The 46,675-nt window shown below is 43.6% G+C and carries 45 protein-coding genes (1 of these 45 running past the window's edge); 21 read left to right on the top strand and 24 right to left on the bottom strand.

Features of this window, described 5'->3' with window-relative positions; translation table 11 throughout:
* Nucleotides 1–68: 68 nt before the first annotated feature.
* On the top strand, nt 69–710 hold the full coding sequence (locus tag BTW00_RS09565) for an IS1595 family transposase (protein ID WP_075107214.1): 642 nt from the start codon (nt 69–71) through the stop codon (nt 708–710).
* A 159-nt stretch (nt 711–869) separates the two neighbouring features.
* On the opposite strand, the gene BTW00_RS09560 is transcribed toward BTW00_RS09565, so the two are convergent.
* Nucleotides 870–1,751, bottom strand: a complete 882-nt coding sequence (locus BTW00_RS09560; protein WP_075107213.1) for a PHP domain-containing protein — start codon at nt 1,749–1,751, stop codon at nt 870–872.
* A 305-nt stretch (nt 1,752–2,056) separates the two neighbouring features.
* Here BTW00_RS09560 and ispZ point away from each other — a divergent pair, with 305 nt between their 5' ends.
* The 6 genes from ispZ (at nt 2,057) to BTW00_RS09530 (ending at nt 6,958) form a co-directional block, all read left to right on the top strand.
* Nucleotides 2,057–2,608, top strand: coding sequence for a septation protein IspZ (ispZ, locus tag BTW00_RS09555; protein ID WP_075107212.1), 552 nt, complete (start codon nt 2,057–2,059; stop codon nt 2,606–2,608).
* A 134-nt stretch (nt 2,609–2,742) separates the two neighbouring features.
* On the top strand, nt 2,743–3,060 hold the full coding sequence (locus tag BTW00_RS09550; RefSeq protein WP_075107211.1) for a YciI family protein: 318 nt from the start codon (nt 2,743–2,745) through the stop codon (nt 3,058–3,060).
* Nucleotides 3,057–3,488, top strand: coding sequence for a hypothetical protein (locus BTW00_RS09545; RefSeq protein WP_075107210.1), 432 nt, complete (start codon nt 3,057–3,059; stop codon nt 3,486–3,488). The genes BTW00_RS09550 and BTW00_RS09545 overlap by 4 nt, the downstream gene beginning before the upstream one ends.
* Before the next feature lie 129 nt (nt 3,489–3,617).
* Nucleotides 3,618–5,690, top strand: coding sequence for an FAD-dependent 5-carboxymethylaminomethyl-2-thiouridine(34) oxidoreductase MnmC (gene mnmC, locus BTW00_RS09540; RefSeq protein WP_075107209.1), 2,073 nt, complete (start codon nt 3,618–3,620; stop codon nt 5,688–5,690).
* A gap of 106 nt (nt 5,691–5,796) precedes the next feature.
* On the top strand, nt 5,797–6,231 hold the full coding sequence (locus BTW00_RS09535; protein WP_075107208.1) for a secondary thiamine-phosphate synthase enzyme YjbQ: 435 nt from the start codon (nt 5,797–5,799) through the stop codon (nt 6,229–6,231).
* A gap of 157 nt (nt 6,232–6,388) precedes the next feature.
* A complete protein-coding gene (locus BTW00_RS09530) occupies nt 6,389–6,958 on the top strand; it encodes a hypothetical protein (RefSeq protein WP_256714047.1) in 570 nt (189 codons plus the stop codon).
* A gap of 140 nt (nt 6,959–7,098) precedes the next feature.
* On the opposite strand, the gene BTW00_RS09525 is transcribed toward BTW00_RS09530, so the two are convergent.
* The 7 genes from BTW00_RS09525 to ffh form a co-directional block, all read right to left on the bottom strand.
* Nucleotides 7,099–7,773, bottom strand: coding sequence for a DUF4112 domain-containing protein (locus BTW00_RS09525; RefSeq protein WP_075107206.1), 675 nt, complete (start codon nt 7,771–7,773; stop codon nt 7,099–7,101).
* Nucleotides 7,766–8,683, bottom strand: coding sequence for a 4-hydroxybenzoate octaprenyltransferase (gene ubiA / locus BTW00_RS09520; protein ID WP_075107205.1), 918 nt, complete (start codon nt 8,681–8,683; stop codon nt 7,766–7,768). The genes BTW00_RS09525 and ubiA overlap by 8 nt, the downstream gene beginning before the upstream one ends.
* A 106-nt stretch (nt 8,684–8,789) precedes the next feature.
* Nucleotides 8,790–9,029 (bottom strand): hypothetical protein, encoded by a 240-nt coding sequence (locus BTW00_RS09515; RefSeq protein ID WP_075107204.1) that lies wholly within the window; start codon nt 9,027–9,029, stop codon nt 8,790–8,792.
* Between the two features lie 69 nt (nt 9,030–9,098).
* Complete coding sequence (locus tag BTW00_RS09510) at nt 9,099–10,046, bottom strand: class I SAM-dependent methyltransferase (RefSeq protein ID WP_075107203.1); 948 nt, start codon at nt 10,044–10,046, stop codon at nt 9,099–9,101.
* A gap of 67 nt (nt 10,047–10,113) precedes the next feature.
* On the bottom strand, nt 10,114–10,956 hold the full coding sequence (locus BTW00_RS09505; RefSeq protein ID WP_075107202.1) for an undecaprenyl-diphosphate phosphatase: 843 nt from the start codon (nt 10,954–10,956) through the stop codon (nt 10,114–10,116).
* 85 nt (nt 10,957–11,041) lie between these two features.
* A complete protein-coding gene (tsaB, locus tag BTW00_RS09500) occupies nt 11,042–11,743 on the bottom strand; it encodes a tRNA (adenosine(37)-N6)-threonylcarbamoyltransferase complex dimerization subunit type 1 TsaB (RefSeq protein ID WP_075107201.1) in 702 nt (233 codons plus the stop codon).
* A 268-nt stretch (nt 11,744–12,011) separates the two neighbouring features.
* Entirely contained in the window at nt 12,012–13,550 is a 1,539-nt protein-coding gene (ffh, locus tag BTW00_RS09495) for a signal recognition particle protein (protein WP_075107200.1), read from the bottom strand.
* 423 nt (nt 13,551–13,973) lie between these two features.
* Between ffh and BTW00_RS09490 the strand changes: the two genes are divergently transcribed.
* The gene (locus BTW00_RS09490) at nt 13,974–14,765 is read left to right on the top strand and encodes an inner membrane protein YpjD (RefSeq protein ID WP_178379286.1); all 792 of its coding nucleotides are present in this window, start codon (nt 13,974–13,976) and stop codon (nt 14,763–14,765) included.
* Between the two features lie 76 nt (nt 14,766–14,841).
* Here the strand turns inward: BTW00_RS09490 and purU are convergent, their stop codons facing one another.
* Nucleotides 14,842–15,771: a formyltetrahydrofolate deformylase gene (gene purU, locus BTW00_RS09485; protein ID WP_256714046.1), complete on the bottom strand. Its 930-nt coding sequence runs from the start codon at nt 15,769–15,771 to the stop codon at nt 14,842–14,844.
* A gap of 203 nt (nt 15,772–15,974) precedes the next feature.
* The gene (locus BTW00_RS09480) at nt 15,975–18,002 is read right to left on the bottom strand and encodes a carboxypeptidase-like regulatory domain-containing protein (RefSeq protein WP_075107199.1); all 2,028 of its coding nucleotides are present in this window, start codon (nt 18,000–18,002) and stop codon (nt 15,975–15,977) included.
* 484 nt (nt 18,003–18,486) lie between these two features.
* On the opposite strand from BTW00_RS09480, the gene rpmB reads away from it, so the two are divergent.
* Together rpmB and rpmG are read left to right on the top strand one after the other, a co-directional pair.
* Nucleotides 18,487–18,723, top strand: coding sequence for a 50S ribosomal protein L28 (gene rpmB, locus BTW00_RS09475; protein WP_057761372.1), 237 nt, complete (start codon nt 18,487–18,489; stop codon nt 18,721–18,723).
* A 127-nt stretch (nt 18,724–18,850) separates the two neighbouring features.
* Nucleotides 18,851–19,006 carry a 50S ribosomal protein L33 gene (rpmG, locus tag BTW00_RS09470; protein WP_010201403.1) on the top strand — a complete coding sequence of 52 codons (156 nt, stop codon included), beginning with the start codon at nt 18,851–18,853 and terminating at the stop codon, nt 19,004–19,006.
* Nucleotides 19,007–19,115: 109 nt separating this feature from the next.
* On the opposite strand, the gene BTW00_RS09465 is transcribed toward rpmG, so the two are convergent.
* From BTW00_RS09465 to ispH, 11 genes are all read right to left on the bottom strand, one after another.
* Complete coding sequence (locus BTW00_RS09465; protein ID WP_071003085.1) at nt 19,116–19,427, bottom strand: hypothetical protein; 312 nt, start codon at nt 19,425–19,427, stop codon at nt 19,116–19,118.
* 302 nt (nt 19,428–19,729) lie between these two features.
* On the bottom strand, nt 19,730–20,041 hold the full coding sequence (locus tag BTW00_RS09460) for a hypothetical protein (RefSeq protein WP_075107198.1): 312 nt from the start codon (nt 20,039–20,041) through the stop codon (nt 19,730–19,732).
* A gap of 119 nt (nt 20,042–20,160) precedes the next feature.
* Nucleotides 20,161–20,490, bottom strand: a complete 330-nt coding sequence (locus BTW00_RS09455; protein ID WP_075107217.1) for a hypothetical protein — start codon at nt 20,488–20,490, stop codon at nt 20,161–20,163.
* A 156-nt stretch (nt 20,491–20,646) separates the two neighbouring features.
* Entirely contained in the window at nt 20,647–21,336 is a 690-nt protein-coding gene (gene rpe / locus BTW00_RS09450) for a ribulose-phosphate 3-epimerase (protein ID WP_075107197.1), read from the bottom strand.
* Nucleotides 21,337–21,450: 114 nt separating this feature from the next.
* The gene (locus BTW00_RS14270) at nt 21,451–21,732 is read right to left on the bottom strand and encodes a TIGR03643 family protein (protein ID WP_305956145.1); all 282 of its coding nucleotides are present in this window, start codon (nt 21,730–21,732) and stop codon (nt 21,451–21,453) included.
* A gap of 226 nt (nt 21,733–21,958) precedes the next feature.
* Nucleotides 21,959–22,849 (bottom strand): S-formylglutathione hydrolase, encoded by an 891-nt coding sequence (fghA, locus tag BTW00_RS09440; RefSeq protein ID WP_075107195.1) that lies wholly within the window; start codon nt 22,847–22,849, stop codon nt 21,959–21,961.
* Between the two features lie 98 nt (nt 22,850–22,947).
* Nucleotides 22,948–24,429 (bottom strand): C13 family peptidase, encoded by a 1,482-nt coding sequence (locus BTW00_RS09435; protein ID WP_075107194.1) that lies wholly within the window; start codon nt 24,427–24,429, stop codon nt 22,948–22,950.
* Between the two features lie 317 nt (nt 24,430–24,746).
* Nucleotides 24,747–26,708, bottom strand: coding sequence for a molecular chaperone HtpG (gene htpG / locus BTW00_RS09430; protein WP_075107193.1), 1,962 nt, complete (start codon nt 26,706–26,708; stop codon nt 24,747–24,749).
* Nucleotides 26,709–27,170: 462 nt separating this feature from the next.
* Complete coding sequence (locus BTW00_RS09425) at nt 27,171–27,986, bottom strand: thioesterase family protein (RefSeq protein WP_075107192.1); 816 nt, start codon at nt 27,984–27,986, stop codon at nt 27,171–27,173.
* 63 nt (nt 27,987–28,049) lie between these two features.
* The gene (locus BTW00_RS09420) at nt 28,050–28,298 is read right to left on the bottom strand and encodes a hypothetical protein (protein WP_058024603.1); all 249 of its coding nucleotides are present in this window, start codon (nt 28,296–28,298) and stop codon (nt 28,050–28,052) included.
* A gap of 53 nt (nt 28,299–28,351) precedes the next feature.
* The gene (ispH, locus tag BTW00_RS09415; protein ID WP_058024602.1) at nt 28,352–29,308 is read right to left on the bottom strand and encodes a 4-hydroxy-3-methylbut-2-enyl diphosphate reductase; all 957 of its coding nucleotides are present in this window, start codon (nt 29,306–29,308) and stop codon (nt 28,352–28,354) included.
* A 353-nt stretch (nt 29,309–29,661) separates the two neighbouring features.
* Here ispH and gmk point away from each other — a divergent pair, with 353 nt between their 5' ends.
* The 6 genes from gmk to BTW00_RS09385 all read left to right on the top strand — a co-directional run bounded on the left by gmk (nt 29,662) and on the right by BTW00_RS09385 (nt 37,579).
* Nucleotides 29,662–30,288 (top strand): guanylate kinase, encoded by a 627-nt coding sequence (gene gmk / locus BTW00_RS09410; protein WP_075107191.1) that lies wholly within the window; start codon nt 29,662–29,664, stop codon nt 30,286–30,288.
* A gap of 174 nt (nt 30,289–30,462) precedes the next feature.
* Complete coding sequence (gene rpoZ / locus BTW00_RS09405; protein ID WP_057761396.1) at nt 30,463–30,723, top strand: DNA-directed RNA polymerase subunit omega; 261 nt, start codon at nt 30,463–30,465, stop codon at nt 30,721–30,723.
* A 354-nt stretch (nt 30,724–31,077) separates the two neighbouring features.
* On the top strand, nt 31,078–33,276 hold the full coding sequence (locus tag BTW00_RS09400; protein ID WP_075107190.1) for a bifunctional (p)ppGpp synthetase/guanosine-3',5'-bis(diphosphate) 3'-pyrophosphohydrolase: 2,199 nt from the start codon (nt 31,078–31,080) through the stop codon (nt 33,274–33,276).
* 144 nt (nt 33,277–33,420) lie between these two features.
* A complete protein-coding gene (locus BTW00_RS09395) occupies nt 33,421–33,801 on the top strand; it encodes a RidA family protein (RefSeq protein ID WP_058024599.1) in 381 nt (126 codons plus the stop codon).
* 156 nt (nt 33,802–33,957) lie between these two features.
* Nucleotides 33,958–36,246, top strand: a complete 2,289-nt coding sequence (locus tag BTW00_RS09390; RefSeq protein WP_075107189.1) for a primosomal protein N' — start codon at nt 33,958–33,960, stop codon at nt 36,244–36,246.
* A gap of 217 nt (nt 36,247–36,463) precedes the next feature.
* Nucleotides 36,464–37,579 (top strand): cation diffusion facilitator family transporter, encoded by a 1,116-nt coding sequence (locus BTW00_RS09385; protein ID WP_075107188.1) that lies wholly within the window; start codon nt 36,464–36,466, stop codon nt 37,577–37,579.
* A gap of 34 nt (nt 37,580–37,613) precedes the next feature.
* On the opposite strand, the gene BTW00_RS09380 is transcribed toward BTW00_RS09385, so the two are convergent.
* On the bottom strand, nt 37,614–37,913 hold the full coding sequence (locus BTW00_RS09380) for a hypothetical protein (protein WP_075107187.1): 300 nt from the start codon (nt 37,911–37,913) through the stop codon (nt 37,614–37,616).
* A gap of 245 nt (nt 37,914–38,158) precedes the next feature.
* Between BTW00_RS09380 and BTW00_RS09375 the strand changes: the two genes are divergently transcribed.
* Together BTW00_RS09375 and BTW00_RS09370 are read left to right on the top strand one after the other, a co-directional pair.
* A complete protein-coding gene (locus BTW00_RS09375) occupies nt 38,159–38,863 on the top strand; it encodes a hypothetical protein (protein ID WP_075107186.1) in 705 nt (234 codons plus the stop codon).
* 90 nt (nt 38,864–38,953) lie between these two features.
* Complete coding sequence (locus tag BTW00_RS09370) at nt 38,954–40,840, top strand: monovalent cation:proton antiporter-2 (CPA2) family protein (RefSeq protein WP_075107185.1); 1,887 nt, start codon at nt 38,954–38,956, stop codon at nt 40,838–40,840.
* Between the two features lie 23 nt (nt 40,841–40,863).
* Here BTW00_RS09370 and BTW00_RS09365 read toward each other — a convergent pair whose 3' ends face one another.
* Nucleotides 40,864–41,793, bottom strand: coding sequence for a DUF2628 domain-containing protein (locus BTW00_RS09365; RefSeq protein ID WP_075107184.1), 930 nt, complete (start codon nt 41,791–41,793; stop codon nt 40,864–40,866).
* Between the two features lie 197 nt (nt 41,794–41,990).
* On the opposite strand from BTW00_RS09365, the gene trmB reads away from it, so the two are divergent.
* From trmB to BTW00_RS09350, 3 genes are all read left to right on the top strand, one after another.
* A complete protein-coding gene (gene trmB / locus BTW00_RS09360) occupies nt 41,991–42,830 on the top strand; it encodes a tRNA (guanosine(46)-N7)-methyltransferase TrmB (protein WP_075107183.1) in 840 nt (279 codons plus the stop codon).
* A 1,036-nt stretch (nt 42,831–43,866) separates the two neighbouring features.
* On the top strand, nt 43,867–44,919 hold the full coding sequence (gene recA, locus BTW00_RS09355; protein ID WP_058024591.1) for a recombinase RecA: 1,053 nt from the start codon (nt 43,867–43,869) through the stop codon (nt 44,917–44,919).
* 52 nt (nt 44,920–44,971) lie between these two features.
* On the top strand, nt 44,972–46,057 hold the full coding sequence (locus BTW00_RS09350; RefSeq protein WP_075107182.1) for a regulatory protein RecX: 1,086 nt from the start codon (nt 44,972–44,974) through the stop codon (nt 46,055–46,057).
* A 90-nt stretch (nt 46,058–46,147) separates the two neighbouring features.
* Here BTW00_RS09350 and BTW00_RS09345 read toward each other — a convergent pair whose 3' ends face one another.
* On the bottom strand, nt 46,148–46,675 hold the 3' portion of the coding sequence (locus BTW00_RS09345) for a YidB family protein (protein ID WP_075107181.1). The gene runs 186 nt beyond the window's last position; only the last 528 of its 714 coding nucleotides appear in the window; its start codon lies off the right edge, out of view; it ends in the stop codon at nt 46,148–46,150.

Genomic DNA, 46,675 nt, shown 5'->3' with positions numbered 1-46,675 from the left:
TGGATGGAAAACGACTTATCCAAATTGTTTTATGATATTTGTCCTAACCATAACAATTTTATTTTGAACTGACTATAAGTAAAGAAGTACAGCGAAGGCTGTTAGAGTTTTTCACAGCTGAAGTGACTGCTAGAACAGCCGCAGATTTGCTTGATATTCAGCCTAATACTGCTGCACTTTTTTATCATAAAATAAGACTTGTGATAGATTACCATCTCTCATTAGAAGCTGATGAGCTTTTTGATGGTGAGGTCGAATTAGATGAAAGTTACTTTGGCGGTGTACGCAAAGGCAAAAGAGGTCGCGGGGCTGCTGGTAAAACCGCTGTATTTGGTATTCTAAAACGAAACGGTAAGGTGTATACCATTGTCGTAGCAGACACCAAACAGACTACTCTAATGCCTGTTATTAAGCGTAAAATCAAGCCTGACAGCTTTGTTTATACGGATAGCTATCGAAGTTACAATGCATTAGATGTGAGTGAGTTTAAACATTTCAGAGTCAATCACTCTATAGAGTTCATTTGCGGTAAGAACAATCACATCAATGGCATTGAGAACTTCTGGAATCAGTGCAAACGAACACTCAGAAAGTATAATGGGATTAATAAGAAGAACTTCCATTTGTTTTTAAAAGAGTGCGAGTTTAGATTCAACTATGGCTCACCATCTAATCAGCTGAAAACCTTGAGAAAATGGTGTGATATTTAATCCTTATCTACTACAGTCCCTTTATTTATCAATCAGCAGTTGTTGAATATACAGTTTTGAGCGTCATGATATTCACATAAAAGACTCAGTCATCTTGGCGACGAAACACAAAAGTGACTAACCGCTAAAATATCCATAAAACATGATAAAACCATCAGACTAAGCAGGCGTGTTAAACAACTCCCAAACCCCTTGTTGGTCTTCATTTAAGATAGGCACATCCCCTAAGCGGCGCCACGGCATATTGCTACCATGAAAGTCGCTGCCAATCGAGGTGACAAGATTGTGCTCGGCAATACTACGATCAACCATTCTACGCGTACTGATTGGTTCACTTGTGGCTGGTAGCTCACAAGCGTCACCGCCAAGCTGAGCAAACTCCCCAATCAGCTTGCGCACTCGTGTGGCCGATAGCTGATAACGAGTGGGATGCGCGAGCACCGCTCGACCACCACAAGCATGAATCAGCTCGATACCATGCTGCATCGTCAACGCCTCGATCGCCACATAAGCAGGCTTATTATCTGCCAAATATTTATCAAAGGCTTTTTGAACGGTTTTGACCTCGCCCCGCTCAAATAATACCTGCCCAATATGTGCGCGTCCAACCGCTTGTGGGTTGCCACCTGCCTTATCGAGTACGGCTTGCCACAACTCATCGAAATCTATATCCAGCAGCTCACTGAGCTTTTCGGTGATGCGCTGACCACGTGTGGCCCGACTGTCTTGTAGTTGCTGCAGAGTGGCATGCATCTTTTCGCGATCAGCAAAATCTAGCCCAAGCACATGGATGATTTTATTGGTAGATTTGTTTTTGCCATAGCCACCGCTCAACGTATGCTCACAGCTGATTTCCACCCCATTGATCAGCTGTATATCATAAGCATTAGCGGCTTCTCTTGCCTCATCAATGCCCGCCAGCGTGTCGTGGTCAGTCAGTGCCAGTACATTGATGCCCGCTGCGTGCGCGCGCTTTACTACTTCAGTTGGTGCGTAAGTACCATCCGAACAGGTACTGTGACAATGTAAGTCATATTTCATAAGATAAACCTTAATATTTTAAAAAATAAGCGTATAAACAATTTAGTAGTAGATAGTCACTATTCATATTGGTTGCTATTGATTGCTATTATTAATGATAATGTCTGAGCCAACTCTCTGGATTTAGCGACTATTGCTGCTGTATTTGATGGTTATATTTGGTCAGTGGCATGGTCATTGCTCGCAATAAGAAAGGATTGTTCTATCGGGTGCTTATATCGCAGGATTATCGTGTTGATTGCTTTTTTTTGCGGCAGTAGACGTGTAAACTACCCCATACGTTTTTGTTGGACACAACCTTTGCTATGAAAGCATTATTAGACTTTATCCCTTTGATTGCCTTTTTTATCGCGGCGCGTTATAACGGTATTTTGGCAGCGGCAGGGGCTTTGCTCGTCGCTACTATCGTTGTTTATGCCATTCACTTTATTCGCCAAAAAGGCAAGTTTGATAAGCAACAATGGGTCGTCTTACTATTAACCATTTTGTTTTGCGGTGGCACATTGCTGCTGCGTGATGATATCTATCTGCGTTGGAAATCGCCCATTATCAATGGTATTTTTGCGTTGACCTTGTTTGTCAGTGCCGCTATCAATAAGCCATTAATGCAGCTAGCAATGAAAGAAGTATTTACTTTAACACTTAGTGGTTGGAAAAAACTGACCGTTGCTTGGGCACTTTTCTTCGCCCTCATGGCTGTACTCCATTATATCACAGCATTCACCATGTCAGATGAAGCGTGGATTAACTTCAAGACTTATGGCTGGATTCCGATTATGCTGGTATTCGTCGTGGCTCAGTTTGCTGTACTCAAAAAGCATCTCAACCCTGCGCTGACGGACAAAACCACTAAATAACGGTTATGCGCTGATTGCAGCTACTGTCTTATAATTGATAAAACTGCTTTTAGAGCTCAAAGTAATCAGCCGTTAGCGTTATACGATGTATTTCAAATCAATCATTACGTTTTATTATCAACTAAGGAAGTTCCATGTCTTTATTTGTCATTATTGGTCATGATGTGGCTAATAGCAGCGCACAGCGTCTGATTACTCGCACTGAACATATTGAGCGATTACAGGCGCTAAGTCGTGAAGATCGTCTGGTGATTGCAGGCCCAACGCCGATCGAACATGGCAAGAGCGATATGTCAGGCAGTGTAATCATTGCTGAGTTTGACTCTATCGAGGCGGCACAAGCGTGGGCGAACGATGAGCCTTATTTACGTGATGGCGTCTATAGTCACGTGGATATCAAGCCATTTATTCAAGCATTGCCTGCGCCCACTGATAAAGTAGCCGCGTCGTGAGTCAGAAAGCCCTCTATTTGAATACTCGATTCTATAAAAGTAGCTTGGCTAGCCTGCTACTGATGGCAGCAGTATCAGTGCAAGCCGCGCCAACGGCACCCAACGCAGATGCAGCGAATCCTACAGTAGCCCCTATAAATCAACCTGCTGTAGGCGATGCAGCAACAAATTCAGCATTAGATATCAATGATACTCTGGCAGCACAGTTGCAACCGTCTACTAAAGCGCTGTCAGCGGCCAATCAAGAACTACTCAGCCGTAATGCACAATTGCAACGCCAAGTGAACGACTTGCAGACCCAAGCAAACGTTTTAGTCTATGAGAGCAAAGGTCAGCTGTTTTTGTATGGTGCATTTACCGTTTTGATCAGTTTGTTGGTGGGTATTTTTATCTCGTGGCTGGTGTTCGTTCGCCGTGATCGCTGGTAAGCGATGCGCTCTTTATAGATTTAGCCTTTGACCTGCTCTATTCTGCGACGTCTCATTGTATTTTTATGAACTTGATTCTGTCATCAAGAACATTTTTATTATAGTAAATCATCCTACTAAGAAGTTTCCATGTCTATCGCTCATCACACAAACGCTGAACCATTAAACACTATCACACCTGCCAAGGTTGAGTGGCAAATGGATGATACTGGAAATATGGTGCCAGTGTCTGGTGAGTTCGGCGATGTGTATTTTTCGCATGCGGATGGTCTGGCAGAGACACGTCATGTATTTTTAGAGCACAATCAGCTGCCTGATCGCTTGGCAGGCCTTGTACCACAGCAATGTTTTACGATTGCTGAATTGGGTTTTGGTACTGGGCTTAACTTCTTAGCGACTTGGCAGTTATGGCGACAGCTGCGCGATACCTACCCACAACTGGCAGATGCCCGCCTACATTTCATTACCACTGAAAAATTCCCGATACCGCTTGCAGATCTGACGCACATACTTGCCCTATGGGGTGAGCGTGCACCCGAGCTTGCTCCATTGATTGAGCCACTTTTGGCTGCGTATCCGCCTCTTATCGCAGGCTGTCACCGTTTGGATTTTTCTTATGATAATCTGACGGTCGATATATGGCTTGGTGATGCAGCCCAGAGCCTTAGCAAACTGGCAATAGAGCGCTCTCAGCAGTCTGCGCCTCAGCCTCATATCGATGCGTGGTTTTTGGATGGCTTTGCCCCTTCTTGCAACAGTACCTTGTGGGCTGACAGTATCTTTACACAGATGCAGCGCCTATCGCGTCCGCATACCACCGCCGCTACTTATAGCTGCGCAGGCATCGTCAAGCGCGGGCTCAAGGAACATGGCTTTGACATCAAAAAGGTAAAAGGTTTTGGTCGAAAGCGAGAAATGCTCACCGCCATCATGACCGATACAGACCATATTGACGTTACTAGTGATAATAAAAATTGTGATAACAAAAGCCACGATGCGAAGCAGATAACAACAGATAGCACCTTTAATCACACTGTCATCATTGGTGCAGGCGTTTCAGGGTTGCTAACGGCTTGGTCGCTTGCCAATCGCGGCATTGCGGTCACTTTATTAGACAAAACGGCGCCTCTGGCTGGCGCTTCAGGCAACCCTCGAGCATTGCTTGCCCCAAAAATGACGCCCATCCATCATGTCGACGAGCATTTGCATACCATCGGTTATCTTTATAGCAGCAGGCTATATCGAGACCTTAATCAGAAAGCCACACAGCTCAATACAGCGCCAGTACTAGAGCCGACTAGTGCGCTTGATTTACTGGTGAAAGCCAATATTAGCACCGAGCAAATCGAAGATTATCCTGATGAGATGGCAACCACCCTACCCCATGAGCAAGCACAGAATATTAGTGGAATAAAAGAGCAAGACTTATCAGAGAACTTATACTTACCACAGTCTGGTTTGGTCAATCCGCAAGCATTGAAAACTATTATATTGACACATCCGCTCATTCGCTTTCAGCAATTAGAAGTGAGTAAAATTGACGAAACTGAACAGCAAGTGTGTATTGAAGGCAGTGATCAAAATCAGGAGACTGTCTCTATTCTTGCTGATCATGTCGTTATTTGCGCCGCCTTTGAGAGTCATCAATTAGATAAGCGTATTTTTGATTGCCGTAAAATTCGTGGTCAGCTGTCTTGGTTTACGCCCAATACAGCGCAACTGGCAGACCTACCCAACATACCACTCAAATACAGCGGTTACTGTGCACCCTTTAACGCAAAAGCAGGGGATGATAACCTAAACACTGTCACCGCTGGCAAGCCATATCTATTACTAGGGGCAAGTTTTATCCGCAACGATACGGATACGGACTTAAGAGATGACGAGCATCAGATTAGCCGGGATAAGCTCGTTGCTGCCATTCCTGAGATGGCATCTATCATGCCAGCCGATACTAGCCTGTGGCAAGGGCGCGCTGGCATTCGCACTCAGACACCGGATTATCATCCAATCGTTGGGCAACTAACCAACAGTCAGCGAATTTGGACGATGAATGCAATGGGTGCAAAAGGTTATGCGTTGGCACCCATCTGCGCTGAAGCGTTAGCGGGTATGATGCTAGGGTCATTTGCGCCACTATCTAATGCAATGCTCGCACGTCTATCGCCCAATCGTACCCGTTTGCAAACACCGCTCACTTAATATCATTTAGGATGATATTCATGTACATCAAAACAACGCTTTCGACGATTCATATTATCTTGTGATATCTTTATTTAATGTTCATTCCGACAATGAGATAAGCATCATGAGCTATCATCAAACCACCATTACCCTACCTACTTATGCCCGTGGTATTCATGTCATCACGCCTATCATCGAGGAAGCCATTGCTCAGCTCATACCGTCCAGCGCCAAAGCGGGGCTGGTTCATTTGTTTTTGCAACACACGTCAGCCAGTCTCGCCATTAATGAAAATGCTGACCCAGATGTAAGATTGGACACAGAGGATTGGCTCAATAAAATCGCCCCAGCCGATCAGCCAGAGTACCGCCATACCTTAGAAGGTTCGGATGACCTGCCAGCTCACTTTAAGAGCATGGTGCTTGGGGTAAGTTTGACCATTCCTCTGATAGATGGTGTCTTGGGTTTGGGGATGTGGCAAGGGGTTTACTTATGTGAGCACAGAGACATGAAGGGTTATGGCGGACAGCGTAAGCTGGTTATTACGGTCAATACGTAATAATATAGAGTCATTAACTGGCAGGTTGACCCTTGCAAATTGCCACATTGATATAGCGCGCTATTAACGGATAAACCTGATTATGACCACTTTTGTCTTAAAATTACCAAGCTCAACAAACGCTAAGGTTCACTTTCTCAAGGCTTCTGCTCTTTTTTTGAGTTTATTTCTGCTGACTGCCTGTCAAGAAACGCCAGAACCTGAAGCACCTACCGAAACACCATCTGAAACGTCAACACAGACAACGCCAGTCACCACAAATATCAATGTCAATGAAGCGGCGGATGACAGTATAGAGAATGCTCAGAACCCATCACAGACTGAAGCTAATTCAGAGCGCGATGTGAGCTTGACTGAGTTAGAGCAAGATCTTGGAGGCACTGTCGCTGCACCAAGTAATACTGCTACATCGCCCAATCCAGAACAGGCCATTAAAGGCGCACAAATCACTGATGTCCGTTACAAAAGTGAAGCAGGCGACACCTTATCGGTCGTTTTTGAAACGTCAGCTGCAGGGTTGCTCAATGCCGTCGTCACTCGACCCAACCAGCCAAAAATGACGCTCAGCGCACCAGAAGGACAAGGTAACAACCCCACTTATCGCTCAGCTGACGGTAACGTCCAACTGGTGAGTCATGCAGGTGGCGGCACCATTGATCTTATCCAAAACAATACCGTCACTAGCTTTGATGCAGTCAGTGCTGAAGCAGAAGTCGTCACTGAATAAGTGCTAATTGTATCCTTTTTGAAAGTCTTATCTTAAATAATTAAAAAGCGGCAAACGTTACTATCGTTGCCGCTTTTTTATCTCTATTTACTGGTCTCTACTCACTCGTATTTACTTAACTTTCTGGTAGATGATTTTATTTATCCAAACCCAGTCGATTGACCAAAAAGTCCGACCAACCAGCTTATCGCCGTCCAAATTCCCCAGCCAACAAATACAATCACGATGAGTCCCAATATGTCAGGGATATGCAAGTACAGCCACGCTACTATTGGATTTCGCCAAAAAGCACCAAAGCGGCTTTGCTGCTTGTCTTCTAGTGATTGATGTAAAAAAGGCCGATCCATATGCATGGTTTCAGTGATACCATACTCTTGGTGCAAATGCTCATGTACGATACCCAATGTCTTGCGGCTAGGACGAATAAAAATATCTAGTAATGTCCCAATGCCCGGCACAATACCAACGACCATATCAATCAGCGCCAGTCTGACAGCAGGTGTCATTTTATCGGCTGGAACACCTAGTTGACGACCCAATATAAAAGCATAGCTGGTCAGTATCAGTCCTGCGACATCCCCTGCGAGAGGAATGGTAGAGAGCGCCGCATCCGCACCCATGCCTTGCTTGGTAAAAGGCACGCGGATTAGTGAATCCATCGCATTAGCAAACTTTGCCAGCTTACGCTCAGTGGCTATCACCTCCTCACGTGTCAGCCCATGCTCAGCAAGTTTTGCCTGATAATCGACGACTGAGCCATTTGTATCAGAGGATTTCTTTGCTTTAAATCTCGGCAACTTCTTAAATTTATCCATTTAGAGTCGTCCATATACAAGCAATTGCAACGAGGGCAAAAACATAGCGTCCTACCCAGATATTGGCTAAGAATGCCTGAAAGCAAGCCTGCGCATTGCGACTGGCACAAGCGCTGTTTTGTTTGGCAAACATCATCGCCACCAATGCCAATCCAAACACGGGTGTCACGCCTAGCGTTGTTGGGGCAAAGTAATGCCACATAGCCGCGCCCATCATCAGCAAAAATAGCATTTGCAGGATTGAGATAATAATCACATCATAGCGCCCAAATAATATCGCCGTTGATTTGACCCCAATCTTGAGATCATCCGCGCGGTCAGCCATTGCGTACTGCGTGTCATAGGCCACCGTCCAGCACATGTAAGCAAAGAATAATAGCCAGCACCAAATATCGGGAGCGCCCTGCACCGCCACATAAGACATCGGTATGGCCCAGCCAAACGCCGCTGCCAAAAATACTTGTGGCAGATGGGTATAGCGTTTCATAAAGGGATAAATAAAGGCCAATACAACAGCACCCAATGACCAATAAAATACGGCAACGGGTAAGAAAAACAGCAAACTGGCACTGAGTAATACCAGTACCAAAAATGCAGCAATGGCTTCTTTGCCAGATAGACGTCCATCTGCTAATGGACGACCTTTGGTGCGAGTCACATAACCATCTACTTTACGATCCGCAAAATCATTAATCGCACAACCAGCGGCGCGCATAAATATCGCACCGAGCGCAAATATCGCAAATATCTTGAGCGTTGGCAGACCTGCTGTAACTCCTTGCTGCTGGGCTTGGCCCATGGCAGCTAACAGTACGCCCCATAATGTCGGCCATAGTAGCAGCTCAATACCCACTGGTTTATCAAAACGCGTGAGCTGGATATAGGCTTGTAGTTTGTCTTTGAATGTCATGGCTTCTTATTATCGTCAATAAAGAGTTTTATATGCTTTTTTGCTAGGGCGTGTCCCTATTTTAAAAATGGTGATAAACATTTGAATTAGGGACACGCCCTAATCGTTAGATTTGTTTCCATAAGTTATTCGCCTCAATTAGAGACAATTCAGGATACTGTTCACGTAACGCTTTAATCGCAGGGATTTTGTCTTTGCGTGCTGCTTGTTGCCGCAAAAATGCCAATTGCTCTTGTGGACTGCTCAATTCCTTTAAACGTGCTTCAAGCCGAAGAATCTGAGTGCGCAGCATGATATTGACCAACAATAAGCCTGCACCCATGACCCAAATGATTAGCGTTGACATTTCCTGCTCCTGAATACATGTATTCTAAATACTCAAGCTAATGAATGACGTATGTTTATGCTGATACACTTATTTATCACAAACAGTGGCTATGAAATAATCCTCGAAAAACCGATGTCCGGCAAAATACCCATCAAAGCGCACGGCTTCATTATGCCAGCTTTCACTAAACGGCTCATCGGCAAGTAATGGCGCAAATTGTGGCCGCTTGACGATCACGCGACCTTGTCCTTGCGCGCTTCGACTCACAATTACCTTAGCACTATTTAGCAGTTGGCGCTCTTCATCTAGCGTTGGTGGGCGAGCCAATTGATGCAAGGCCTGCATGTGCTTACCAACTTTTGCGCCTTTGCCTGTCTTATTGTCTTGATAGCTATCCTCTGGAAACATGGGATCTAAATACACCACATCGACTGCATTGCCATCATTCGATATATCGTCAGCTTTTAGGCTCGCAAAATAACTCAGTGCATCAGTATTGATAATATGTAGGCGACTCATGAGCTTTTGCCAATTGGGCTGCGCATTCATACGCTGCTGTTCTGCACATAACAGCAACGCCATTAGCGGCTGCTGCTCAAGCATAATGACTTGGGCGCCCGTACTGGCCAATATCAAACTATCATGGCCAAAGCCAGCAGTGGCATCGATAACACGGCTATCTGCGGTAATCTTTGCTGCTTGCAGTAATAGCTCCGACTTACGACCAGCACTCACCACGCGGCGTTGCAATTTATCCCACTCTGGTGACACGCTCAGTCCATCACTAAGCCACGATAGCTTATCTTTTTCATCAAGCAGCAAAATAGGTTGAGAGGATGTTTGGCTCAGTTGCTGGCGACGTTTTTGTGTCAATTTCTCCGTGGAGAGCTCAGTCTTTAAGACGATTGGTAGTTTGTGCTCAGCTATTAATGACTGTAGGCGCTCAATCTGAGCTTGTTGGTTGTCATTCACATAGAACAGTTGGCACTGTACAAGGTCACCCGACTTATTATCTGTGTGATGCAGCACTGTCATAACCATCATCCTTTTTACTTATAACTGCTTACTTTTTACCTATAGCATTATAAGCCATCGTACAAATCTAGCCCGCCATTTGGTAACCAAAGCCCCAAGCCGCAACCAACACGATAACACCCGTGATAATGCGTAACCAAGCAAAAATAGTAAAGTCACGGCGACTCACCCATGCCACAAGCAGGCGAATACAAAGAAGCGCGACAACAAATGATACGATGGTGCCGATACCGAGCACCACCCAGTCTTCACTACTACTCAGTACCTCCCTATGCTTAATCAAATCCAATAAGGCGGCGCCAACAATAACAGGAATACCCAAAAAGAAAGAAAACTCAGCAGAGGCCTTACGTGAGACCCCAAGCCATAGCGCCCCAATGATCGTCGATCCTGAGCGTGACGTGCCTGGTATCAGAGCCAGACACTGAAATAGGCCAATCATCAGCGCCGTTTTCATACTGACATCTTCTGCCTCTTTTGCAATGATGGTTTTAGGGCGCTTTTCCACATAGAATATGAGCAGACCACCGATGATGAGCATAATGGCAACGACAATAGGATTAAACAAATAAGCTTTGATTTCATCAGCAAAGGTAAAGCCAACAATCATCACAGGAATGGTCGCGACAATGAGACTGAGTCCCAGCTGCCTAGGATTGGTCATGCCTTCTGCTTTGCCTGTTATGAGACCCATCAATGCTTGCCACAGTCTGCCCCAATAGTCATATATCACTGCCAAGATAGCACCAAGCTGTACCACGACCACAAACAAATCGACTTTTTCTTTAGTCCAAAATCCCATCACATCGGCTGATAAAATCAAATACCCCGTGCTGGAGATGGGCAAAAACTCTGTGATACCTTCCACGATACCCATGATGACAGCTTGAACGAATAACAGTATATCCACAATGACTTTCCTAAAAACAGGCCGATTGGCTGTCCTATGTTGACGTTGGTTTTATATTGATTAATGCTTAAAAAATACTCAAAAGCTACGCTTTGCCTTGCTCTTTAAGTGTTTTCCAAGCTTGGTTACGTAGATATTTTGGTAGCGCTTGCGCTGCCTCCGTACCACCATCGTTTGCAAACTGAGCAACACCAAGCTGCCCGATGACGACAGCGTCTGGCCAGACGTCTTCATGGCACACTTGCTGATCATGCAATGCTAGTAGTACTGATCCATTCCCCGCGATAGGGAGATTCAGTGCTGTTTGGCTATCATAATCTAATAGCTGCTCAGTGCTATCACTGCCATAAGCCCATACTGGCTGCATAATGCTATAACCTAACTCGTCGTCAACTACCAACTCATACTGTCCGAAATAGACTTGCTGCATACGAGCATCAAGGGCGCTGTATAGGTGTGTCAGGCCGTACTGCTGATACGCAGATTGTGCAATCGCTTGTAGGCTAGAAACACCAACACAAGGCGAGTCATGCGCGACAGACAACGCTTGCACCACTGCCGTATTGATACGAATACCGCTAAACGCACCCGGCCCGCGATTAAATATTAAAGCCTGTATATCAGCAAGACGTAACTGCGCCTCAGATAGTGCAGCATCAATCATAGGTAAGATCTGCTGAGTTTGCTGACGCTTGCCTGTTTCGGTATGGTTCGACAGTACCTGTCCGCTCGAATCTAAAATCGCGATCGAACACTGATCGAACACGGTATCCATTGCTAAAAACATCACAACCTCGGCTTTTACTTTTGGCGTTCTAAATGGGTTTGTCAGATTTTAATAATTTTTAATAGCTATTCATTATTTATGTACTATCAAAATTTAGACAGAATGAAACAGCGCCTATCATAGCATTTAGGCTAAATGAATTTTATCAATTTCTACGCTTTTCCACACTTTATTCATCTGTACTTATTCATAGCTAACCATAAAAAACCCCAAAGCTTAGGTAGCTTTAGGGCCTGTATAAAATACTTTCAGTATACATCACAATGGCTTAGAAGCGTGTTTTAAACTTCTTTGGTGCTTGGTTTTGCATTTCTTGCATTTGCTTTTGCATATCTTCAGTGCTCGGCATGTTATTTGGATCCAGTCCCATTTGCTTGGCCATTTGTTCTGGATTCACGTCTTTAGTGCCTGGTTGACCGCCGCCAAACAATGGGCCACCACCGCCTGCGCTGCCACCACCCATGAGGCCTTGCATAGACTTCATCATTTTACTGATGCCTTCAGGCTTTGAGATCATTTTCATCATTTTTGCCATTTGCTTGTGCTGCTTGAGCAAACGGTTAACATCTTGAATCTCACGGCCTGAGCCTGCAGCGATACGGCGCTTACGACTTGGATTAATCTTATCAGGGTTTTTGCGCTCAAACGGCGTCATTGAATTAATCAACGCCTCCATCTCACGTACTTTTTCTTCTGGCTTGGCATCTTCGACGGCTTTTTGCATGTCTGAGCCGCTCATACCTGGCATCTTATCTAAGAAGCCCGCCATACCGCCCATGCTCTTCATTTGCTGAAATTGAGTCAACAGATCCTCAAGGTCGAAATCACCGCCTTTTTGCATCTTTTTCGCCATTTTTTCGGCTTTATCACGGTCGATTTTTTGCTCAACCTCTTCGACCAAACTCAGTACGTCGCCCATACCAAGGATACGCTGGGCAATACGCTCAGGGTGGAACAGCTCTAACTCGTCGAGTTTTTCACCGCGACCCAAGAACTTAATTGGCTTGCCTGTGATAGCGCGTACAGAAAGCGCCGCACCGCCTCGTGCATCGCCGTCAGTCTTAGTTAAGATAACACCCGTCAATGGCAATGCATCATTAAAAGCTTTTGCGGTATTGGCGGCATCTTGACCCGTCATTGCATCGACGACGAATAGTGTCTCAGATGGGTTAACCGCAGCCGTTAGCGCCTTAATCTCATCCATCATGGTATCGTCGATATGTAGACGACCTGCCGTATCAATGATCAGAATATCTTGATATTGGATTTTGGCTTCTTCAATCGCACGCTTTGCGATATCGATTGGATTTTCATCCGTGCTTGAGTTGACAAACTTAGCATTGACCTGACCGGCGACTTGCTCAAGCTGTTTGATCGCCGCTGGACGGTAGACGTCGGCCGATACCAGCATGACTTTTTTCTTTTGACGCTCTTGTAGATATTTAGCCAATTTACCAGCTGTGGTCGTTTTACCCGCACCTTGCAAACCTGCTAGCAAATAGACAACGGGCGGTTTACCTGTCATCTCTAACTGCTGATTGGCACTGCCCATCATTTCGGTTAGCTCGTCGTGTACGATCTTGACAAATGCTTGACCTGGCGCTAGCTCTTTTAGCACTTCAGCACCAAGCGCTTGCTCTTTGACGCGTTTGACGAAATCACGAGTGACAGGCAGTGCCACGTCAGCTTCTAACAGTGCCATACGTACTTCACGCAGGGTGTCTTTGATATTGTCTTCGGTCAACTGCCCCGTACCGACGATATTACGTAGGCTAGACGATAAGCGTTCTGTTAAGGTATCAAACATAAATAACTCTCAATTAAAATGGTTTTCAATTAAATAATACGCAATTAAAATAACTTTCAATAAAATGGTGGCGAATCAAACAATTCAAATGGTTCATAAATACTATTAGGATGGACTATCAAATACTGGGGTTTCTCTGATAAGAAATGTATAAAAAATCATATTATCAATACTATAGCATCAACACAGCTCAAAACTTATAGTGGTTTTGCAAAACTTGGCTCTGATATTTATAAGTGACTTACGATATATTTTGCGGATTGCTGCTTTGTCAATCATATTTATAAGCAATAAGTAAGATGATGCTCAACTGGCACCCATTTTATGATAAATTGGACGATTATTCTAATCATTCTGATAATACCACTTTAGCGACACATTGAGCGGCAGTTTATGCTCAGTATAAGATGAGGCTTTTTATCTGTGCACCTTGCATTCTTACTTGCTAGCATGGCTTATGTCTTAGTCAGCCTCCACATTGGTTGGGCGCTGATTCAGGACAAACCTATTCATAAAGGCGTCAGTTTGGGGCTTTTATTGGTAGGGATGGCCGCACATGCGACCTTACTTTATCCATATGTTGTGACGCTTTATGGTCTGAATTTCAATTTGTTCAATATCATTAGCCTGACCAGTTTATTCTTCTTATTCTTTTACCTGCTGTTTTGTTTGTACCGCCCTATTCTGAGCCTTGGTATTTTGGCTGCGCCTACTGCACTAATAGGTATGACCGTCGGCTATATTGGCCGCGCACCCTATCAACCGCTTACTGACATCAGTGTCGGTCTTGAAGCTCATATCCTATTATCGTTAGCGGCCTATTGTGTGCTGTTGATGGCTGCAGTACAAGCGCTATTTTTGCGTCTACAAATTCGCGAGCTCAAGCATCATACCATTCACCGATTTTGGGTCAATAAATTACCCTCATTGCAAAGTATGGAGAGTCTATTATTCGATATGCTCTTGGTAGGCTTTGTATTACTCAGTATCGCACTGGGGATTGGGTTTATCTATGTCGAAGATTTGATGGCACAGCATATCGTGCACAAAACAGTATTTAGTCTGCTCTCGTGGTTATTATTTGGTACGTTGCTGCTTGGCAATTGGCGCGCAGGATGGCGAGGCAAACGTGCGGCGAATATCACTATTTATGCCTTTATTCTGTTAGCGATTGGCTTTGTGGGTAGTAAGTTTGTTTTGGAAATGCTGATATAAAATATCACATTATAAAAAAGGCGATCAGTAACTGTTGCTACTGACCGCCTTTCTTACTCAATTTTCTACTGATTTTTTAGTTAAAAACTACGGTCTTGTTGCCTGCCACAATCACACGGTTTTGCACATGCCAATTGACAGCACGAGCCAATACATTACGCTCGATATCGCGCCCAATCGCCCGCAACTCTGTTACCCCTTGGCGATGGGTCACACGGTGTACGTCTTGCTCAATAATAGGCCCTTGATCCAGCTCAGCAGTCACATAGTGCGCTGTTGCGCCAATCAGCTTGACGCCTTTATCATAAGCCTGACGATAAGGATCTGCACCCACAAACGCAGGCAAGAACGAATGATGGATATTAATCACTTGCATCGGCCAACGCTTCACGAAATCAGCTGACAATATCTGCATATAACGCGCCAACACTAGTAAGTCATTACCTGCCATCAGCTTATGGATTTGCTCCTCCGCTTCTACCTTATTCTCTTTGGTCACGGGCACATGGTGAAAGGTAATGCCGAAGTTTTCGACCGCTTGTTGTAAATCAGGATGGTTACTCACCACGCAAGTAATCTCGCAATCTAGCAAGCCACGCTGATGTCGCCATAATAAATCTAATAGCGCATGATCAAACTTTGATACCAAAATACCTACTTTGGTCTTGGTCGCATTGTTATGTAGACGCCAGTCCATGTTATGGCGTTTAGCCACAGTATGGGCAAAGCTGGCCTCAAAATTATCGATAATATCGCTCAAGCCTGCCAAAGCAAACTCCAAACGCATAAAGTACTGACCACCCTCATGAGCCGTCGAATACTGATCGAGCGTAATGATATTCGCACCGTAACGATGAATAAATTCAGAGACTGCTTGCACGATGCCAGCCTGATCTTTGCATTTGATGAGCAATGTCGCTGTATCAATAAAGCTAGGGATCTGTTTGCTCTGCGAGGCTGTGTTTGTTGTATTTGATGATGAAGCGGTTTTGGTATTGTCTGACATAATACGCCCAATATAAAAAATGATGACTGTTCGCTGACGTGACTGACAGCGTAGTAAACCGGTTATTTTAATCTTTTTTGCGATGCTTTGCTGAGCGAGTTGGTTGTTTTTGGTTATTTAAAGTGATTTGGTTTTTTGAAAGGACAAACTAAAAACCCCCAACGTAGGGTTGGGGGTTTTGTAACTGTTAATTATATTGAGAGCTATATAGAGCTAGAACAATTCAGATCAGTACCAAAAGGACTGTTCGTATTAGGACGCAAAGGTATTCCAATATCAACATCGTCTACTGATGCTGGAAAATCTATTACTCTAGATTGCTGTGATTCGCTACCGTCTACTCTTGTATTTACAGTTACTTTAGCTCTGTACCAATTAGCATATTGTTTTGGATAACGTATAGAAAAATCAACTCTTCCAGACCCATCTGTCACGAAATTAAAACTTTGATTAGAATCAACTGTTTGGCCAGCGCTATTAAGTACTGCTGCTACGTTGACAGGATCTAACTGACCATTTCCATTGAAGTCTTCATTAGGATCCAAAATTCCATTACTATTTCTATCTTCGTTTTCACAAGTCACCGCATTTTGCTGCCAAAAGTCCGCTTCTAAAAAGTTATTTCTGATAATCTCAAAATAACCTTTTAAATAATTGTGTGGCATCAAATTTATAGATACTTTTTGATTTATGGCAGGCTTACCAGTGCTATTAAGAACACTAACAGAGCCATTACGGAAGTAATATATTTCACTATCATCAGAAGACACTTTATCAGCAAAAGCAAAACTGATGTATGTAGATTTGGTTTGAACCGTAACTTCAGAGGTGTCTAAAATGGTATTAACAGCCTTTTCTTGACCGTTTGGCAATTTTATTGACTGTACTTGGGCTTTAATAGTGACGCCATTTGTGCTAGTCGGGTTTTGTCCTGCATTATAAACCACTGTGGCTATACCACTATCATCAGTATATGCAAAACCTTGACCCAAACTTCCACCAGATGCATCTCTAATAGTAGTAAATTGCACGATAGCATTTTTTACTGGAGCATCATTTTTATCCAAGACTCTCGCTACTACTGAAGTGGAACCACCAACACTTACTACAGCTCTTTCTATCTGTAGAAGCAGTTTGGTAGGCTCCACCGATACAAAGCTTAGCGGAGTTTCTTTAGTTTCATTGTTATATTCTGCTCTTATAGTTGCTGTACCAGGTACGTTAGAATCAATATAGAAGTCAACTTTTCTATTTAAAACATTAAATCCACGACGAGAGCTACCTTGAGTATCATCAAGAGAGGTAAATAGCTCACCTTTATTGGTTGATAAATATACAATATCACCATTTACGGCATTTGGAACATTCAAAGTTATTTTTTGTTTATTACCAACGACAATATCAGGAGTTTCTGAGAAGCTCATACTAGAGCTACTTGCTGATACTACTGTTAGAATGTCAGGAATGCGCTGACTGATCTCAGCACCTTTAACCTCAATGCTGAATAAGTAACCAACATCCGATGCTTCTAAATTAGAAGCATTTAAATTAAAAATAAATTTACCGTTATTATCTGTTGTACCGGTTCCCGCTTCTTTATCATTGCTATATAAAACAACATTAGCATTAGCAACAGGTTTAGTTGCACCATCTAAAATTTGACCAGACACACTAAAGTTTTCACCCGCTTCTACCAGATTTTTGGAAGAAATAACGTTACTCGTGCTAGTACCAGAAACTAAAATAGGAAGGGTTTGTTGAATTGAATTTTTATTTTCATTAGCCACGACAGTTAATAAACTTTCATGATTTAACTGTGAATCAATACCTACTGTATTTTGTAGTAATTCAACAGCAATCAAGCCCTGATCATCCGTGACTTGGTTAGAAGTACTGCCCAAAGATAAGCCGTATAAAGACGCATTTGCGATGTTAATGTTTACAGGAACATTTCTAACAATACCGCCATTCTTGTCGGTAACTCTAATGTTAACAGTGGTTTTATCACTACCTGTTAGCAGTTGATTTTTTTCAGCTGATATATATATTTCGCTTGCAATAGAAGTGGAAGAGCCTGTATCTCCACCTGTACCAGGTTGCTGCACGCCTGTATCAGGCTCTGGTGCAACTGTATCCGTTCCATCTCCACCACCACAACCCGCCAAGGCCAATGATAAGGTTAGCGCTGTCAGTTGAAACAATTTAGAAGTAGGTAGCGAGGGATATGACATATTGTGACTCCGCATGAGCAATAATTTATTTGAGCAAATAGGCAGAAAACCATTACACAGAATTAAAGAAGATTGGTAATGATAGTTAGATTTACAGTGATACCGATGTATTAACAGATTGTATTAAATATATAACAGCAACTTTACTGACTTTTGTTATAACTTACAACTAAAAATTAATCTTTACTATTAAACAATCAACAACATAGCGCGCTCATTTCAGGGTATAATAGCCCTCCTTTAATCCAACAGTTATTGTAAAAATATTTGAGTATTCATCTGTTTTATGGTATAAATGTCGGCTTTAAAATTTTCTGAATTGGTCAGCCTGTTATTTGCCTTTAGATAACAGCAAAACCAGCTCAACCTTCATATAGTTTTGTTTGGTGCAAAGCTGCCGCTTGCTGTGTCCATGCCGCAAAAACGTGCAACTTGCCCAGACTGGTATGAGAAAAACTCATACCTCATAGATTAGGAGTTCGCCATGTCTCGAGTTTGCCAAGTGACTGGAAAGCGCCCTATGGTGGGTAATAATGTTTCGCATGCAAACAACAAAACCCGTCGTCGCTTTCTACCAAACCTTCACAACCATCGTTTTTGGGTAGAGTCTGAAAACCGCTTTGTACGTCTACGTGTGTCTACCAAAGGTATGCGCATCATTGACAAACTTGGTATCGATAAAGTGTTAGCGGATCTACGCGCACAAGGTCAAAAAGTTTAAGTTAAAAATAGCAGCTGAGTGATGACTCCCATTATTTAGCTGCCGTTTTGCTACATTAGCTGTGGCAACTTGCTCTTTGAGACACGTACCTATCGTTTGAAGACCCCTCATTTACAGGAAAGCTATCATGAGAGATAAAATTAAATTAGTATCAACGGCTGGTACTGGGTATTACTACACCACTACTAAAAACAAGCGCACTATGCCTGGCAAAATGGAAATCAAAAAGTTTGATCCAAAAGTACGCCAGCACGTGATCTTTAAAGAAGCTAAAATCAAATAATCTTCATTTTATAAATGGTATTATTTGAACAAAAAAAGGGTTTATCCATTGATAAACCCTTTTTTTATGCTTGTATATTTAGCTATCTTCAGCTCGCTAATAAACTAGATCAACTGTAGTGCGTTGGTTCTTTATCATATACATGCGCATGCCACTTACTCATTTGCTTTTGCATAATGACCTGAATCGCAGCATGAATCATGTGTTGACCAATCACTTGAGTGTCACTACCAAGTAGCTCTTTTAGCTTGTCAGAAAAGTCGATAGTCATCAGCGGCGCTTCATCTTGCTCGGCATCACGCAACAACAATCTACCATCATCTGCTTCCACTAACTCTAAGGTGGTTTCTTTGGCAAACCCTGCAAACTGATCGCTACTTTCGTTGTCTACTTCTATATCATTATCGATATCATATGGCATCAATGTATTCCTTATTATCCCGTTTAGTACTGGTAGAGAAACTAATCATTGCAAAGCCGTTATTTATTGAAAACAAACGCATTCGGCAAATCTATCATCTTACAGTAACGCGGGTAAATCTGTCTTACTCATACAATGGACGCTTTAACACTAGAATTCAAGGGCTATCACATAAGTCTTCACTATATCTCTTGCATAAGTCATTGCTAGCCTTTGATACTCCGTTAACGACGGTCAATAAAACGGTACTTTTGCAAGAGGTCTACTATAAAAAAACTTGGATGCCTTGCAATAAGGACACATTAGCGCCAATAGCGCAGTTTCGCTAACGTAAATAAAAAAGCAACGAACATCCCAAGGTAATAGACCAGCTTTAGCTCAAGGGTGGGATCGCGGTATTTAAAAGGCAGAGCAACAGTCGCCGTTGCAGTCGGAAGTATCAATAACATCAGCAGCCAGTTCTCAATCACATTGAGCCAACCCTGTAAATCCGTCCCGTTACGCAGTGAAGCGAGCCCCATCAAAAGACAAGCTATGATTAAGCTGGTAAATAAGCCATTTGGTAAATCTTTTGGATAGATAATTTTGGCAATACTGTCCGGTACAATTCGCATATAAAATTCCAGCCATGCTTACAAAGCAAGGCTTAACGATTAAAAAAGTATAGAAAATAGCTTATGAGAATATTACAACGCTATATTTATGAATAGATACTATCTTTGTGCTAAAGCATTTAACTATAAGTACCCATCAGCCATAGCATCGATATACAAGAGGTCAAATAGCCCAAACTAATGGCATTCCAACTCTCAATATGCAGGCCCTTAACTTTATTGAGTATGCGAGAACCCACCCAAAAAAACAGCGGAATACCCAACATAAACGCAGGCACAATGACCGCAGCATGACGCAGCACTGTCCCAACATCATCACCCACCATCAAACGAAAGCCATAACCTGCCAAGCTTAGTACCAGCGCAAATATAGCCATGCCAACCGTAATGCCTTTTGGTACCAAGCTACGTTGTGTCTCACTTTTCGGTGTCTGATCAGTATTTTTCATCGTCTCAGAAGGTTTCAATGAGTTGGTAGAATGTTTGTTGTCCATGATTCACCTTTACATGACTGGCCACTGCGCACAATTGCAAATGATATGGCCTACTTCAATACTGTTTTTTGGTCGCCAACACCGTTTATCGATCATGTCACAATATGTAGATTAGCTGTTGTTTGCTAATGCCAACTCTGCGCGCATCTCATCAATAGCCGCTTTATAGTCTTTTTGGTTGAATATCGCAGACCCAGCGACAAACATGTCAGCCCCTGCTTCAGCAATCGCACGAATGTTGCTGGCTTTGACACCGCCATCTACTTCTAATCTGATATCTCGACCACTGGTGATGATACGCTGACGTACCTGACGTATTTTGTCTAATGTGTTATCGATAAACGACTGACCACCAAAACCAGGGTTAACACTCATCAATAAAATTTGATCCACTTTATCCATCACACAATCTAGATGGTGTAATGATGTGGCAGGATTGAGTACCAAACCGCACTCTGCCCCACCATCTTTGATAAGCTGAAGAGAGCGATCAACGTGATGACTGGCTTCTGGATGAAAGGTGATGATACTCGCCCCCGCTTCCAAAAACTGCTCAATCATACCATCAACAGGGGAAACCATCAGATGCACATCAATTGGCGCCTCCACCCCATAGTCACGCAGCGCCTTACAAATCATGCTACCAAATGTCAAATTGGGAACATAATGATTGTCCATGACATCAAAATGAATCACATCGGCACCTGATTCCAAGACCTTCTCGACTTCTTCGCCCAACCGCGCAAAGTCAGCTGAGAGTATCGATGGGGCGATCAGATAAGGTTTAGCAGGACTGTTCATAATTGAGCTACCTAATTCAGGTTTATATAAGATATGGATAGATTAAAAAGTAAATTCTAATCGGCTCACACATACTGCGAGCCTTTTATGTACTTATGTTAAATACTTAGTTGTTTAGCGCTGCTTGTATTGAGTTTTGCAATAAGCACGGCCAACTTCGAAAGAGCGCTTTGCTTCATGCTTGATGGCACGGTTACTCACGCGCTTGCGCCATAAACGAAAAGACGATGGCTTTAACGTTTGGCGCATGAGTTTGATAACTCCAGTCTCATCGAGACCATAGCTATGCTCTATCGCACCGAATGGCGTTCTGTCTTCCCATGCCATCTCTATCACGCGAGATATTTGCGCTTCATCAAGTAAGGTTTCGCCCGCATCGTTGACGGTTTTTGCGATACACTCTTTTGCTTTCGCTTCGGATACGTGGTCACTATCGACATCATGTTGCTTTTTTGCCAAAGCAGCGTCCATATCGGCTTGCATAGTCGCTTTTGTAGCGCTTGTATCTGCTGACTTATTCTTCGAATTAGAAGCTGTCAAGTCTTGATAACCTGCCATAAAAACTACCTTTTAAACATGAATGCAATAGCAAAAAATGTATTACGGTCATCTGAATGACCTCTTAGCTCATTTGAGCCATATGCCAATGATGTTCGATATGATCATTAATCACCGTTTGGATAAAATAATAGCTGTGATCATGTCCTGCCTGATAACGCAATGTTAAGGGCTGTTTGGCTTTTACACAAGCGTCTTGTAGTTTAGCGGTTTGTAATTGCCCTTCTGCTAAGAAATTATCAGCCGCGCCTTGATCAACCAAAATGCTCGAATACTGCTGACCAACTTTCTCTATCATCTGTGAGGCGTCCGCTTGTACCCATAGAGACTTATCATTACCGAAGTACTCTGTATAGGCGGCTTGCCCCCATGCAGACTCACTGGCAGCACACACTGGCGACAACGCCGATACACTGACAAACTTACTCGGATACTTAAATCCTAGTAATAAGGCTCCGTGCCCACCCATCGAGTGCCCTGTAATACCAATGCTATCGATAGGAAACTCTGAGCGTAATAAGTCATATAGCTCATCAACGATGTAACTTTGCATATTGAAGTTGTCTGACCACGGTGCTTGAGTGGCATCTACGTAATAACTTGCACCTTGACCAACAAAATAGCGCTCATCATTTGGTACATCGCTGTCTTCATTACTTCTAGGCGAAGTATCAGGTGCGATAAGTATCATACCAAGCTCGCTACATTTTTGTTGAAAATGACCTTTATGGGTTACGTTGTCTGCGTTACAGGTCAAACCTGACAGATACAATATCGCAGGACAACGTCGTCCAGCCAAGGCCTCATCAGGTAGATAAATACTAAACGTCATAGAGGTTTTGGTAGACGTCGATTCGTGACTATAATAATGCTGCTCACCATTAAAGCAGCGATTCACACTTTTTTGCGTAAGCTGTTTATGGTTAGACAAACTATGACTATAAGAATTCTGCATGAGTGATATCCTTTTTATTCAAAAAACCAACGATGGCGTTTAATAAGTGCTCGTTATTTGATACTAGCATTTGCCAGTTACTAGATCATTTCTCATATTTATTCGGCAGCTGCATCTACTTCACCTACCGATAGATTAGTAGTAGTTTCAGGTAAAACATTGACGGTTGTAGAAGCAGTATTATTCGTAATACTCGCAACGGATGGGCGCGTTTTATCAAACAATACTTGCTCAAAAGCAGGTAGCGCGGTTTCCATCAAACTACCGATCGCCATCTGCGGCTCTGATGGCTCAAATCCCATTGCGCTTTCACGCTCCGTCACTCGTATGCTGGCATCCTTAAAAGCATCCTCAAAACTGGTATTTCCTCTCAAGCTTTCAGCAAAAAATGCTTGACCAAAATACGTCATCTCAGCGGTATTGGTACAGCCAAACGATGCCTTATCAGCGGCTGATGCCGTTATTACCACTGTGGTCGGAGACGCTAATTCATCGATGAATGAACCCGAATAACAAGCAGATACCACAATCACACGCCAGCGAATACCCGAAGCATCCAGCGCTTCACGAAGCCATGCAGCATCTAGATTGTCCATCGCGATTGGCGGATTTGCTAATTGGACGATATCCTCATTACCATGTGAAGACAACGTCAAAAACAACACATCTTCGTCAGCATTCATCTGCTGACCGATTTTCTTTAAACCGCGTAAAATGCTGGTTTTGGTCGCAATTGGCTCGTCCATCCAACTATACGTATTGTTAATCAAGGACAACGAATGCCCGCTGGTCCCAAAACGCACATCAAACAGCTCACGTACTTTATTGATCTCAGAACGAAAGACGTTTTGACCAGAGAACCCTGCCACACCCATAAAGTACCAGTCGGTTTTGCCATCGATACTTGGGTCTATACTATTTAATGCTTGCTGTAATAAACGGGGCTGCTCATATAGTGCCGCCTCTTCCAACACAGGCTCTACTGGAATTTGCTTAAATATAGGCTGATCAGCGACATTGCGCTGCCAGATCGTCAACAATGCCACAGCACCAACTAGGATAATAATTCGCTCCCACCATGGTATGCGCAGGCGACGAGAAAAAATCCATAGCAAAGCGAGCGTCTGCCATAAAAACAATACCAAAAATAGTATGGGTAAAAACGAGTAACTCCACTCAGGTAACCAGCCATAGCTACCAAAAAACTGTACTAAGCTCTGTAGTAATGCAGATAAGGTATCAGCAACCAACCAAAGAACAACAGGCACAAAAACCAGTGTCTGATTGCTCGCTCGCCGTGCCAAAATAATACCACTTAATAAAATAATCATCGGCCAGATCAAATAACTGACCAAGCCTTGCTCATTGAACGTACTGCTACTTTCAGCCGCCAACCACGAAAATAGGACGTTACTACCAAGTGCCAATAAGGCAAATACAGCAAACTGTATAAAGGTGGGCTTTACCCAAGAAAACGCCCGAGTTGAACCCACCAACATCCACAAAGTTGCGATGATATTGGCAGCGAAATTAAGCGAAAAACGCTGGAGCGATACGGTTTTTAACGACGTAAGTGACAAAGACTTAGACCTCTAGCCAGTCGAGAAAAATAAAATGACCCAATGATAACTATCATGATGTCGTCGCCGCTTGATGTAATCGACTTACGATTTTTTCACGGCTGTAGACATCTATTTATATTGAATTCACGATGGAATGTTTATCGAAGATGACTAGCATTGACTAATAGTTTAGCTCGCTAATCTATCGCGATTGTAACGGATTGTCGGTCAAGAGGATAAGGATGATTTGTAAAATTCATTCAAATATGACCATAAACCTCAATAAAAAAGGAGGCCTTGCAGACAAGACCTCCTTTTACATCAATTACCAGACATTATCTCATCAATAGCTCATTAACGCGCTTCAGATAAGCGGCTGGATCCTCTAACTGCCCGCCATCTGCTAACAATGCTTGATCAAAAATGACTTGCGCCAAATCATCAAACTGCTCGCTGCTCTCAAGCTTTTTAATGAGTGGATGATCTGGATTGACCTCTAGTGTTGGCTTACTCGCTGGTACATCCTGACCCATTTGCTGTAGCATCTGAATCATTTGCGGTGATAGCTCACCTTCACCAACGACTAAGCAAGCAGGGCTATCAACCAAACGCGTCGAGACTTTGACATCTTTAGCACGTTCGCCCAATGCAGCCTTTAGTTTATCAACAACAGGCTTTAAGGTTTCTTCGGCTTTCTCTGCTTCGGCCTTTTCTGCTTCATCCTGCAAGTCACCCAAATCTACCGCGCCTTTTGCGATGTTCTGTAGCGGTGTGTCATCAAATGAGGTCAAGAAATTCATTGCCCATTCATCGACACGGCTGGTCATCAAAATAACTTCGATGCCTTTTTTCTTAAACAGCTCAAGTTGCGGACTGTTTTTTGCTGCAGCTAGATTATCAGCCGTTAGATAATAGATGGCTTTTTGGCCATCTTTCATACGGCCTTTATAATCTTCAAAGCTGGTCTCAAGGCCATCTTGGGTGCTGGTGGCATAACGCAATAGCTTAGCAATACGTTCTTTATTGCCGGCGTCTTCACCCAGACCTTCTTTGATGACATCGCCAAACTCTGCATAGAACTGCGCAAATTTTTCTTGCTTATCGCTGTCTTCGCTATTGGCAAGGCTTGCCAGCAAAGTCAAGATACGGCGCGCGTTACCATCACGGATAGATTTTACATCACGTGACTCTTGTAGTAGCTCGCGGCTCACATTCAGTGGCAAGTCGGCAGAATCGATCACCCCTTTCACAAAACGCAAATACATCGGTAATAGCTGCTCAGCATCATCCATAATAAAGACGCGCTTTACATAAAGCTTTAGACCGTGCTGCTGCTCGCGAGTGTATAGATCCATCGGGGCTTTTTTAGGGATATATAAAAGCTGGGTATACTGTACGCGGCCCTCGACACGGTTGTGCGTCCACGTAAGCGGCGCGTCCATGTCATAAGTGATGTTTTTATAAAAATCGACATACTCATCATCTTCGATTTCAGAGCTTGAACGTGTCCATAGCGCACTGGCTTTATTAATGGTTTCCCACTCATCCGTCAGTACCATCTCACCGCCAGCAGGTGTGTCGTCGCTTTCGTCTTCTTTTACATCTTCTTGCCAGATCTCTTTACGCATCTGAATGGGCAGACTGATATGGTCAGAGTATTTATTAACCAAACGCTTGATCTTGCTGCGATCTAGGTAGTTGTCTTCACCCTCGCTATACTCTTCTTTTAGGTGCAAAGTGATCGCGGTACCGCGCGTGTCTTTGGTAATTGGCTCAACCGTAAAGCTGCCTGTACCATCTGATACCCAGCGCACGCCTTTATCCGCAGGCTCGCCTGCTTTACGTGATTCAACACTGATGGTGTCAGCCACGATAAAACCTGAGTAAAAACCAACACCGAATTGACCAATTAATTGTCCGTCTTGTTTTTGTGATTCAGACAGTTTATCCAAAAATGCTTTGGTACCTGATTTGGCGATGGTACCTAAGTTTTCGATGGCATCAGTCTCATTCATCCCAATACCGTTATCAGTAAAGGTAATGGTTTTGGCTTCTTCATCGACAGCAATGCGGATCTTCAATTCGCCATCATCTTCATAAAGGCTATCATCATTGGTGGCTTCAAAGCGCAACTTATCGCAAGCATCCGACGCGTTAGAGACGAGCTCACGGACGAAAATATCAGCGTTAGAATATAGTGAATGCGTGACCAAATGCAGCAACTGCGCCACTTCCGCTTCAAACGTATGTTTTTTTAATTCTGGATTCAGACCTTCAGCTTGAGTTGCTTCACTCATAAAAACTCCTTTAAATTCTATGAAAGACCTATTATCAGATAACGATATACTCACTAAGGCCGCTCTCATAATGTTAGAGACCCCGCCGTATGTGATACCGTTAAACTGTCTATACTAATAGGGGCATCCAAAAAAAATTCAAGCTCAAAAGTCTTATTCAATAAAAAACACCGCGCTTGTTTACCAAGGCGGCGTTCTGGTATCAGTCATTTTTTAGCGCAAGAACAAAAGCTAACCACTATTCTGAATAAACCTCTATTAATAACTCCCAAATAGTCGTCAGTTTTTTGGAAAATTGAGTATATGTTTTCATAGTAACCTCTATGTCGATTGATATCGCCTTGTTGGCAATATCGTCTTATTAGTTACTATTAAAACCATTTCTCCAATATTTGTATAATTAATTGATTACAAAATATGGTTTCGTTTTCCAAAATTACTAGATAGTTGATTCTTTCTCTTTTAACGTGGCATCGGACGAATGGTTAGGATTTGCTCGCTACGGCCAAAGGGTCCATATACGTCATGTAGTACCGCACTGGTCAACCCAATGCCATCATCGCCATATTGTTGTACGGCTTCAAGACCCAACCAGCGCCCTTTTGGGGCGCGATGCATATGGATTTGCAAATCCGTATTAGGGAACATCCACTCTAACTTAGACAACCCAAGACCCAATCTTGGTACAACACCATTGGCCGTATCGACCATCCCTAATAAATGTACCAGATCATCCGTTGGTACGCCTTCTATCATCTCAACGTCATTGGTGATCCATACCATACCGCGACCAGGACGACGATCCTCTGTCGCTACCAAACGCACGCTTTCGATAAAACCGCCCGGCCAGCCTTTCATGTCTTCCCAAACGGGCAACTCTTCAGGTTTGTATTTTGCTGGTTGATCTTCAAGCCCTGCAATCTCGCTAGTGTCTTGCGTCATCAGCCGCCACGCTCGAGCAATGATCGCATCACGGCCACGACTGCTCATGACAGCTTCGATAAGCTCAATGGTCTTGCCCGGTCGAATACAGCGAGTGGTGACGGTAAAATCGTCCAGCGGTATCAATCCTAAAATGTCAAGGCTGATACGAGCGATACGCATATTGGCTTGCGGCGCAAAGTTATTAATCTCAGCTGTCAGAAGACCTGTCGCTGGTGCCATATGCTGCTCATGCTCATTCCAAGCGCCTTGTGCATGCTTGGTTGGCTGGTAATGCGCCAGACTAACTCCGTCTTCTGGCTGTTCGCGTTTAATAAATTTGTAATAAGCAGACATAACTATTCTCTATTTCCTATATTTGGCACTTTCACCTGTATTTTTTATTTATGCTTGTATTTTCTATTTATGGGTAAGCTCTTGTTTTCTTAGTATGAGAATACCGCGAGCTTTTTGTATGAAGAACAGTAAGCAAATCATTATGACTGCGAGTACAGCGTAAAGAACGCTTTTTTCTGCCATAAACTTCATGATATTCATAAACAGTACAAAGACCACTGCCACCATGACAAGCATATTGAGTTTCAGTTGCTTATTCACTTCAGCGAGCGTGGCTTCTGCCAATACAAATCTGGCTTTTGGTTCTTTCATGCGAGCTTATCCATATAAATGATGATTCATACAAATACGAGGGCGTGTCCTAATTACTTACCAACTTGGGTGACAGGAATCCGCAAGGCTTTCGGCAGACTAAACGTTACGTTTTCTTCAATACCAGATAGCTCACTAGGCAGATCGCCCCCCCAGTCCTGCAACTGTTGTAACACTTCTTGGATCAACACTTCAGGCGCGGATGCGCCAGCGGTCACGCCGATACTCTGCACACCATCCAACCAACGCTTATCCATCTCACTAGCGTTATCAATTAAATATGCACGGCAATTCATACGCTCTGCTAGCTCGCGCAGACGATTAGAGTTTGAAGAGTTTGGCGATCCAACGACTAAAACGACTTCGCAGCGACTGGCCAAATCTTTTACCGCATCTTGGCGGTTTTGGGTGGCATAACAGATGTCGTCTTTACGGGGACCTTGAATACTAGGGAACTTTTCACGCAGTGCATCGATAACACGAGCCGTATCATCCATCGATAGGGTTGTTTGAGTCACAAAAGCCAAGCGTTCGGCATTTTCCACAGTGAGAGCAGCAACATCAGCTTCGTCTTCCACTAAATGGATTTGCCCACCGTTTTTTGCATTGAATCGACCCATCGTGCCTTCTACTTCTGGATGTCCGGCATGCCCTATCAACACGGCATCCATACCGTCTTGTGCAAATTTTGCCACTTCAATGTGTACTTTAGTGACCAAAGGGCAAGTGGCATCAAATACGGTAATATCACGGCGACCAGCTTCATCTTCGACTGCTTTAGAGACGCCATGAGCAGAGAAAATCACCACAGACCCATCCGGTACTTCGTGAAGCTCTTCGACGAATACCGCGCCCCGATTGGCCAAATCCGACACCACAAATTTATTATGTACAACTTCATGACGGACATAGATGGGTGGCTCAAAACGTATTAGTGCTTCATTAACAATCGCAATCGCACGGTCCACACCAGCACAAAATCCACGGGGATTGGCAAGATAAATTTGCATAAAAAGGCCTATCGTCGGATAATTTATATCTAAAGCTTATGTATAAAAGCTTTGATTCAAAAGTTGGGGCAAAATCAATGCTCTACTTTAACATAATTTGATTTTATTGCCCTCAAAAATAGCACCGCACTCATTGCAATATGTCAGGTGCAAATATCAACATGCTAACTACATATTGCAAAACCCACTTTATCTCACATAAAAGCAGTTTATAATGACGTAACTACGATGATTTCTATCGCCATACATGATGGCGTTTTTTCTTTTTTCCAGTCTCTACCACTGACTGAATCGTCTTTTAGTCTGTTACTAAGCCGCATTTTACTAGCACATATTCCATTAGGATAAATTGTATGACAGGTTCATTATTTATTGTTACTGCCGCCTCAGGTACGGGCAAGACCTCACTGGTTAAGCAATTACTTGCTACGACCAACGACTTAACGGTCAGTATCTCACATACGACTCGCACCCCGCGCCCAGGCGAGATTGATGGTCAGCACTATCATTTCACAGATACTGATAGTTTTACCAATGGTATCAATGCGGGTCTATTTTTAGAGCATGCAGAAGTATTTGGTAACTATTATGGCACGTCAGAGAAAAGCGTACGCACCCAACTAGCAGCGGGGATTGACGTTATCTTGGAGATTGACTGGCAAGGGGCGACGCAAATCAGAGAAATCTTTGCCGATGCCATTATGATTTTTATTCTACCACCCAGCATTGCTACATTGCGCCAACGTCTCTCAACCCGTGCGCAGGATTCTGTAGAAGTGATAGAGCGCCGTCTAGCTGGTGCGGTCACCGAAATGGCACAATACGTAAATGCTGACTATGTCGTGATCAATGATAATTTTGATGTAGCCTTAGCTGAGCTAAAAGCGATTATCGTGGCGGATAGACAAACCCTTAACCGTCAGCAGCAGCGTTATCATCGCACGATTAGCAACTTGCTAAATAAGCAAGTAGAAGAGTAAACTAGGCTACAATGCTCGTCAGTTGCTTATCTAACAAGTAGATATAAAAAGCAACTACGCGACTTGGCAAAAAATGCTATAATATTTAGCTATCCCCTTTTATGTATTTGATATTATTTTTATTGAGTGGCGGGCAAGGTCCGTGGCTAATAAAAACAACCGAGGTAGCTATTTATGGCACGAGTGACGATTGAAGATTGTTTGGATAATGTTGATAATCGCTTTGAGCTAATTTTGGTCGCAAGCAAACGCGCCCGTCAATTGGCCAAAGGTATTGCCGAGCCGTTGGTTGATGTCGATAATGACAAGCCTACAGTATTGGCGTTACGTGAAATTGCCGCTGGAAAAATCACCCGCGACATTCTAAATCAACCAGAGCATAACTTTGCAACGAGCTCATTAGATTTAGCATTGTCAGGCGATCATAGCTTCTAAAAAGCTATTTTTGATAAGGTTTGTTTTGCCAAGTCTTTGAAGCTGATAATGGCTTTATAAGATAAACATAACTTTATTGATAACAAAAACCACAGCATAGGCTGTGGTTTTTTGGTTGTAACTTTATTGTATTTGCTGTTTTGATAGCCATTTATCTATCAAAATAGCCCACTGAGTCAAATTTTTTCATCGCCTACTCGCTTATCAGTTGACATTGAATGCGATTTGCGATTAATTAGAGAATGGCCTATCCCTACTTAAGTTTCGTATGGTTGGTCAATATTCAGTCACCATTCACTGCTTACTTCAATCCATAATCAAGTCAGTCAGTCATGGAAAATAGGATCGTCATTTATGAGTCAAACCCTACCCAAACTCAGTCATCATCTCGTCGATGACGCTCAATATAACTTGCTGCGTTCAGTCGGTTATCTCACTGCTGCTGAGCGCCGTGACATTGTTGATGCCTGTGAGTTCGGTGATATTGCGCACATTAAAGACAAGCGTAAATCAGGGGAACCTTATATCACTCACCCTATCGCAGTGGCTGAGATACTGGCGGGCTTTCGCTTAGATCGAGATACAATTATTGCAGCGATTTTGCATGATACGGTCGAAGACACCGACGTGAGTGACGAGCAGCTCGAGCAGCGTTACGGCAAGATAGTGGCTAGGCTGGTCGATGGTGTGACAAAACTAAAATCCTCCTCTCACAATAAGCAGCAAAACAAAGCAGCGACCTTTCACAAAATTTTAACAGCCACACTCGCAGATCCACGGGTACTTATCATTAAGCTTGCGGACCGCCTGCATAATATGTCCACGCTTGATGCCGTGCGCCCTGAAAAACAACGTACAACAGCACAAGAAACATTAGATTTTTATGTGCCATTTGCACGCTTGATGGGTCTTAATGATATCGCCGATTATATTGAGGTGCTGTGTTATCGTAACCTTGATTCTGATATGTACAACAAGATATCTGACAAGCTGCTACAGCATGGACTTGGGCGTAATTTCCAAAGAGAAGCCATTCATCGTTATCTGAGTATCGTGCTTAATAATTTGGGGCTCAACGGACTGGTCAAAGTATTAGACAACCGCGTGGTCATTTACCGTCAGTTTTTCCGCAATCGCGGAGAAATTAACACGCTGCTACGTCACTATGCATTTGAGATTGTCCTCGATAATATCGAAGCTTGTGACAAATTGGCGTATTATCTTATTAAAAAGTATCAAATTGATGATACGCACATTGCTGATAATATTCGCAGGCCGTTACCAGGTGGCAATCAATCACTCACGCTCATTTATGAGCGCGACAACGATGTCGTAAAAGTGACTATTTTGACCAAGCAAATGCAAAGTGCTGCAAGGCTCGGCGTTATCGGTGCAGAGCATGCTTCTGACGTGAGTCAATCAGTTATCCAAGCGTCACTGCGTAACATGAAAGACTTGGTCGATGAAGACAACTTAAATGAGAATAGTCCTAACTTTTCGGCAGCGGTCTCGACTATTAATGAGCTGATGGATTATTTGCATTCGAGTAAGATTATTTGTTATAGCCCGCAAGGTCGTGCCTATGAGCTACCACAAGGGGCAACGGCATTAGACTTTGCTTACGCAGTCGGGCCTATGGTTGGTAACGTCGCTGTCGGTGCCAATATCGATGATAAAGCAGCAAAACTCGGTACCGTGGTAAAAAACGGACAGTCCGTTGAAATTGAGATAAACAGTCACTCAGAACCAAAAGCAGAATGGTTAGGATTTGTGGTGACTAACAAAGCGCGTGAAGAGATATTACGTTGGTTCAAAGACTTATCTACCGCTGACAAGCAGCATCATGGTCGTCAAGCGTTAGATCGTGCCCTTAAAACCTATCAAAAAACGCTCGATGACCTAACAGAGGATGATTGGAAAGATCTGACTGAATGGCGCGGTGTGACTGAAAAAAACGCCCTATTCGAACAAATAAGCTCCGGTACACTACTGCCACAGCTTGTAGTCACTCGTTTGTTTAACGATGAAGTCAGTGACGTACAAGCCAAAGCGCACAACGAAGACATGACACAGCCACAGCAGCTGATCGCCAATGCCTCTGGGGTTGAGCTCGATTTTGCTAACTGCTGTCATCCAATCTATGGTGACCCTATCGTTGGGCACTTATCTCGGCACGGCTTGGTCGTTCATCGACACAAATGCTTTTCGCTTGACGACATTCGTAAAGACAATCCCTATCAGGTGATTCAACTGCGTTGGCGTAGTGATAACGCTGTAAAACAAGGTGAAACAGACGAGCATGATATAAAAAATAGCGGCAAAATACGTTTTCCTGCTTACTTAAAGCTGTCTATTGCGCTTAGCGATGAGCAAATCAGTGAAGTGATTTATCATCTGCGCCAGCTGCATATGGGGGTTGAGACCGTTGACGTACGTAATAGTGATACTATCATCCATATCATCGTACGCAGTCGCAATCACTTGGCTCAAGGCATTCGTGAGCTGCGTTCATTACTCGGCTTCCCTAACATCATACGGCTATATCAATTATAATAACCCTGCCTGTCTAACAAACTCTTTGTCTAGTCAGATTTGAACGCATTGCGCTGAGGTTTTGACAACCTCTAAAACAATAATAGGCACTGTTGCTTGTCAGTGAGCAACAGACCAACCAATAAAATACGAAAAGGACATAATATGACTCGTCAAACAATCCAAACAGATAAAGCTCCCGCAGCTGTAGGCACTTACTCACAAGCCGTAAAAGTTGGCAACACCGTTTATATTTCAGGTCAGCTTGGTTTTGACCCTGAAACCATGGAATTAAGAGAAGGTTTTAAAGCACAGGCTGAGCAAGTGTTCGAAAACATTAAAGCGATCTGTGAAGCGGCTGGTGGTAGTATCAACGACGTGGTTAAATTTAATGTATCTTTGACTGATTTAAGTGACTTTGCGGTTTTAAACGAAGTATTTGTGGCGAACCTAAGCGAGCCATATCCTGCTCGTGCTGCCGTACAAGTCGCAGCCCTACCTAAAGGTGGCGTGGTCGAAATCGAATCTATCTTATATATTGACTAAAACTGATAGTAATTTTTGTTTATATAGTTCTATTATTTAGATAATCCTATAACAGTCAATCCATCATAAGCTTAGCATCATGCTAAGCTTATTGGTCTCTGCCTCTTTTTCTTCATTTCACATCAATATTAATCTGATAAGACTGCGAAGCCGTTTATGTTGGTACAAGTTGCGCTGCCCGTACCCCTTTATCGGGTGTTTGACTATAGCTTACCGGCGGATATGCTTGCTTCGCCAGACCGTCTGATGCCGTTAATTGGAAGTCGCGTTGAGGTTTCATTTGGTCGCCAAACCTTAATTGGTATCGTGATTGCTCATGTTTCTGAAGATGAAAGCTGTGTACCCGTCAATAAAATCAAACCGATTAATAAATGTTTGGATGCTGACCCTATTTTGGATCCCAACATGCTCAAGCTGGCTTATTGGCTGGCGCGTTACTATCATTATCCACTCGGTGATGTCTTAGCCGTCATCCTGCCAAGCCTTGTCCGCCAAGGTAAGCCACTAGACCTACTGATTACCCATTGGCGAATATTGCCGCATATCACTGATGATGATTTTCGTGCCAATGCAAAAAAGCAAAAGCAGCAGTTTGATATGCTAAAACTGCATGGTGAGCGCGGTGCTAGTGAAGATGTTTTGCTATTAGAAGGGATGCAGCGAGCATTTTTAAAAACGCTCGAAGACAAAGGTCTAATCGAGCGCTATATCCAAACTAAGCAATCCCCTTCTCCCGTAAAATTGGCAAAAATGCCGCTTGATCTCAATGATGAGCAGAAACTTGCCGTTGATGCCATCGTTGCTGCGCATAAATCTGAAATCTATACTGGCTTTTTATTAAATGGTATTACTGGTAGCGGCAAAACTGAAGTCTACTTACAAGCGATGCAGGCGGTACTAGAAGCAGGCAAACAAGTGCTGATCTTGGTGCCAGAAATTGGTCTCACACCGCAGACACGTGCACGCTTTGCTAGTCGATTTGCCGCTCATATTGTTTTGCTGCATTCCGGCTTGACTGATACCCATCGTTTGCAAGGCTGGCAAGACTGCCGCACCGGTCATGCACAAATTATCATCGGTACGCGCTCAGCAGTGCTCTATCCATTTGCAGCATTGGGATTGATAGTCGTTGATGAGGCGCATGATGGCTCGTACAAACAGCAGGATACTCTACGTTATCATGCGGCTGATGTCGCACTCTATCGCGGCCTACAGCACAACATTCCAGTCATATTAGGTACGGCAACGCCTTCTCTTGAGCATCTGAAACTGGTCGAAGACGGCAAGCTGGTAGAGTGTCAACTGTTGACTCGTCCCGGCAATGCTAAGCCTGCAACCATGCAACTAATTGATGCGCGCCTGCAAAGCACTCACCAGCAAGCGCAACATGATGGTGCTCGCTATGACACGGGGCTGACAGACTCAATGATTGGGGCAATTAAGCAGACTTTAGAAGCCGGCGATCAAGTCCTGGTATTTTTGAATCGTCGTGGCTATGCGCCTGTTTTATTGTGTGAGGCTTGCGGTTGGCAGGCAGATTGTCCCCGCTGTGATGCTCATTTGACCGTTCACTATAACAGTCTGGCGCAGCGCAGCGGCTATTCAGGTAGCTCTTATTTAAAATGCCACCATTGCGATTGGCAGGCTTATATTCCTACAGTATGCCCTGATTGTGGCAGTCAAAACCTAGATGCCAAAGGCATGGGTACTACCAGACTCAGCGAAAACCTGCATGCAATCTTTGCCAATCCCCAAACCAGTAAAGAGATCTATCCGATTATTCAAATTGACCGTGATACCACCAGGCGCAAAGACAGCTGGGAGAGCATTTATCAGCAAATTAACCAGGGCAATCCTGCGATATTAGTTGGCACACAAATGGTGGCTAAAGGTCATCACTTTCCTAATGTGACATTGGTCTGCTTACCCAATGCCGATCGCGGATTTTTATCAGCAGACTTTCGCTCACCTGAGCATACAGCGCAGCTCATGATACAAGTAGCTGGCCGTGCTGGTCGAGGTGACAAAGCGGGTCGCGTGTTGATCCAAACACTACAGCCTGACAATGAGTTACTGTTAAAACTGGTCAAAGATGGCTACTTGTCATTTGCCCGCGAGCTATTGCAAGAGCGTAAAATGATGGGCTTACCGCCTCACAGTCATGCCGCACTGATACGCTGTGAGGGCAAGACGCTGGCAGCCACCACACAAGCGCTCAAGGATGCCATTGCTCACTTACCCAGTGCGCACCAGCTTGCGGTTCTTGGTCCTATTGATGCCCCAATGAGTAAAAAGAACAGCCGCTATCATGCGCAGTTACTACTCTTAGCCAAAGATCGTGCGCACTTACATCATGTATTGAACCAATGGTGGCAGCCCGTACTTGCCTTACCAAGTGCTAAATACCTCAAGCTTACCTTAGACATTGACCCCGTTGGTTGGTAAAACCGACACTTATCATTCGTCGGTGTTCTATATAGTGTTGTAATTTTTGTGATTTGTGCCTCCTAATGATTTTTACTTCGTCGTTACAGCTTCTCAGGCGTGGCTATGTTAGATTTATAACCACTATCAGGTGGTATGTATCCAAAAGCCTCCTGCTACCTGAACCACAATGGATATTGTTTACTAAACCTCGCTATTAGCTGACTTGAGTGTTGTTATGAATCAAAATAATCTTAGCACTGACGAGCACGATCATAATCACCATAGCCATGAGTACAGTCACGACCATGACGACCAGTTAGAATCGTCATCATCGCAAGATACCAAAGGTTATCAGCGCACCTTGCTGTTTAGCTTTATTATCATCACCGGTTATATGTTTATTGAAGCTATCGGCGGCTGGCTTACTGGTAGCTTGGCGCTATTGTCCGACGCAGGGCATATGTTAAGCGATGCCATCGCGCTTGGCGCCACCCTAACGGCATTCAAAATTGGCGAAAAAGCAGCCACGCATCAAAAAACATTTGGCTATAAGCGTTTTGAGATACTGGTCGCGACCCTGAATGGCGCTACGCTCGTTTTTATCGCCTTGATGATTTTTTATGAAGCGATCAAACGCTTTAACTCTCCACCAGAAATCGCAACCCAAGGTATGCTGATTGTGGCGACGGTCGGTATGTTGGTCAATATCTTGGTGGCGTGGCTCATGCACCGAGGCAGTCAAGGTGGAGAGTCTCACGGGCACAATCATGGTAGTAACGATGCCGCATTAACAAAAACACCCGATAATAAAGAACCTGTCAATCTCAATATGCAAAGTGCTTATTTGCACGTGCTGAGCGATCTGCTGGGCTCTGTTGCTGCTATTATCGCTGCGCTGTTGATGATGGGGTTTGGCTGGGTATGGGCAGATGCCGTGGCATCCGTGATTGTCGCCATTCTTATATTAGTCAGTGGATACCGTGTCGTACGTGATTCTGTGCATATATTAATGGAAGGCACCCCTGCCAACATATCGCTAGTCAACGTTGAGCAAAAATTACTCGCACACCCTCAAGTACAAAAAGTCCATGACCTACACGTTTGGAGCATTACTAGCGGCCTGAACGCCCTATCTTGCCATGTCGTAGTCGATGGAGACATGAGTATTCATGAGTCGAGTAGCCTCATTGCCAATCTTGAACAAAGCCTATCAGCACTCGGCATTCATCATGCGACTATTCAAGTTGAAAGTTTGTCACATCCACAAAACAGCTCACATAGTGAGGCTCTTGTTTGCGATATTTCGGGACAAGCACCTGCTGGCAACAGTCATATTGGTCATAATCATTAAGAGCAAATACCAGTATTGTTAGAAACTTGGCCAATTATTGGTTATGTTTTATCAAATGATATAAATAAAGCAATATGTGCCAAATAATCCAAGCAGCCACCAACACCCAAAGGCTGATACCAACCACGAGTAACATCATTCTGACCCATATATCGAGGCAGCCATTGCAGATATTTGGCAAATAGACTGAGCCCATGTTTGACATCATAAACAACCAAAACCCAAGTGCGAGTATGACACCGGTACAAATGACGATAAAGGCTATTTTGCCAATAATTTTCAATGAGGCTCGCCACTTAGGACAAGCTGTCAGCTCTGATGAGTAGTTGCTCATAAAGGTCATTCTCAATAATCTGATTGGCTATAAATCATTGTTGTCTTACATAGTATTAAAAATGAAAACCTATGAGCCAATAAAAGAAGAAGGTTTCACTTAAGTTTGCCTAAAACTTGTTTCTACGATTGTAATAGCATGTTAAAACTGATGAAAAACCCTATCTCTCGACCATATTTTTGATATAAATTCTGTATACTTAAGACTGACTCCCCCTTTTCACGATCTATTGATGATATAACATTATGTCTAGACGTTCAGCACCCTTTGTCGCCCCAGACTATATCGATGATCCTACGTCAAAAGACGGCAAAAAACACGCCAAAGTTTTGCTATCGACGCTGCAAGAGGACATTGCAAACTTTCGTCATGATCAATTTCCGCCTGATATTTTGCGCCAGATTCGCGATATGCCTATCTATGAAGGCAACTTAGCAGAGGTACAGGCTTATCAGCAACGTTGGCAAAATCTACTTGAGCGCGCCAAGGATTTTTATCCAGCGGCCAATATGCCACCTGATTATCTGCCGCTTCCAGCCAGTCTTGAGATACCGCAGTTTATCTACCATGTTCAGCGCCTACATTTAACCAAAACGCGAGCCAAGGAATCTAAAAGCTTTGGTTCAGTTGGGGCACTGACTGATAAATGTGGTGACTATACTGATGATGAAGTCGCTCGGATGACAGCGGTACTGGATAATGATGACGACGCGCGTTTGGTCGCTCATCGTGAGTTTATTGATCTGCGCGCTTATGTTTTTTGCCGCGATAGCAAGGGTGAGATGCTAGAGCCTGAACGGGTACGTTTTTATCGTACTGGTCTTATCGTCCATGCTTTGCCTGATTTTAAGATTGTCGACAGCAGGCAAACACCGCGCAAGCGCCGCAACGACGCTTATAACAATCCGCTTGCAGATAATGGTGTTTGGAAGATTTATCGCAAAAAATAATGTATGTTGATGCTATATTTTTTCGCGATACTAATTTTAGTTATACCCGTTTTAAATTGCTTATTTTGTCCTAATTTCTGAGGATTCCAGATGTTCGCTGCCGCCGCCGGCTCACCAAATTTAATGTTACAAGCCACTATCTTTTTGGGAGCAGCGCTGCTCTTTGTTCCCCTTGGTAAACGCTTCGGTATTGCAACGGTCCTAGGCTACCTCATCACAGGGCTTATATTGGGTCCAAGCGGTTTGGATGTGGCGGGTGATGCTGAAAGTCTACTGCACTTTTCAGAGTTTGGCGTGGTCATGCTGCTATTTATCATCGGGCTTGAGCTGCAACCCTCGCGGCTTTGGGCGCTGCGTCGCTCTATATTCGTTCTTGGCGGTCTACAGGTTGGGCTGACTGGTACACTATTGATGGGGCTATTGCACCATTTTTTCGCCTTACAGCTAGATACTGCTTTTATCGTTGGCTTTGGTTTAGCACTCTCCTCGACCGCTTTTGTGCTACAGATATTGACCGAAAAACAGCAACTTTCGAGCACACATGGCCGCGAAGCTTTTACTATCTTACTATTCCAAGACATCGCGGTTATTCCTTTATTAGCAGTCATTCCGTTCCTATCGGGGGTTCGTGAGCAAAGTTACGATTTACTGTACTTTGGGAAAGTATTCGCAGTCTTTGCTGGTCTCATTTTTGCCAGTCGTTATGTGGTTCGACCATTCTTTAAGTTTGTGGCCTCAAGCGGTGCTTCAGAACTACTAACGGCGGTCGCGTTATTTATTGTTATGGGCGTGTCTATTTTGATGGGACAAATTGGTCTATCAATGGCACTAGGTGCATTTTTGACAGGCGTGTTGTTAGCTGACTCTGAGTATCGACACGAGTTAGAGGCCAGTATCGAACCGTTTAAAGGATTGCTATTGGGTCTATTTTTCATGTCAGTCGGTATGCTCACTGACGTCAAACTCATTTTGGCCAAGCCGATATTTATCATTGGCTGTGCCCTCGCCTTAATGTTTATCAAATTTGCAGTGATTGCAGCCATTGCCAAAGTATCTGGCAACCGCTGGCCAACCAGTATCAGATTGGGTGTGACCTTGGCACAAGGCGGTGAATTTGCCTTTGTTCTGTTCAGTGTCGCCACCGCCCAAAGTGTCTTACGTCCTGATTTTGCCAATACGCTAAACCTTGTCGTTACGATCTCAATGGCACTGACACCATTAGCCTTTTTGTTGTTAGAAAAAATAGGCGAACCATTATTTGCCAAGCGCAAACCAAGTCGAGAATACGACACCATTCCCGATCATGAGCATCAGGTAATTATCGCAGGCTTTGGCCGAGTCGGTCAGATCATTGGTCGTGTGCTTCGTATGCATAATATTGAATTTACAGCCATTGAACGTTCTGCCAACCGAGTAGATTTCGTGCGTAAATTTGGTAATCAAGTCTATTACGGCGATCCAAAAAACCCTGAGATTCTACGAGCTGCAGGTATTCAAAAGGCGCGTGTCTTTATTTTGGCAATCGATGATTTAGAGCGCTCCATCACTACCGCTCAGTATTTACGCAAAAACTATCCTGAGCTGATTGTATTAGCCAGGGCGCGGGATCGTCAGCATTACTATCGCTTACGCGAAGTTGGTGTGCGTCACATTTGGCGTGAGACTTACTTGTCATCTTTAGATATGTCACGTGAATCGCTACAGCTACTCGGTATCTCTCCGGAAAAAGCTCGAGAGACAGTAAAAACATTCCGTGATTATGATGATGACTTAATTGAGCGTCAGCAAGCCATTTACGATGATGAAGCCAGCATGATTGAGTCCGCACAATCAGCGATGGCAGAGCTTGAAAGCCTATTTGATGAAGATATCGGCAAAGCGCGCAAGATGGATTTGACCGATTTCTACGAAGCCTTAAAGAGCCAAGCGACGCCAGTTGACGAACCACACGATACCGCAACAGACTCTAAACACTAGCAAAAACTAGATAGGTATAGCCCCTAGTCAGATAGACAGTTTTTAGGGGCTTGTTTTTTATTTAGTGAGCTTGTGCAATCCCAGTTATCACTGTCTGGTATATGATAAAACACCAATGTCTGCTCATTCAAATAGCGTATTGGAAATGTCACGTTCTGGATCGTAGCAATCACCGCGCAATCCGTCTCTAGCACACCAGCCGCTTGACTATCGACATGCATACGTACCTGCTGCTGCTCGGTACTGAGCGGTAAATCTACAGGACATCGCCCAGTCTGCTGATAAATCAATGCCACTCGGTTTTGGGCATTCTTGGCAATATCATAAGCATCAAACAACACTTCATTTTCTTTTGGTTTGGCGATAATAGGTAAAAACTGCACCTTAATGACCAATAATGCAAAGGCGAAAAAACCAAACCCCAATGCTAAGCCAAATAAACTGACGCCGCCTTCTTTTTTCAAATGCGCTTGTTGTGCCGCCTCATCTCGCGGATAATCGTTAATCGCATCCGCGATTTCACGTCGCGCCATCCGGTAATAATATGCATCTGTCCAGCGTGCCACCATAGCAGACCAAAACAACCAAATAATCGCAGCAATACCGATCCGCGTCGCCATTTGATAAACGTCTGGCACATAAGACATCGCCACAAACTCAAAGGCAACAAGCACAATGGCAACATTAAGCTGAATAAATGACCATCCTGCCACGCTATATACAATGGCATCCATATAGCGTTTACGGTATAACAGCCAAGGAAACGTCATAAAAAATGCAGCCCAATGCCATTTTGGCGACAGATAGCCTTGCTGATCAAACTGCTCAAAGCGCTTGAGATAATAGCGCTGGGTACGATCACCAATAAACCATTGATCCAGTTGCTGGCGCTTAGCAGGTGTTAATGACTCTTGATAAAACGGTGGCGGTGAATCCGTCTCAATAAATAGCATGGCAATACGCTCTACTGATTCTTAGAAAAAATATTTCTCAACGATGACTCCATGATAACGCTAAAACCCATATCTAGGATAGAGAAACGACAGAACTGAGCAGCAAACGCGCTAAAATAAGATTGTACGTTCACAGTTGTATGGATTTGACTTATAATGAGTCAACATCACTCACATAATTAAGCCTTACAAATCCTATGAGTCAACATTCTGATATCAATGACACCATCAACAGCCTTGATACTACTGATGAGCAAACCTCTAATAATACTAGTGCGCCTATCGATACGGATACAAACGCTAGCCATGAGATAGAACCTGGCTCTGACAAACATATCCGCATCGTTAATACCTTTATGAAGCGGCGCACGCACATGAACAAAAACGCCGAGCTAGCACTCACTGCACCAGAGTTTTCTGAGTATCTGGTCAATAACAGTTTCGGCGATGGCGACCTTTCAGGTATTGATGACTTGCGAGTATTGTTCGCTGATAGCCCGAATGGTTCTGACGCACCGCTAACCTTAGAGATTGGTTTTGGTTTGGGTGATTCATTTATCGAGATGGCAGCCGCAGAGCCCGCGCGTAATTTTGTCGGTGTCGAAGTGCATGAGCCAGGTATTGGTAAATGTGCTTACATGGCAGGCACTCAAGGCCTGACTAACGTCAAAATTATCAATGGCGACGCCATCCAGCTGCTTAAGCAATTACCAGAGAATCATATTGACCGTATCCAGCTCTACTTCCCTGATCCATGGCAAAAGAAACGTCATTACAAACGCCGTTTCGTCAGTCCTGAGCGTATGACCATCGTGACCCGCAGTCTAAAACAAGGCGGTTGGTTTCATACAGCCACGGATTGGGAGCACTATGCATTTTGGATGGTTGAGGTATTGGATGGGTTTGCTGGATTGACCAACAAAGCAGGCGCGGGCAACTTCACCGACCGTCCTGACTTTCGTCCAATGACCAAGTTTGAGCGTCGCGGTCTTGAGCGTGGTCACGGGGTCTGGGATTTGATCTATATCAAAGACTAGCAAATACAATCTTGCTATCGATAATTTTGACAAAGCGGCTATTCTATTTAGCCGCTTTTTTATGCCCGTTTATAAGCTTGCTATCACAGCAATAAATATGCTTGGCGGGTCGTTGGTTGCTTTTATCTCGTCATACTCTTGACTTCAAAGCCCTATAGTATGGTAATACGTGGAAGAATCACAAATTGTAATTATGTGAAACATAGCGGCCAGAGCATATCTTGTCGACGAAAAATCATCTTTAACGCTTAATACTGGAAGCTTGCAATATATAACCTATACACGCAAGCATAGATACCATAAGGGCTTCGAGAGTTCTCCCCATAAGCTGTGGATAACCCTGTGTATAAGTCACTACTTGACAACTATATACCTAGGAAACTTAAAGGATAAGGTAAAATCGTTCATTTTTTGTACAATTTAAAAATCATTTAAAAACAATAACTTATATTAAATATAAAGCCATAAAAAATTATTTTAAATATTTTCAAAAATAATTTAGCCGTTTATAATGTTTCACAACCAATAAAAATGAGTACATTATTTGCTGTGGACAACTCATAAGTCTATTGACAAACATAGCTGTTATCAGGTTCAAAAACACATTTGAACAGATGGCTATCTTCGCGGATCCTCACTCTTATATCGTACGACATTCAGTGTCGTTTAGCATCGTCCCAGACTCAATATAGCGCTTGGATTTTGTTATAATTACTCTATCGAATCAATAGCACTACAGAGATTCAGATAGCTATTAGTCGTTAACATCCGACTCAAAAGCTATTGTAACTGTGATTGATTATGAACTTATTTTTACTTCTCTCGTTATTTAATTTTACTGTATAGTAGAGCGATATCTCGATATTACTACTAATAGCAGTCATATGACAACCTGTGTATTTAAGCCAGTTGTCAGAGCGCTAATAGCTATATGATTTATCTTATTAGCGCTGCTCAGTATGCACCAGTTATCACTCTTAGACGTATAAATCTTTTATCTATAGCACCAAATCAATTATCAAAAAAGGAATCCAGTATGGACGACAATAAAGCCAAAGCCCTCAAAGCGGCATTAGGTCAAATTGAAAAGCAATTTGGTAAAAATACCATCATGCATCTGGGTGATGATTCAGCCATTCTTGATGCCGATGTGGTCTCAACAGGTTCTCTTGGTCTAGATATCGCACTTGGTATTGGTGGATTGCCGAAGGGTCGTATCATCGAGATCTACGGCCCTGAGAGCTCAGGTAAAACCACGATGACCTTGCAAGCAATCGCAGAGTGTCAAAAACAAGGCGGCACCTGTGCATTTATCGATGCTGAGCATGCGCTTGACCCTGTGTATGCACGCAAGCTAGGCGTCAATACCGATGACTTACTACTATCGCAACCTGATAACGGTGAGCAAGCACTTGAAATTACTGACATGCTCGTGCGTTCAGGCGCAATCGATATGATCGTTATCGACTCGGTTGCTGCCTTGACTCCGCGTGCAGAAATTGAAGGCGAGATGGGTGACTCACACATGGGTCTGCAAGCGCGTCTGATGAGCCAAGCGCTACGTAAGATTACTGGTAATGCTAAACGCTCTAATTGTATGGTTGTGTTTATTAACCAAATCCGTATGAAAATTGGTGTTATGTTTGGTAGCCCAGAGACTACAACTGGTGGTAATGCCCTCAAATTCTACGCCTCTGTACGTATGGACATTCGCCGCATTGGTGCGGTCAAAAATGGTGATGAAATCATCGGTAACCAAACCCGTGTCAAAGTTATCAAAAACAAAATGGCACCACCTTTCCGCCAAGCTGAGTTTGAGATTACTTATGGCGAAGGTACCAACCATTTGGCTGAAGTGATTGACTTGGGCGTCGAGATTGGCGCGGTTGGTAAGGCAGGTTCATGGTACAGCTATGGCGATGAAAAAATCGGTCAAGGTAAAGCCAATTCTGTCCTGTTCTTAAAAGAAAACCCTGCTATTGCCAAAGAGATCGAAGATAAAATTCGTGATGAAAAGCTTGGTAAGAAAAAAGATAGCAAAGCGCCTGAAACTGACGATGTAGAACTGGCACCTGACTCTGTACAATAATGGTTCACTAGTAACCATCATCAGTGACCGCTATAAATAATCATGACTTATTATGAAAATTAAAACATTGGCTGAAATCTTAGCTGAGTCGGAAACCGGCTCAGCTAGTTCTGTTGATAGCAAACGAAAAAAACCTACTAAACACTCCTATCAAAACACATCTAACAAATCAGGTAAATCTAGCAAGCTTTCTAAAGACCCAGATCAAGATCATTCAAGCACTAGTGAGCCTACTGTTGATACATCATACTTTGAAGAATTTTCTGCTAAGATAAAAAAAAACTCTAAATCCAAAAAACGTAAAAAGCGCTTTCATCCAGCTGCTAACTTCACCGCTGAGCCAAGCGATACACCTGCTTATCAGCCACCTGAAGCACAAACCATTAAAGAGATGCTGGCCGAGGTCAAGAACAGCGTACATAGTGGTGATGCAGAGAATGACATAGCTGAAAACGACAACTATGCCCCCTCGTTTGAGCAATCAGAATGCGGAAGTGAACGTCCATCATTTGATGATAGTGCAGTAGAAAACCAAAACGACAATATACCAGCTGCTCTCAAAGCTTACCTGCGTACCCCAGAGCAAAAACAAGCAGAAATCGATGCCATTAAAGCTGAAAGCCGACTACGTTGGCTCGCATTCTATTACTTGTCACGCCGTGAATATGGTAAGGCTGAGCTCAAACAAAAACTGATCGACAAAGAACAAGACCCAGAAAAAATAGATGCCCTACTCGATGAATTCGAGGAAAAAGGCTATCAGAGCGATTACCGTACTACCCTAATGCTCATACGTGAGAATATTCGTAAAGGTCGTGGACGCGGGCGTATCAAGCAAGAGTTCTATCGTAAAAGAATCGCTATGCCAGGCAACATCGATGAATTAATTGATATGGCAAATAGCGACTCTGAAGAATTTAGCGAATTTGTCGATGATAGTGCAGATAATTTGGTCAATGGCGTAGATTGGCTAAAACTGGCTGTGGTAGCCCGTACCAAAAAATACGGTAATGACCTACCTACTGAGCAAAAAGACAAAGCCAAACAACTGCGATTTTTGCAGTACCGTGGGTTCAATACAGATATCTGCTTTGCAGCACTCAACTACACAGTGGAGACATTAGATGAGCGATTTTAAAACTTTAATACTACTATAATAGACATAAAAAAGAGCACGTCGTTAGACGCACTCTAAATTTATGACCCTAAGCTTTTTTAACTCAGTCCGTTACTTCAAAGTACCGAGACGATTAGATAACTGATTGATAATTTGATCAATCTCTTCGTTGGCTTCTACTTCATTATCTAGATTGCCATTAGGCGTGAGCTGGTTCATTACCTCAGGCAGTAATTCAGCCAAACCTTGACGTACTTCTGTTTCGTTTGCACCCGTACGCGCTGCTACTTGCTGAATCTCATGCTCATCAAACAGCTGATTTATCTCATTTGGGTCCAAGTTCTCGTTGGCCTCATTTGTGCTCATCCAAGAGCGTGCTTGGTCGCCATGGCCCATGCCAGTGATTTTTGATAGCGCACCACCGATACCGCCATTACGCTTGATCCAGCTCAGCACCATTGGCATAAGGACAGCGATAAGCATCCCCTTACCACCAAAGCCACTACTGTTACGCTGACCGCCCAATACGCTACCTAAGATATCTCCCAGTCCACCAGCGCCTGAGCTTGCACTACCACGCTGACTGCCACCAGCCAAACCACCAATGATATCATCCAAACCAAAACCATTATCTGGCTT

This window comes from Psychrobacter sp. C 20.9 (assembly GCF_001921765.1).
Taxonomy (GTDB): domain Bacteria; phylum Pseudomonadota; class Gammaproteobacteria; order Pseudomonadales; family Moraxellaceae; genus Psychrobacter; species Psychrobacter piscatorii_B.
Note: the sequence above shows the minus strand (reverse complement) of the source record. Positions and strands in the feature narration are given on the sequence as shown.

Bases quoted from the DNA above. Each gene is read 5' to 3' on its own strand.
- BTW00_RS09560 (WP_075107213.1), bottom strand. From the start codon at position 1,751: ATGAAATATGACTTACATTGTCACAGTACCTGTTCGGATGGTACTTAC.
- ispZ (WP_075107212.1), top strand. From the start codon at position 2,057: ATGAAAGCATTATTAGACTTTATCCCTTTGATTGCCTTTTTTATCGCG.
- BTW00_RS09550 (WP_075107211.1), top strand. From the start codon at position 2,743: ATGTCTTTATTTGTCATTATTGGTCATGATGTGGCTAATAGCAGCGCA.
- mnmC (WP_075107209.1), top strand. From the start codon at position 3,618: ATGTCTATCGCTCATCACACAAACGCTGAACCATTAAACACTATCACA.
- BTW00_RS09535 (WP_075107208.1), top strand. From the start codon at position 5,797: ATGAGCTATCATCAAACCACCATTACCCTACCTACTTATGCCCGTGGT.
- BTW00_RS09525 (WP_075107206.1), bottom strand. From the start codon at position 7,773: ATGGATAAATTTAAGAAGTTGCCGAGATTTAAAGCAAAGAAATCCTCT.
- ubiA (WP_075107205.1), bottom strand. From the start codon at position 8,683: ATGACATTCAAAGACAAACTACAAGCCTATATCCAGCTCACGCGTTTT.
- BTW00_RS09515 (WP_075107204.1), bottom strand. From the start codon at position 9,029: ATGTCAACGCTAATCATTTGGGTCATGGGTGCAGGCTTATTGTTGGTC.
- BTW00_RS09510 (WP_075107203.1), bottom strand. From the start codon at position 10,046: ATGACAGTGCTGCATCACACAGATAATAAGTCGGGTGACCTTGTACAG.
- tsaB (WP_075107201.1), bottom strand. From the start codon at position 11,743: ATGTTTTTAGCAATGGATACCGTGTTCGATCAGTGTTCGATCGCGATT.
- ffh (WP_075107200.1), bottom strand. From the start codon at position 13,550: ATGTTTGATACCTTAACAGAACGCTTATCGTCTAGCCTACGTAATATC.
- purU (WP_256714046.1), bottom strand. From the start codon at position 15,771: ATGTCAGACAATACCAAAACCGCTTCATCATCAAATACAACAAACACA.
- BTW00_RS09480 (WP_075107199.1), bottom strand. From the start codon at position 18,002: ATGTCATATCCCTCGCTACCTACTTCTAAATTGTTTCAACTGACAGCG.
- rpmB (WP_057761372.1), top strand. From the start codon at position 18,487: ATGTCTCGAGTTTGCCAAGTGACTGGAAAGCGCCCTATGGTGGGTAAT.
- rpmG (WP_010201403.1), top strand. From the start codon at position 18,851: ATGAGAGATAAAATTAAATTAGTATCAACGGCTGGTACTGGGTATTAC.
- BTW00_RS09465 (WP_071003085.1), bottom strand. From the start codon at position 19,427: ATGCCATATGATATCGATAATGATATAGAAGTAGACAACGAAAGTAGC.
- BTW00_RS09460 (WP_075107198.1), bottom strand. From the start codon at position 20,041: ATGCGAATTGTACCGGACAGTATTGCCAAAATTATCTATCCAAAAGAT.
- BTW00_RS09455 (WP_075107217.1), bottom strand. From the start codon at position 20,490: ATGAAAAATACTGATCAGACACCGAAAAGTGAGACACAACGTAGCTTG.
- rpe (WP_075107197.1), bottom strand. From the start codon at position 21,336: ATGAACAGTCCTGCTAAACCTTATCTGATCGCCCCATCGATACTCTCA.
- fghA (WP_075107195.1), bottom strand. From the start codon at position 22,849: ATGCAGAATTCTTATAGTCATAGTTTGTCTAACCATAAACAGCTTACG.
- htpG (WP_075107193.1), bottom strand. From the start codon at position 26,708: ATGAGTGAAGCAACTCAAGCTGAAGGTCTGAATCCAGAATTAAAAAAA.
- BTW00_RS09425 (WP_075107192.1), bottom strand. From the start codon at position 27,986: ATGTCTGCTTATTACAAATTTATTAAACGCGAACAGCCAGAAGACGGA.
- BTW00_RS09420 (WP_058024603.1), bottom strand. From the start codon at position 28,298: ATGAAAGAACCAAAAGCCAGATTTGTATTGGCAGAAGCCACGCTCGCT.
- ispH (WP_058024602.1), bottom strand. From the start codon at position 29,308: ATGCAAATTTATCTTGCCAATCCCCGTGGATTTTGTGCTGGTGTGGAC.
- gmk (WP_075107191.1), top strand. From the start codon at position 29,662: ATGACAGGTTCATTATTTATTGTTACTGCCGCCTCAGGTACGGGCAAG.
- rpoZ (WP_057761396.1), top strand. From the start codon at position 30,463: ATGGCACGAGTGACGATTGAAGATTGTTTGGATAATGTTGATAATCGC.
- BTW00_RS09400 (WP_075107190.1), top strand. From the start codon at position 31,078: ATGAGTCAAACCCTACCCAAACTCAGTCATCATCTCGTCGATGACGCT.
- BTW00_RS09395 (WP_058024599.1), top strand. From the start codon at position 33,421: ATGACTCGTCAAACAATCCAAACAGATAAAGCTCCCGCAGCTGTAGGC.
- BTW00_RS09390 (WP_075107189.1), top strand. From the start codon at position 33,958: ATGTTGGTACAAGTTGCGCTGCCCGTACCCCTTTATCGGGTGTTTGAC.
- BTW00_RS09385 (WP_075107188.1), top strand. From the start codon at position 36,464: ATGAATCAAAATAATCTTAGCACTGACGAGCACGATCATAATCACCAT.
- BTW00_RS09380 (WP_075107187.1), bottom strand. From the start codon at position 37,913: ATGAGCAACTACTCATCAGAGCTGACAGCTTGTCCTAAGTGGCGAGCC.
- BTW00_RS09375 (WP_075107186.1), top strand. From the start codon at position 38,159: ATGTCTAGACGTTCAGCACCCTTTGTCGCCCCAGACTATATCGATGAT.
- BTW00_RS09370 (WP_075107185.1), top strand. From the start codon at position 38,954: ATGTTCGCTGCCGCCGCCGGCTCACCAAATTTAATGTTACAAGCCACT.
- BTW00_RS09365 (WP_075107184.1), bottom strand. From the start codon at position 41,793: ATGCTATTTATTGAGACGGATTCACCGCCACCGTTTTATCAAGAGTCA.
- trmB (WP_075107183.1), top strand. From the start codon at position 41,991: ATGAGTCAACATTCTGATATCAATGACACCATCAACAGCCTTGATACT.
- recA (WP_058024591.1), top strand. From the start codon at position 43,867: ATGGACGACAATAAAGCCAAAGCCCTCAAAGCGGCATTAGGTCAAATT.
- BTW00_RS09350 (WP_075107182.1), top strand. From the start codon at position 44,972: ATGAAAATTAAAACATTGGCTGAAATCTTAGCTGAGTCGGAAACCGGC.